This is a genomic window from Streptomyces sp. NPDC053367, from assembly GCF_044545925.1.
Classification (GTDB): Bacteria; Actinomycetota; Actinomycetes; order Streptomycetales; family Streptomycetaceae; genus Streptomyces.
This window is the reverse complement of the sequence record NZ_JBITYN010000006.1, coordinates 1-55889: the sequence shown is the minus strand read 5'-3', so window position 1 is coordinate 55889 and position 55889 is coordinate 1. Positions and strand designations below refer to the sequence as shown.

Genomic DNA, 55889 nt, shown 5'->3' with positions numbered 1-55889 from the left:
GCGCCCCTGCATGTCTCCCAGCTCGTCCGCTCCTTGCACGTGTCCCAGCCCGTCCGGCGTTCCGTACGGCGCGGCGCCCGGCGAGCCGTACGGGACGCCGGCCCTTGAGGGAGGACCCCCATGGCCCCACCGCAGAGATCAGGCCGGCCGGCCCCGTCCGGCCGCCCCCGGCACCTCGCACGCACCGCCGCCGGCCTGGCTGCCGCGCTCACCCTGCTGTCACCGCTCGGCGCCGCCGAGGTCGCCGCCGCGGGGCAGGAGACGCCCGCCGCCGACGTCGAGGTCCGGGTCAACACGCAGGCTTCGCTGGGCCGGTTGTCCGACACCGCACGCGGCGTCAACGCGGCCGTGTGGGACTCGCACATGAACGACCCGGAGGTCGCCACCCTGATGAAGGCGGCCGATGTGGGAGCGATGCGCTACCCCGGCGGGTCCTATGCCGACATCTACCACTGGGAGACGCACACCGCGCCCGGCGGCTACGTCGCCCCCGGCACCGGCTTCGACGCGTTCATGGGCACCGTCCGCGCCACCGGGGCGCAGCCGATCCTGATCGCCAACTACGGCTCGGGCACCCCCCAGGAGGCGGCCGGCTGGGTCCGGTACGCGAACGTCACCAAGGACTACGACGCGAAGTACTGGGAGATCGGCAACGAGATCTACGGCAACGGCCACTACGGCAGTGGCTGGGAGCACGACGACCACGCGGACAAGAGCCCCCGGGAGTACGCCCGTCAGGTCCGCGCCTACGCGGCCGCGATGAAGGCGGTGGACCCGACCGTCAAGATCGGTGCGGTGCTCACAGCGCCGGGCAACTGGCCCGACGGCGTCGTCGGCCAGGGCGACCCCGGCGACTGGAACCACACCGTGCTCGCCGAAGTCACCGACGTCATCGACTTCGTGAGCGTCCACTGGTACGCGGGAGGCTCCGACACCACCGCCGACGCCGCCCTGTCCCGGCTGGCCCGGCTACCCGGCGAACTGCGGGAGGTCCGCAACCAGATCGACCGTTACGCGGGCGCCGACTCCGCGCGCATCGGCATCGCCCTCACGGAGGTCAACACCAACACGGGCGGCGCCATGCTCACCGCGCGTCCCAACGGCCTGTTCGCCGCCGACGCGTTCATGACGGCGCTGGAGAACGGCGTGTTCAACGTCGACTGGTGGAACACGCACAACGGCGCCGACCGGATCACCACCGTCGACGGTGAGACCGACTACGGCGACATGGGGATGCTCTCCAGCGGCGGCTGCACCGGTGACGTCTGCGAACCGGCGCCCAACACGCCGTTCCACCCGTACTACGGCATGAAGATGACCAGCGAACTCGGCACGACGGGCGACACGTTGGTGGCCGCCGCGTCCTCCGCGCAGGAGGTCTCCGCACACGCCGTCCACCGTCGCGACGGGCGCCTGAGCGTGCTGCTCATCAACAAGAACCCCGACGCGGCACGGACCGTCGACCTCGCCTACGCGGGCTTCACGCCGTCCGCCGCCGCCCCCGAGGTCAGCCGTTACGCGCGCGGCGACAGCGACATCACCGACGTCACCGGCAGCGGCGGCTCCACCTCACGGGTCACCGTGCCGCCGTACGGGATGCTCGCCGTCACCCTCGCCCCGCAGCCCGGCACCGGTCCAGGCGCCTCGGCCGCAGGCACCCCGGGCACGCCGCGGCTGGAGGCCGTCACCGACACCACCGCGCGCCTGTCCTGGACGGGCGCGTCCGCCGCCACCCGCTACCTCGTCCAGGAACGCGACGGCGCGCACACCCGGCTGGTCGGCGAGGCCACCGGCACGTCCGTGACCCTGCGGAACCTGCCTCCGGGCAGCACCCACACGGTCAACGTGCTGGCCGCCGACGCCTCGGGGCGGCTCTCCGCACCGTCCGACCCGCTGACCTTCACCACCGGCACGCCGTCCGACGCCCCCTGCGCGGTGACCTACCACCGCGACACGGGCTGGGGCAACGGCTTCGTGGCCACGGTCACCGTACGGAACCTGTCGGACACCCCGCTCACCGGCTGGACCGTCGACTGGGACTGGCCGACCGACGGCCAGTCGGTGTCCTCCGGCTGGAACGCCACGTTCCACCAGACCGGCCGGCACGTACGGGTGACCGCCCAGGAAGGCGCCGGCCCCCTGGCCCCGGACGGAGCGTCGACAGCCTCGTTCGGCTTCGTCGGCGCCAACGACGGGCCCAACCCGGATCCGACGGTCTTCCGGCTCAACGGGGCTGTCTGCTCGGGGGGTTGAGAGCCAGTCGGTGAATGGTGTCGACGTCGTCGGCACCGATGGGGACGCAGAACGGGACGACCGCTGGTCCGGCCCCTCGGGGCCGGACCAGCGGTCGTCGGTGAGGGCGCTGTTGCCGTTCCCGGTGTGCACCAGGCGGGGCAGCAGGCGCTGGAGCAGATCTCCCGGCGGCTGCGAGCAGACCCCGGCCGGCCGCCCCGGGCGCCCAGGGCGGGCCCACGGAAGGAGACAGGGCCGAACGGCCCTGTTCGAGGTGCGGTGACGGGCCCCAGAGACCCTGGTGTCCCCTCACGGCCCAGGCTTGGCTGGACCCATGACGCTCACACGCGAAGGCGCAACGCCGAGCCTCATCGACCGCATCGCCGGGGACACGACCGTCGTGGAGCTGCACGGCGAGATCGACGTGCGGGCCGTACTGTCGGTCAGGGCGCGGCTCGACGGGCTGACGAGCGGACCCGGTCCCGACGTGACGGTCGACCTGGGCGCGGTGACCTTCATCGACTGCAGCGGCCTCGGCCTGCTCTGCCGGGCGCGCAACCGGACACTGCTCCGCGGCGGGCGTTTCCGCCTGGTCACCGATGACGACCGCATACTGCGGCTGCTGCGGCTGGCCGGGCTGGGGGGCGTCTTCGAGGTGCTCCCCGGCCGGGCATCGGCGTCGGCGCGTCCCGAGCCGGAGACCACGCCGTGATCGTCGCAGTCGTCGCGGGCTGCCTGTTTCCCGCACGGCATTGCGCACCTGCTGTCGAGAATCTTCTGTTCCACCCGTGGCTGTAGCCCGGCATGGTGCTCGACACGGGAGTCGTCGTCGCTGTCGTGACGAGTCGGCCCGGGACGCCGTGAACCGCTCCCAGCGGGTTTCGTGTGAGGCCCGCTCTACGAAACCGCTGGGAGCGGTTCACAGCCTGCCGGGCGTAGACCCGTCCGGTACTTCGACGCCGTACTGGCTGCGCCCGCCGACGAGTATCCGGCCGGTGACCAGTTCGGGTTCGATGCGCACGAACGCCTCCTGGGGCCAGGGCACCCAGGAACGCGGGCCCGTTCGGCTGAGACGTTCGCGTTCCCCGGGGTCGGTGATCAGCGTGGCGGCCCCGGTGACGACCACGCTCCAGCCCGCGCCGGCGACAGCGTCGACCTGGTCGGCCTCGAACGCCACCACTGTGCCGTTGACGGCGCGGACCAGCTCCGAGGCGGCGGACGTGCGCAACAGGACAGCGCTGTCCGTGTCGAGCCGGAAGTTCAGCGGCAGGACGGCGGGCAGCGCCTGCCGGGTGTAGACGATCCGCCCGACGGTCGCCTGCGCCAGCAGACGCAGGCTCTCCTGCCGGTCCAGTTCACGGAACCCGTCGTTTCGATGCATCAGCGGACCGTCTCTCACCTCGTGCCTCCGGTATCACGGCCATCCTCCGGCGCCGCAGCCCACCAGGACGAGGGCCATCGGTCCCGAAACCCGCGTTCCGTTCTCACGCGACCTGCTCGACTCCGTGTCAGCGCCGAGCCGTCGCGCCCGCTTGCCGTCCGGGGCGGTCACGCCGAGGGTCATGTGCCCGGGCGAGTCCGCCTCTGTGGAGCAATGCTGTTCAGTGCCCTTCGGCCCGCAGGCGGTCCTGGGCCTGGGTGGCGATGACGGCGGCCTGGACGCGTCGCTCCACGCCGAGCTTGGCCAGCAGGCGGGATATGTGGTTCTTCACCGTCTTCTCGGCGAGATAGAGCCGCAGGCCGATCTGCCGGTTGGTCAGCCCTTCCCCGATCAGGGCCAGGATCTCCCGCTCCCGGTCCGTCAGACCCGGCAGGGCGTCGGGTTGCCGCTCCTCCTGGGCCCCGCCCCGCAGCCGCGCCATGAGCCTGGTGGTGGCACTGGGGTCCAGCAGCGACTGGCCGCGGGCCACCGTCCGTACCGCCGAGACCAGGTCGGAGCCCTGGATCTGCTTCAGGACGTAGCCGGACGCTCCCGCCATGATCGAGTCGAGCAGCGCCTCCTCGTCGTCGAAGGAGGTCAGCATCAGACACGGCAGCTCCGGCATCCGCGAACGCAGCTCACGGCAGACGGTGACCCCGTCGCCGTCCGGCAGGCGGACGTCGAGCACGGCCACGTCCGGGCGCAGCGCGGGCACCCGGGCCAGGGCCTGTTCGGCCGTGCCGGCCTCCCCCACGACCGCGATGTCGTCCTCGTCGTCCAGCAGGTCGCGCACACCGCGCCGCACGACCTCGTGATCGTCGAGCAGGAACACCCTGATCGGCCTGCCGGGTCCTGCCTGCGGGCTGTAGGCCATCGAACCGCTCCTCGTCACGTCCCGGGCTCCGGATCTCATCCTGGCCTTCCCCAGGATCGCCCACCAGGGCCGTTCGGCCCTGGTCCGGCCGCCGACAGGGTTGCGCGGAGTCACCGGGGACCGGCGCCCGCGGTATCTCCGCGGCGACCCGTGCCGCCCACTGCTCGATGCGGGAGAAGTCGCGGAAGTCCCCGTCCTTTTCCGTTGCGCACGATCGTCCGGGCGACGAGCCCCTTGGCTCCTTCCCGCAGACAGCCGCCGAAGGTGACGTCGTCCCGGGCGTCGAGCAGGGTCACGCGCTGAACGCCGGGCGTGGGCGGGATGTCCCGCTCGGACGCGGAGGGGTCGAGGGGCCGCTGCTGAACAGCCAGACGGGGCGCTGGGCCAGCGCCCGCGCGTCGTGGTGCACGAACCGGGGGCGTCGTTGTGCCAGCGCCCGGCGTACAGCCCGCCGCCGGCCACGACGGCGTCGTACGGCGTCACGTCCCTGACGGTCCCGGCCGGCGCGGTGCCGACCGTCAGGCCCTCCTTGCGCAGCACCTCCGCGACGGCCTCGGCGATGTCCGCGGTGGAGCCGTTCGTCGTCCCGTAGGCGACGAGTACGTTCGTGGTCGTGATCGTCCGCCCGCCCACGCTCCGCAGGCGCCTGGTGGACACCGGGGCGGGCCGGCCCTGGAAGGGGGGCCATGTGGCCCATGGCCTGTCGCCGTGCGGGCCGTGACGCTGGAAGCAGCCAGTCAGCACCGGCATCTGGAGGCGTGCCATGAACGCTCCCGTCACGACGATCCCGCCGCGGGCCCTGCCCGCCGAGCACCGGCAGCGGCTGATGGACGTCGCCCGCGAGGTGGCCTTCCCGATCGGCGCGCGGCTCTTCGAGGAGGGCGGTCGTGCCGACCACTTCTGGATCATCCGTACCGGCACCGTCGACCTCGACATGCGGGTACCCGGCCGCCGGGCGGCGGTGATCGAGTCCCTCGGTCACAACGAACTCGTCGGCTGGTCCTGGCTGTACGCCCCGTACATCTGGCATCTGGGCGCGGAAGCGGCGACCCCGGTGCGCGCCTACGAGTTCGACGCCACCGTCGTCCGCACGATGTGCGAAGCCGACGCCGACTTCGGCCGGAGCGTCGCGCAGTGGGTGGGCGGTGTCGTCGCCCGACGGCTGCACGCCGCCCGTACCCGGCTCCTCGACCTGTACGGCCCGTACGGCAGCGGGGGCTTGCGATGACCGCGTCCGGGCCGGTCAACGGCTCGGACGGCCGGCCGTGCACGGCTTCGTCCACGCCGTGAGCGACCTCATGACCCGCTCGGTGGTGACCGTCGGGCCGGAGGCCGCGTTCAAGGACCTCGATGCGCACCTTGCAGGACCGCCGGGTGAGCGCCTTGCCCGTGGTCGACGGTTGCCGACGCGCGGTCGGCATCGTGTCCGAGGCCGACCTGCCGCTCAAGGAGGAGTTCCGCGACGCCCGACTCCAGTCGCCCGCCCCGGTGTTCGGCCCTCTCCGCCATGTTCCGCAGGCCGCTGCGGCGGGCGCCGGCCGGGACACCGACGCCGTTGTCCCTGACGCTCAGGCGCACCTCGCGTCCGTCGGTCTCCAGCACCACGTCGGTGCGGTCGGCGCGGGCGTGCCGGGCGACGTTGGTGAGGGCCTCGGCGAGCACCGCCGGCACGTCGTCCGCGATCTCGCGCGGTACGTCGGTGTCGACCAGGCCCTCCATGCGCAGGTTCGGGGCGAAGCCGAGTAGCTGGGCGGCCTCGCCGACCACCCGCACCAGCCGTGCCCGCAGCCCGGAGGCGGCGGCGACGTCGTGGGAGCGCAGGCCGAAGACGGTCGAGCGGATGATCTCGATGGTCTCGTCCAGATCGTCCACGGCCCGCATGACCCGCTCGGCGGCCTGATCGTGCTCAAGGAGGAACTGGTGGCCGAAGAGGACGTTTGTACGGGCCGGAACGGTGCACACGAGGAGCTAACAAAGTCTTTATACGACGAGACGGAGGACCCACCATGGGCATCATCGCGTGGATCATCATCGGCCTGCTCGCCGGCGCCATCGCCAAGGCCATCATGCCGGGCAAGGACCCGGGTGGCGTCATCATCACCATGCTCATCGGTGTCGCGGGCGGTCTGCTCGGCGGCTGGCTCGGCAAGGTGATCTTCGGCGTCGACTCGGTCGACGGGTTCTTCGAGCTCTCCACCTGGATCGCCGCGATCGTCGGCTCTCTCATCCTGCTCGCCCTCTACCGCCTCGTCACCGGCAACCGGCACAGCCACCGTCACGCCTGACCCGCTGACCGGCTGACGCCGGCCTCGGACGGGCACCTGCGACGGGCACGTGCGAACGGCTCCCACCCTGCTGTGCGGGGAGGGAGCCGTCGGCGTGTTCGGGGCCCTCACCGCACCGCCCACCCGGGGGTGTTGAGGCCGCGATGCCGTACAGCACGAGATCGGTCCATGGCGGCAGACCGTCCGTGGCCCCCGGCGCCGTCACCGAGGGCAGGTGACTGTGGCGCCGGGGCTCGGGGTCAGGCGTTCAGCGCCGCGAGGACCACGGACCTGGCCTCCTCCTGCACCTGGTGCAGATGGTCCTCGCCCTGGAAGGACTCCGCGTAGATCTTGTAGACGTCCTCGGTGCCGGACGGACGGGCCGCGAACCAGGCGTTGGCGGTGGCCACCTTGATGCCGCCGAGGGCCGCGCCGTTGCCGGGCGCTTCGGTGAGCACCGCGGTGACGGGTTCCCCGGCGAGCGTGTCGGCGGTGACCTGGCTCGGGGACAGCTTGGCGAGCAGCGCCTTCTCCTCGCGGGAGGCGGGCGCGTCGACACGTGCGTAGGCGGGAGCACCGAAGCGGCCGGTGAGCTGCCCGTAGTGCTGGGACGGTGTCTTGCCCGTGACAGCCGTGATCTCGGAGGCGAGCAGGGCCAGGAGGATGCCGTCCTTGTCGGTGGTCCACACCGAGCCGTCGCGGCGCAGGAAGGAGGCGCCTGCCGACTCCTCGCCGCCGAAACCGAGCGTCCCGTCGGACAGGCCGTCCACGAACCACTTGAACCCGACGGGGACTTCGACCAGCGGCCGGCCGACGTCCGCCGCCACCCGGTCGATCATGCCGGACGACACCAGGGTCTTGCCGACCCCCGCGCCCGCGGGCCACTGCTCCCGGTGCGAGAACAGATACGAAATGGCCACGGCCAGATAGTGGTTGGGGTTCATCAGACCCCCGTCCGGGGTGACGATGCCGTGCCGGTCGGCGTCGGCGTCGTTGCCGGTGGCGATGTCGAACCGGTCGCGCTGCTCGATGAGCGAGGCCATCGCGTACGGCGAGGAGCAGTCCATACGGATCTTGCCGTCCCAGTCCAGCGTCATGAACCGCCAGGTGGGGTCGGTGAGCGGGTTGACCACCGTCAGGTCGAGCCCGTGCTGTTCGGCGATACGGCTCCAGTAGGCGACGGAGGCGCCGCCGAGCGGATCGGCGCCGATCCGTACGCCGGCGGACCGGATCGCGTCCAGGTCCAGCACCGCGGGCAGGTCGGTGACGTAGGCGCCGAGGTAGTCGTGGCGGCCGGTGCCGGGGGCGGCCAGGGCGCGGCTGTAGGGGATGCGCCGTACGTCCTTCAGGCCGCCCGTGATGATCTCGTTGGCGCGGTCCTGGATCCATGAGGTCGCCCCGGAGCCGGCCGGGCCGCCGTTGGGCGGGTTGTACTTGAAGCCGCCGTCCGCGGGCGGGTTGTGCGAGGGGGTGACCACGACGCCGTCGGCGAGGCCGGACGTGCGGCCGCGGTTGTACGTGAGGATCGCGTGCGACACGGCAGGGGTGGGCGTGTAGCCGTCGGCCTGGTCGATGAGCACGGTCACGTCGTTGGCGGCGAAGACCTCGAGGGCCGTGATCCGCGCGGGCTCGGACAGGGCGTGGGTGTCGGCGCCGAGGAAGAGCGGGCCGTCGGTGCCCTGGGCGGCGCGGTACTCGCAGATGGCCTGGCTGGTCGCGGCGATGTGGTCCTCGTTGAAGGCCGCGGCGAGGGACGAGCCGCGATGCCCGGAGGTACCGAACGCCACCCGCTGCCCGGGCTCGGCCGGGTCCGGGTGCAGCGCGTAGTACGCCGTGACCAGGCGGGCCACATCGACGAGATCCCCAGGCCCGGCAACCTGCCCAGCTCGTGCGTCCTGCATGTCCTCGCTCCTCCGCAAAGGTCGTCGACCGTCGGTCACGGCCCTCATTCTTCCCTGCCGGGCCCGTCCGCGCGTCGCCGACTTCTAGCAATCGAGAGACGGATTGCCTACGCCGACGAGCGGGGGCGTTCCTTGCCCCGCCGGGCCCTGCCGCGCCGTGTCCGTGAAACAGATGCAACGGGAGGCACCGTTTTATGCACGGCGTATGAAATCTGGAGCGCTTGCGGAGCGGGCGAGCGGTGCCCTTACGGGCGGGGTCAGTTGGCTTCAGGGCCGCAATCACGGGCGCGGGGGAAGGCCCGGCCACCGCGCGGGGCGTCGGGTGCGCCGTCACGGTGTGCTGGTGCGCCGCGCCGGGGGTGTGCTTATCTGGCTCCATGACCGTGCTCGTGACCCGCCGCCACGTGGACTTCGTGCGTGTCACCACCACGAGTTGTTCCGCTGTGAGCTGACGTCGCGCTCCAGCGTTCGGTCAATCTCCTTTCCACTGCCTCTTTGGCACGCCTCTTTGGCACGCCTCTTGGCACGCCTCTTTCCCACGCCTCTTTGCCCACCGCTCCGGACGCACCGTGCCCTCGTCGGGGTGCTGAGTCCTGAGTCCTGGGCGGGGCCCCGCCTTCTCGCACCCGTGCATCGCCGCACCAGCGCAAGGGAGAACCATGAGCCAGCCGATCGACTCCGTCACCGCCGGCCACACCCCGGACGACGAACCCGCCGGACCCGACACATCGGGGTGGTCCTTCGAGACCAAGCAGATCCACGCCGGCGCCGCGCCGGACCCGACGACCGGCGCGCGGGCCACGCCGATCTACCAGACGACGTCGTTCGTGTTCCGGGACACCCAGCACGCCGCCGACCTGTTCTCGCTGGCCGAGCCCGGCAACATCTACACCCGCATCCACAACCCCACCCAGGACGTCTTCGAGCAGCGCATCGCCGCCCTGGAGGGCGGGGTCGCGGCCGTGGCTCTGTCCTCCGGCCAGGCGGCCGAGACCCTGGCGATCCTCACCCTGGCGAGCTCCGGCGACCACATCGTGTCGAGCGCGTCCCTGTACGGAGGCACGTACAACCTCTTCCGGCACACGCTGCCGAAGCTGGGCGTCGAGGTGTCCTTCGTCGACGACCCGGACGACCTGGACGCCTGGCGGGCGGCGATCCGGCCCCGCACCAAGGCGCTGTTCGCGGAGACGCTCGGCAATCCGCGCGGCAACGTGCTCGACGTGCGGGCGGTCGCGGACGTCGCCCACGAGGCGGGTGTGCCGCTGATCGTGGACAACACCGTCCCGACTCCCTATCTGCTGCGGCCCATCGAGCACGGCGCCGACATCGTCGTGCACTCGGCGACCAAGTTCCTCGGCGGGCACGGCACGGCCATCGCGGGTGTCGTCGTGGACGGCGGCACCTTCGACTTCGGCGCCCACTCCGACCGGTTCCCCGACTTCACCGAGCCCGACCCGAGCTACCACGGCCTGCGCTACTGGCCCGCCCTGGGCCCGGGCGCCTTCGCCGTCAAGCTCCGCGTCCAGCTGCTCCGCGACATCGGGCCCGCGCTCTCGCCGCACTCGGCCTTCCTGCTGCTGCAGGGGGTGGAGACGCTCAGCCTGCGCATCGAACGGCACTCCGCGAACGCCCAGGCGCTGGCCGAATGGCTGGAGCAGCGCGACGAGATCGCGGCCGTCCACTACCCCGGGCTGCCGTCCAACCGCTGGTACGAGGCGGCGCAGCGCTATCTGCCGCGCGGCGCGGGCGCGGTGCTGTCCTTCGAACTGCGGGACGGCGTCGAGGCGGGCAAGCGGTTCGTGGACGCGGTCGAGCTGTTCAGTCACCTCGCCAACATCGGCGACGTGCGCAGCCTGATCATCCACCCGGCGTCGACCACGCACAGCCAGCTCGACGAGGAGCAGCTGACGGCCACCGGCACCTCGCCGGGCCTGGTCCGGCTCTCCGTCGGCATCGAGAACCTCGCCGACCTCAAGGCGGACCTGGAGGCCGGGTTCCGTGCGGCGAAGGGCGCCTCCTGAGCACCGTGCCGGCGCCTTCCCGGGTCCCCGTCCCTCCGGCCTCCGGGGCCTGGCGGGACGGGGACCCGCCGGGGCGCCGCCAGTGGTACGCGCGCGAGGAGCCACTCCCTCTGGAGGCCGGCGACGCGCTGCCGGGCGTACGGCTGGCGTTCGAGACGTGGGGACGGCTGGCGCCCGATCGTTCCAACGCCGTTCTCGTCCTGCACGCCCTCACCGGTGACAGCCATGTCGCCGGTCCTGCCGAGCCCGGTCATCCCACTCCCGGCTGGTGGGACGGTCTCGTCGGGAGCGGACGCGCGCTCGACACGGACCGCTGGTTCGTCGTCGCCCCGAACGTGCTCGGCGGCTGCCAGGGCAGCACCGGGCCGTCGTCCCCGCGCCCGGACGGGCGTCCGTGGGGTGGCGACTTCCCGTTCCTCACGCAGCGCGATCAGGTCGCGGCCGAAGCGGGCCTGGCCGACGCGCTGGGCGTCGACCGCTGGGCCCTGGTGGTCGGCGGCTCGATGGGCGGGATGCGGGCACTGGAGTGGGCGGTGTCGTATCCGGGGCGGACGGGCGCGCTGCTGTTGCTGGCCACCACGGCCGCGGCGAGCGCCGAGCAGATCGCCTGGACCCACATCCAGCTCCACGCCATCCGCTCCGACCCGCACTGGCGCGGCGGCCACTACCACGACTCCGGCCAGGGGCCGCACGCCGGCCTGGGGCTGGCCCGCCGGCTCGCCCACGTCACCTACCGCAGCGAGCCGGAACTCCGGACCCGCTTCGGCCGCTCCCCCCAGGGCACCGAGGACCCGTGGAGCGGCGGCCGGTACCAGGTCGAGTCGTATCTCGGCCATCATGCGGCCAAGCTGGTGCGCCGCTTCGACGCCGGCAGTTACGTCGTCCTGTCCGAGGCGATGAACAGCCACGACATCGGCCGGGGCCGCGGCGGCGTGCGCACCGCGCTCAGCCGGGTCACGGCCCCGACGCTGGTCGCCGCGGTCGACTCCGACCGCCTCTACCCGCCCTCGCAGCAGGCGGAGCTGGCGGCGGGCATCGCCGGCGCGGACCACCTGAGGGTCGTCGAATCCCCTTACGGACACGACGGTTTCCTCATCGAGGTGGAACAAGTCGCCGCACTGGTGAGCGAACTCCTCCCCGCGCCGGTGCCAGGCGTCAGCGTTACCGGCACCGGCACCGGCACCGGCACCGGCAGCACGGCTTCATGACCCCTCTTTCCCTCAGCACATGTCCCGCAGGAGTACGTATGACCGTCCAGAACCCAGCCACCGAGTCCGTCGAATCCGCCGGACTCGCCGCCTTCACCGCGGAGTGGGAGGCATGGCACCTCGAAAAGGACGCCGCGCTCGCCCACGAACACGGATTCCTCGCCATCACCGGCCTGCACTGGCTGACCGACCGTCCCCAGCGGTTCCCCGACGCACCCGGCAGCTGGTCGACGGACGACGACGGCGTCAGCGTCGTCCTCGCCGAGGACGAGGAACTCGTCGTCGACGGCACCGTGATCCGCGGACGGCACACCTTCGGCGTCCTCCCCGAACGCACCGACGTGCACGCCGTCTGGGGGGATGCGGTGATCGAGATCGCCAGGCGCGGCGGCCACGACGTGCTCCGGCCACGGCATCCCGGGCATCCGCTGCGGACCGCGTTCACCGGGACACCCGCGTACGCGCCGGACCCGCGCTGGGTGGTCACCGGCCGGTACGTCCCCTTCGCGGAGCCACGGCCGACCACCGTGGGCGCCTCGGTCGAGGGGCTGCAACACGTCTACGACGCCCCCGGCCGGATCGACTTCCGCATCGGTGGGCGCGAGTTGAGCCTGACGGCCTTCAACGGACGTACGCCGGGCAGCCTCACGGTCCTCTTCACGGACGCGACCTCCGGCGTGACCACCTACGCGGCCAACCGCTCGCTCCAGCTCGACTCCCCCGGCTCCGACGGCACCTTGCTGCTGGACTTCAACCGCGCCAGCAACCTGCCCTGCGCCTACACCGACTTCGCGACCTGCCCCCTGCCGCCCGCCGAGAACCGGCTTCCGGTCGCGATCGAGGCCGGTGAGAAGATCCCCCACGAACGGCAGCCGGCCGCAGGCTGAGCGACTCGCCCGCCGACGTCGGCCGGCCCGGTCGACGACCCGTAATCGCAGCTGCGTTCGTGGGCGGCCGGGACCGGTACCGCGGTGACTCGGGGATCACTGCGGCACCGGTCCCTGCGCCGGCCCGCCGCACGCACGCGCGCCGGGGGGCCTTGGCCTGCGTATGCCCCTGCCCGAGGGGAGCAGGCCCCGCCAACCGGGTGAAAACACAGGCACCCGCATGAGAGTGACCTGGTCCCGTCGGACCCGGCACGGCGCACACCCCAGGTCGTCAGGGGCGGCGGCCCGTGTCCTCGCCCGGGGTCTCCCAGGAGTCCTCACGGCTCGCGGCGGCCGGGGGCTGGGCGGTCGGCCCCGCGGGGCCGGGAGACTTGCGGCGGGCGGCTCGGCGGGATCCCCAGAGGAACGCGCCGAGGATCATCAGGACGAGCACGATGCCGATGACGATCAGGAAGATTGACGGAGACCCGGACGCGGCCAGGGGCATGAGTTCGTTCATGCGATGCGCCTTCCCCACCTGGGCGCACTCACTCCCGATCCACCCGACCGAGGGCGCCAGGACCGTCCCCGCGGCTGCGCTCAGACGCCCGTCCGGGCACAAGGGCGTACGGGCTTACGGGCATACGGGCATACGCCGGCACCCGGCCGGCTCGGGCGGGTCACTCGGCCGCAGGGCCCTTTCGTGTGCGCTTCCCGGGCACGTCCTCGTCGGCGCCGTCCTTGCCCTTGGGTTCCTTGGTCTGCCCGGGCGGTACGTCCGGCGAGGTCGGGCCGCCCTGCTCGGGAGCCGCGATCGGAGTCGAGGCCGCCGGACCACCGGACGGAGCGGTGCGTGGGCTCCGCACGGCGTCGCGCGAACGGGCCCGGGTCGGCTCGGTGGTCGCGGCACTGCGTCCCGTCGGGGAGTCGCTGAGGGTGGGGGCGGAAGCGGAGTGACCGTCTCGGGGTGCGTTCGTCGATGCGGCGGGGCTGCCGTCGTCCCGCGCCGACGCCGAGCCGGCGGAGTCTGCGGCATCCGAGGGGGCGGCCGGATCGCCTGCCGACGCGGCCTGATCCCCGGTGCCGTGCTCCGATGAGGCCCCGCTGACGGTCAGGGTGGCGGCGAGGGCCGTGACCAGCACGGCCGCCGCCCCGGCCATCCGACGGCGGCTGCGCGCCGGCGCGGCGTGCTCGGCCGTCCGCAGGGCGGCGGGCCGCGGGTGGTGGTGCGTGGTGCCGGGTTCACCGGCCGTCGCCCGCTGTGCCGCGATGCCTACGATGTTCGTGGTCGGGGCCGCCGGCGGGACGGGGTTCGCCTCGGCTGTGCCGGCCGACAGCTCGGCCAGCGCCCGGGCGCATTCGGATGCGGTGGGCCGGTCCTGTTCCTCCAGGGCGGTCATCCGCCGCAGCACGGCGGCGAACGCTTCGGGCAGGGACTCGGGGAGGACGGGCCTGCGGTGCAGCCGGGCTATCGCGGCCTCCAGCGGGCCACCGTCGTACTCGAGCCGGCCGGTCAGGCATTCCAGGAGCACCAGGCCGAGGGCGTAGACGTCGGCGGCCGTGCCGACGGGCTTGCCGAGGACCTGCTCGGGAGACAGATAGGCCGCCGTGCCGACCAGCGTGCCCGTGGCGGTGCGGGTGGTGGCGTCCAGCAGCCGCGAGATGCCGAAGTCGGTCAGGTGCGGGCGGCCGGAGGTGTCCAGGATGATGTTGGACGGCTTCACGTCCCGGTGGATCACCCCCGCCGCGTGCGCGTGGGTCAGGGCGTCGGCCAGACCGGCACCGAGCACGGCCGTGCTCTGCCAGGTCAACGGGCCCTCGGCGATACGGGCCTTCAGAGTGGGGCCTTCGACGAGCTGCATGACGAGGTAGCCGTGACCGTCGTGCCGTCCGGCGTCATAGGCGCTCACCAGGCCCGGATGCTCCAGCCGGGCGAGGATCACCGCCTCGCTGCGGAAGGCCTCCTCGGTGTCGAAACCGGTGCCGGCCCGGAAGACCTTCACCGCCACCGGCCGTCGCAGCCGCAGGTCGAACCCGCGGTGGACATCGGCGGCGCCACCCGAACCGATCAGCCCGTCCAGACGGTAGCGACCCGCCACCACCCGGGCACTGCACCGGGAGGCCAGCGCGATCCCGGACTCGACGAACCCCAACTCGACCCCCACCTTCCCAGACCGGAACAGGCGGCACGCGCCGCAGCATCCACCGCCCTCGCGTACCCACCCGCCACTCACCTATCCCGTCCGGAAGGCGCTTCGCAGGGCAGCGCTCGGCACCCCGGCTCTCAGGGGGCCGCCGAACCGCTGGTCACCGTGGTCCACTGACCGGAGGTCACCGAGAACACCGTCAGGAGCCGGTTGCGGGTGTCGCCGTACTCGTCGAAGGCGACATGACCCGTCACCCCGTCGAAGGCGAGGCGGGCCACGGCCTGGGGCATCTTCGCGCGGGCGTCCTCGGGCAGGGTGCCGCCGTTGGCGCTCACCAGGGACTTGACGGCCTCGATGAGGCTCCAGGTCGCGTCGTAGGCGTACGGTCCGTACCAGCCGGCCTCCTGCGCGTACCCCGCCTCGCGGTACCGGGTGAGGAAGTCCGCGCCGCCCGCCAGGTGTTCGGCGGGGGCGCCGATGTTCAGGGCGAGGTCGCCGTCGGCCTTGGGGCCGGAGTCGAGGAACTCCTGGTCGAAGACGCCGTCGCCGCCCATCAGGGGAATGCCGACCCCGGCCCGCTTGAGTTGCCCGGAGAGCGCCGCCGCGGTGTCGTAGTAGCCGCCGAAGTAGACGGCCTCGGCGCCCGAGGCCCGGACCTTGGCGGCGAGGCCGGGGAAGTCGCGCCGCGCGGGGTCGACATGGTCCGCGCCGACCACGGTGCCGCCGAGCTCCTCGAACGTGGCCGTGAAGCCGGCGGTGAGGCCGGCGCCGTAGGCGCTCTTGTCGTCGATGACGTACAGCTTGCTCTTGCCCGCCTCGGTGCGGAGGTACCGGGCGGCGAAGGGGCCCTGGTCCACGTCCGTGGTCACGGTGCGGAAGTACGTGGTGTAGGGCCGGGACCTGGTGCCCGCGGCCCAGTCGGGGCCCAGCGTCAGCGCGGGATCGGTGTTGCCCGGTGAGACGTTGACGAGGTCCGCCCGGGCCAGGGGTTCCACCAGGGTCCGGGCCACGCTGGAGTTCAGCGGTCCGACGACGCCGAGGACCTTCGCGTCGGACACGAACCGGACGGCGTTCGGCTCGCCCTTGGCGGGATCTGCCGCGTCGTCCAGGGCCATGATCTCGAAATTCACTCCGGGGACGAGCCGCTTCTCGTTCGCGGTGCTTGCCGCCAGTTCGGCGGAGTTGCGGATGCCGAGACCCATCGCGGACATACTGCCGGTGAGCGGTGCGTCGACCCCGATCACCACCGTGACGGAGGAATCCGCCGCGCCCTGGCCGGCCGCCCCGCCGCCGGGTGCCTCGTCCCCCCGGGAGAGGGTCCAGGTCAGTGCGGATCCGGCCGCGAGCGTGGCCAGCGCCGCGCCCAGGACGGCGGAACGCCGGGTGAGGCCGCGCACCGGCCTCTTCTCCCGCGTCCCCGCCTTGGTCGTCGTGGCCGGCGGCACGTCGTCCTCGGCCGGGGGAACGTGCGCATCGGTCGTCGTCGCCGGCGACACCTCGTCCTCCGCCGGGGGCACCGGTACGGGCGCGGGGACCGGCGGCGCCTCGGCCGGCAGGTCGGGAACGGGGCGCGGCGCCTCGGCCGGCCGCTCGGGAACGGGGCGCGGCGAGTCGGCCGGGGACGCCCCCGGGTCCGGGACGGTGGGCGTGTGCGGTGTCACGGGGCCGGGGATCGCCGGGTCCGCAGGCGGTGGTGCCTGCTCCGTCGCGGCGTCCGCGGCGGAATCGCGCCTGGTCCGGGGCCTCTGCCCGGACGCACCCGGGAGCTCGTCCCCGGCGGGGAAGGAGCGCAGCACCGACGCCAGCATCGCGGCGGCCTCGGCGGCGCCCACCCGCTGCTCGGAGTCCTTGGTGAGCAGCGCCTCCAGTACGGGAGCGAGCGGTCCGGCGTGCACCGGGGTGCGGTGCGGGCGGGTGAAGACGGCCACCGCCAGGGCGTGGAGTCCGTCGGCCTCGAACGGCGGCTGCCCCTCGACGGCGTGGTACAGGGTGGCGCCGAGCGCCCACAGGTCGTTGGCGGGCGTCGGGCGCTTGCCCTCCAACTGCTCCGGGGGCATGTACTGCGGTGTGCCGATGACGATCCCGCTGTGGCTCAGCTTGGTCGTGGCGTCCGCGAGGTGCGCGATCCCGAAGTCGGTGAGGACGACCCGGTCCTTGGTCAGCAGGACGTTGTCCGGCTTGATGTCGCGGTGGACGATGCGCGCCTGGTGGGCCTCGGCGAGCGCGTCGAGCACGGCCGCGCCGATCTCGGCCACCCGCCGCACAGGCAGCCGGCCCTGCTCGCGGATGGCCGCGGCCAGGGACCGCCCGCGGACGAACTCCATGACGATCACGGGGGCGCCGTGGTGCTCCGCGACGTCATGGATCGTGATGATCCCGGGGTGGCTGAGAGTGACCGCAGCGCGGGCCTCGCTCATGAAGCGCCTGAGCAGCGTGGCCCGGTCGCCCTCGTCCATCCCCGGCGGGAAGAGGACCTCCTTGACGGCGACCTCGCGCCCGAAGAGCTGCTGGTCCAGGCCTCGCCAGACTCGGCCCATACCACCCTGGCCGATGCGCTCGACCAATTGGTACCGGCCGGCGATGAGTTCGGGGTTCCGCTCGGTCACGCGCACACTCTAGGTCCTGTGGAGCCGTTCAGGTGACGGAAAGATGGCTCGATCACACCCTGGGAAGAGGAGGCCCCGGCCGGGGAAGGTGAGACTGGCGGGCCCGGCCGGGGACTCACGGCCCCTCAGTCCTCATGTCAGTCCTCATCCGGCATGGAACTGCTCCTTCGTCGGAACCCATGGCTCGGGGTCGTCTTCGCGGCGGCGGCCCCGAAAACCGGTACTCCCGCCCGCAGCCGTGGAGACGGCCCCGGACGGCTCGGCGGCCTCCTCCGGCCGGTCGCCCCCGGCCGTGGAGACGGCCCCGGACGGCTCGGCGGCCTCCTCCGGCCGGTCGACCCAGCCCTGGCCGGAGGACCAGCGCAGGGACGCGGACGCCGGCGGCTCCTGTGGTCGCCGAGGCGGACGGGCCCGCCGTCGCGGGAGCAGACGGGCCCACCACCGCGGCGTCCACGGGCCGTCGAACGGCCACCACCCGCCCAGCCCGAGCCGCCACGCGCCGGCCATGGCGGCCAGGGTCGCCGCCGAGATCCACCACTGCGACAGCTGCCACAGCAGCAGGCTCACCGCGGCACCGCCCGCCGCGGCTCCGACGGGCGTCACGCCGGAGCGGCGCAGCCACTGCGCGGCGCAGACGACCAGCACCACGGCCACGGCTCCGAGGGCCAGCCTCAGTGCCGCGACGGCCCGGGAGGTGTGGGTGGCCACCGTACCCGGAGCCGTGCCCAGCACGGTCGCCGTCTCCGCCTGGGTCAGCCCCAGCCCCTTGGTCAGCAGCACCGCCCTGCGCTGCTGGAGGGGCAGGGCGGTCAGTGCCGCGTCGAGGTCCAGCCGCAGGTCGGCCGTGGCGCACGGGTCGGCGGTGCCGGCCGCCGTCTCCAGCCGTACGTCCGCGTCCAGGGAGGCGTATCCCTGGCCCGTGCGGCAGCGCCGGGCCGCGTGCCGGGCCTCGTTCCGGATGGCCGCGAAGACGTACGGGCGCAGCCGCCCGACCGGTTCCGGGCACGCCAGCACGCCCGCCAGGGCGTTCTGCACGACGTCCCGGGCATCGGCCGACCACGGCGGAACCCCGAAGCCCCGCAGCTGCTTGCGGGCGTAACCGACCATCTGCTCGTACCGCTCGGCGACCAGGGTTCCCAACTCCTCCTGGCGCAGTGCCCGGTGCCGCTCATCCATGCCGCCCCCGCTTCCGCGCCGGGCGGCCGCCGTCCGCCTCCTGTGCGGCGCGCAGGAGTTCGGCCCTGCCCGCGGCGCGGATACGGAAGGCGATGCTCTCCAGCACCCTGCTGAGTCCCGGCGCGCACAGCAGCACCAAGGACACGACGACGCCGATGCCCGTCATCTCCAACGGAAAACCCCTCCAGTCCGCGGCCTGTCAGCGCCTCACCGTGAAGCAGCGGCCGTACACCTCCCCCAGAGCCACGGGCCCGCCGGATTCTTGACACGCGTCCGGAATCGATGGCGAGCGGTCCCCCGCACCGCATGTGTCCGGCCCTCACCCACGCCGGGCAGCGCGGGTTCGCGACGACAGGGTGTCACAGGGCAGCTACGCACTGCCGCCGCAGTGGGCACGCCGACCGGTTCCCCCACGGACCGCTGGGCTCGGTCGGCAACGGGCGAATTCCGCCCGGTCGAAGATTTGTCCCGATTGCGCGGGTACGTACCGCCGCGGGGGTACTCGGCGTCCGACATACGGGGGCCGCACAACCGCGAGGTGACAGGTATGACTACCTCTCCCCGGTCATCGATGGAAACCCATCCTGACCTCATCGACATGCGCATGCGTCACGAGATGGCGGAGCGCGCGACCACCACCTCCCGGGCACAGACCGTGGAGACGATGGCCCTTCTGGCCGGTCTGTATCTGGCGGCGTCCCCCTGGATCGCGGGGTTCAACGGCCTGACCAGGCTGGCCGTCACCAACCTGATCGTGGGCATCGCCTACGCGCTGCTCATGAGCGGCGGGTTCGGCCGCGCCTACGAACGCACGCACAGCATGGCCTGGGCGGCCTGCGGGCTGGGTGCCTGGACGATCATCGCCCCCTGGGTCGTGGCCGGTGATGTGAGCACGACCCGGAGCGTCGTCAACAACATCATCGTCGGTGCGATCTGTCTGCTGCTGGGTCTGGCGGCGAGTGCCGTCTCCAACGACCGGCGGAGCTCGCGCGGCGATCAGGGCATGCCCGGCAGGTAAGTCCCCCTCTGGTGGGTACGGTCCCGCAGCCGGCGCCCCGGGTTCGCCCGGGGCGCCGGCTGCGGGGCCGCGTCGGCGTGATTCCCGGTCACGGCGGGCGCCGCGGCGGCCGTGCGTCCGCCGACCAGGGGGAACTGTTTGTGTCCTGAGCAAAGGGGGACCCTGCGACCCATGGGAAGAAGCACGCGAGCTCGCCGGACGGGGCAGAACAGGATGCTGCGGCTGCTGGACGGCCTGGAGCGACAGCCTCGCGCCGACACACTGATCGACCGGGTGGCCCGGGGCGTGCGCGCCCTGCCGCTGGGCGACGGCCGGGACCTGCTGCACGGCAGATGGCTGGGCCATCCCGTGCATCCGCTGATCGTGCAGATCCCGGTCGGGAGCTGGCTGTCCGCGGCGGTGCTGGACCTGCGCCCCGGCCGTTCCCGGGACGCGGGGGTGCTCATCGGCGTCGGGCTGGCCGCCGCCGCCCCGGCTGCGCTTGCCGGGGCGGTCGACTGGGCCGAGCTGCAACGCCCGCAGCAGCGCGTCGGCCTGGTGCACGCGCTGGCGAACACGACCGCCGTCGGACTGTACGCCGCCTCGCTCGCCTGCCGCGCCAAGGGCCGCGACGGGGCCGGCCGCGGCCTCGCCTTCCTCGGGCTGACGGCCGCGGCGGCCGGCGGCATGCTGGGCGGTCATCTCGCCTACCGGCAGGCGGCGGGCGCCAACCACGCCGAGGCGGTCCCGCACGTCGTCTCGGCGGGCTGGCACCGCGTCGGCGCCGTGGCCGACTTCCCGGCCGGCCGGCCGACCCGGCGCACCGTCGACGACGTGCCGGTCCTGGTGATCCGCGAGCTCGGAGGCACCTTCCACGCGCTGGCCGACCGGTGCAGCCACCTGGCGGGCCCGCTGTCCGAGGGCACCGTCGCCGACGGATGCGTACGGTGCCCGTGGCACGGCAGTGTCTTCCGGCTCTCGGACGGCTGGAACGTCAAGGGCCCGGCCACCGCTCCCCAGCCCGCCTTCGACACGCGCATCGTCGACGGGCACGTCGAGGTACGCCTGCGCGACGGAGACGACACACAGGACAACCCGACGGACGAGGCGGTGACGGATGGCCCCGACGCAGACAACCCCTGACCAGTCCGGTGGAGGGCGTCTGCGCGACCTCGCCCGGCGCACACAGCAGCGGTACTCGGCGGGGCACGACCGGCCCCTGGGCGGATATACGGCGGCCCTGGCGGGATTCGCGGCCTATACGACGGCCTGGGCGACCGCCGTCCGGATGCGCGGGCGCCCGCTGCCCGACCGGCCGGAGCCCTGGGACGTGCTCCTGACCTCGGTCGCCACCTTCCGGCTCAGCCGGCTCCTGAGCAAGGCGTCGGTCACCAGTCCGCTGCGCGCGCCGTTCACCCGGTACGTCGGTCCGCAGGGCCCCGCCGAACTGCACGAGGAGGCCCGGCGCGACGACGGCAAGGACACCGTCGGCGAGCTCGTGACCTGCCCGTTCTGCACGAGCGTATGGGTCGTGACCAGCCTGACCGCCGGCCGGCTGCTGTGGCCGCGGGCGACCAGGACCGCCATGGGCGCGCTCACCGCACTGGCCGGCGCCGACGCGCTCCAACTGGCCTACTCCGTCCTCAAGGACAAGGCCGCCGGGGAGGGCTGAGGCGGCTCGGCCTCAGCGCCCGGGAGGGGCCGCTTGCGGGCGCCGCGCCCGGCGGGCCGGGCGGCTCTCCCGCCGCACTCGGATGGCGTACCAGCCGGCCCCCAGCACCAGCGCCAGGGCCGCTTCGGCCGCGTCGCCGCCGTAGTACATCAGCCGGGCAGCCGTGTGCAGATCGTCGACGGTGAAGGCGGTGCCGGGCGGCGGCGACGTATGGAGGACCTTGGCCAGCACGGCGTGTGCGGCGCCCGCCGCCAGCAAGGAGCCGCCGCGGACGGCGAGGCTCCACCGGCGGCGCAGGGGATCGAGCTGGCACACGGCGAAGCAGAACAGCAGCCCGGCGGCCACCATGTGCGCGTGCACCACGGCGTGGACGAGGGCGTTGTCCTCCATGGCGGCGAACAGACGGGTGCGGTACAGCAGCCACAGGCCGCCCGCGTCCAGCAGCGCCGCCACCGGCGGGCAGACGAGCCGGCCCAGGGGCCCCGAGTGCGCGAGCACCACCACGCCCCGGCGTACCGGGCCCGCCGGGAGCGCCCGCAGCAGCAGGGTGAGCGGGCGGGCGAGGACCAGCAGCACGGGTGCGGCCATCGCGGTGAGCAGATGGCGGGCCATGTGTTCGGTGAACGGCCCGCCCGGCACCGCCCCCGCCGCGGCCCAGGCGACGGCCGAGGCACCCGTGACGAAGGACGCGTCCCGCAGTCGGGGCCAGGCATCCCCCCGGCGCCGCAGCCGTGCGGTACCCAGCAGATAGACGGTGGCCGCGAGCAGCGCCGCCACGGCCACCACCTGCTCGGCGCCGGTCACGCCGCCCGGGTGGACGTGCGCGAGCCTCACGACTCCGTACCGGCGGGCTCGTCCCGGCGCGCCGCCCGCATCCCCAGGACCATGCCGACGAGCAGCAGGAGCACAGCGGACAGGTTCCACGCCCAGTCGTACGGCGTCACGTCCACGCCGTAGCGGATCTGGTGCAGGCGCAGCAGCTTGTGGTCCACCACCCCGTCGAACAGCTGGAAGACGCCCAGCCCGAGGAAGAAGCCCGCCCGGGCGTGGGCCGCTGCGAGCGCCCGGCGACGGTGCAGGTCCGCGTAGAGGAAGAACCCGGCGACGAGCGCGAGCAGCTCGGCCGTGTGCAGCAGGCCGTCGGACAGCAGGCCGACGCCGCTCGTCGAACGGTCGTAGAAGTGGTGCCAGCCGAGGAGCTGGTGGAAGACGATCTCGTCGAGCGCCGCCATCACCGCCGCCCCGATCAGTGCGCACACCAGCGTGGACCGGGTGCGCTCGGCGGGCACCCGGGGCGCGGGACCGGGGCGGACCGTCTCGCTCATGGCCAGGTCTTCCTTCCTGCCCGGGGGCCGTCGTCCCCGCGTCCGCTACGCCTACCCGATCGATGCCGCGCGGGCTGTCCGAGGCGGCGTCCGGGTGAACCGCGGCGCGCGGCAGGCCCTTCGCCGGGGCCCCGGTCTCAGCGCCGGCCCGCCCGGGAGCCCCGGTAGGCGGCGCGGCGGGCCGCGGCCAGGGCGGGTCCGGGCGTGAAGCCGCGGACGTCGTGCGCGTAGATGTCGAAGTCCCTGCTCTCCTTCGGCCGTACCGGAAGAGGAGTGCGGACGGTGAGCACGGCGAACCTGCGCCAGGAACGGCCGCTCTCCCCGGCACACAGGTCCAGTACGAGCGGCCCGGCGCTCAGGGCGCGGGCGAGGCTCGCCGGGTCCCCGTGCACGCGGGCGTGCCCGGAGCGCCGGGGGAAGGCGGCCAGTACGCAGGGGCGATCGCCCGTCCGGTAGGACAGGAGGGTGGAGTACGGCCCGCCCAGTGCGTCGGACCGGGGCCGCGGCAGATGCCGGGTGAGCCGTCCGTGGCCGCTGCTCGTGAGCAGCAGGTCGAGACCCCGGCCGGGGCCGTCGACGTCGTCCACGCGGACGGCCAGCCCCAGCCCGTCGGGCAGCCGTCGCGGCAGGCCGGCCGCCCGTGACAGCCGTACGGTGGCGGTGTACCGTCCTGGCCGGTCCAGCCATGGCACGCCCCAGGGTTCCCCGCCGCCGTCGACCTCGAGGTCCGCGGTGCACATCAGGCCGTCCGGGTGGAGGGCGGGAGCCCGGCGCAGACGGGCCAGCAGCCGGAAGGCCCTCTCGATTCCTCTCATCCGCCGCGTCACCAGGGCGTGTTCACGGGCCGGACCAGCCGGCTTCCCACTCGGCATCGCCGTCACCGTTCTCGTTGTTCTCGTTGTTCTCGTTGTCGTCGTCGCCCTCCGCCTGCGACGGCGTGGTGCGGGGCGCCTCAGGACGGCCGCTGCGCTCCGGCTCGTCGTCCGCCCCGGCCGGGGGTGCCGCCTCGCCCTCCGCCTGCGACGGTGTGTTCTCGCTCATGACCTGCCTGCCTCCCTGTCGGGTCTCGGGGTGTCGGTGTCCGCGTGCCGTCGTGCGGGGTGCCTCGGCGGTGTCCGGGCCGTGGCGGGCGCGTGCGGGCGGTGACCGCGGGCCGGTCGTGCGTCGTCACTCGCCCGTGCCTGCCGCGGCACCTCGCAGAGCCGACCGACGCCGTGTCCCACGGGTCTCCCTTCGTACCGACAGCCCGCCGGGTACCCCCGGGCCGGCATCCCTCACCCGGGCCGGGGGGTGACCCGCCGGCACGCCGCCGGCTTGCCCGCGTGGCTCCGAAAGGGGGACGTGTGCGGCCGTCCGGCTGTGTGCGGTGGCGGGGGCCGCCGAATGGCTGAATCGTGGGCGCGGTGCGTCGGCACCGACATGCGGTGCGGCGTCGGGGGTACTGCACCCGCCCGTCCTGTCATCGAGGAGCGTCTTCCATGACCTTCAATCCACTGGAGCAGCGGGGGATCCCGCTGGACCGCCAGTTGCGCAACTGGCGTGAGCTGAACGTGCACCCGATCGACCCCGACCGCTGCGACCCGTACACCCGGTGCCGGATCATCACGATGAACGGCATCGAGGTGGAGGCGGTCCTCTTCAGTCACCAGCTGGCCCGCAACACGGTCGACCCGGAGGTGAAGCGGCAGCTCGCCCGGACCCGCTACATCGAGGCGCAGCAGCAGAAGGTCGTCAACTGGCTGCTGCCGGGCGTGTCGTCGGTGCTGGAGACGACGATCGCCTACGAGCAGGTCGCGGTGGACCTGACGGCCTGGGTCGCGCGCATGGAGCCGGACCCGTACCTGAAGCAGGCGTACCAGTTCGGTGTGCTGGAGGACTTCGATCACCTCTACCGTTACGCGAACCTGTACGAGATGATCGAGCACCGCAAGGCGGAGTCGGTCGTCGACGGCCTCACGGAGGTCATGCCCGGCCGGCCCACGAAGTTCCACCACCGCGATGCGTACGACAACGTCCGCGACCCGTACGCCAAGGACGAGACGAACCCGCTGTCGAAGCTGCACGCGCTGACGATCATGTCGGCCGAGCAGCAGACCATGAACTTCTACATGAACACCGGCCCCACCTACATGGAGCCGATCGCCCGCCAGCTCTACCAGGAGATCGGGCTCATCGAGGAAGAGCACGTCACGCACTACGAGTCCCTGGTGGACCCGGGCGAGACGTGGTGGGAGCAGCTGGTCAACCACGAGTACAACGAGTGCTACCTCTACTACTCCTTCATGGAGCAGGAGAGCGACCCCAGGGTCAAGGCCATCTGGGAGCTGCACCTCAACATGGAGCTGGAGCACCTGCACACCGCCTGCGACCTCATGCGCCGGCACGACGGCCGCGACCCGCAGGAGATCCTCGCGCCGGAGCTGCCGAACGTGCTCACGTTCGAGCCGAACAAGCAGTACCTGCGGGAGCTGCTGGACACCCAGATGGACCTGACCACCCTCGGAGCCGGCTACGTCCGCGAGGCGCACGAGCGGTTCGAGAAGATGCAGGAGCAGATCAACGGGGGCGAAGAACCGCCGAGCGAGCGGGTCATCGCCGAGCACGACGAGATGTTCGGCCGCGAGTACCGCGTCGAGTCCGAGGGCGAGCACCCCGACCCCGCCATGCGGGAGAAGTGAGGAGCCGAGATGTCCGAGCCGCAGACTCCGCAGGCCGGGGACGACCGGGCCACGGACACGGACGTGGTGGCGCTGCTGATGCGCCAGCACGGTGACATCCGCAACCTCTTCGACGAGGTCGAGGCCGCCACCGGCGACGAGCGGCGTGAGGCGTTCCGCCGCCTGGTGCGCCTGCTGGCCGTGCACGAGACCGCCGAGGAGGAGGTCGTCCACCCCTTCGCGCGGCGCGCGCTGCCCGGCGGCGAGCAGGTCGTCGAGGACCGGCTCGCCGAGGAGCGGGCCGCCAAGGAGACGCTGGCCGCCCTGGACGAACTCGACACCGACGACCCCGAGTTCATGCCGCAGCTGATGAAGCTGCGCCAGGACGTCCAGGAGCATGCGCGGGCCGAGGAGCGCTACGAGTTCACGTACATCCGGCGCAGCACCGACGTCACCGAACTCGCCGCCATGGCCAAGGCCGTCAAGGCGGCCGAGGCCATGGCCCCCACCCGGCCGCACCCCGGCGTCGAGTCGGGAGCGGCGAACGCCGCGCTCGGGCCGGTGGCCGCGCTGATGGACCGCACCAAGGACCGGGTGCGCAAGGCCATGGGCAAGGACGGCTGACAGCCGGCAGTCCCCGACGGGTTCGCCGAGGAGGACCGGGTTCGAGCAGCGCTGATGCTCGTCCCCGGTCCGCGCCCGTGTCACTCGCCGACGGTGAAGCCCTGGTCCTTGCCGTACTTGACGCTGATGTCCTGCCAGTCCTTCAGACCGTCCGCGAGTTGTTTGGAGGACACGTACGCCTTGCCGACGGTGTCGTTGAAGACGGAGTTGGCGTACACCTGGTAGGGCAGGTACGACCAGTTCGGGCCGACGTTGCGGGCGGACTCGGCGAAGATCTCGTTGGCGCGCTGTCCGCCGAAGTACGGGAACTCGGCCTGCTGGAACTTCTTCGACTCCAGGTCCGCGCGGGTGGCCGGGAAGGCGCCCTCGGCGACACGGGCGCTCGCGCCGGCGCCGGTGGTGGCGTACTCCATGAAGGCGTAGGCCAGTTCCTTGTTGCCGCCCGCCTTCGGCATCGCGAGGGAGCTGCCGCCGTTCTCCGCGCTCGCGGTGTCGCCCTTCGACCACTGCGGAAGCGGGGCGACCCGCCAGTCGCCGGAGGCCGAGGGCACACCGGAGGTGAAGTTGGCGGGCATCCACGCGCCGATGGCGAGGGTGGCGATCGACCCGTCGGACAGGCCCTTGTACCAGGCGTCGCTCCATGAGCTGATCGGCGCCAGCAGCTTCTCGTCGAGCAGCTTCTGCCAGGTGGCGGTGTACTTGCGGGTTCCGGCGTCCCCGAAGTCGATCGTGACCTTCGTGCCCTCGCTCTTGTAGGGCCGCCCACCGGCCTGCCAGATCAGGCTGGTGGTGGCGCCCGCGTCGCCCGTGTCGTTGGTGATGAAGAGCTTGGGGTCGGCCCTGTGCAGCTTGCGGGCGGCCTCGACGTACTCGTCCCAGGTCGTCGGGACCTCGACGCCGTGCTCGTCGAAGACCTTCTTGTTGTAGAACAGCGCCATCGGGCCGGAGTCCATGGGCAGCGCGTAGACGGACTTGTCCGTGGTCACGGCGTTCCAGGGGCCCGGGCTGAACGTCTTGGAGAACTTCTGCGCCCCGTAGCCGGACAGGTCCTGCACCGAGTCGGCGATCGAGAACTGGCCGAGCGCGTAGTACTCGATCTGCGCCACGTCAGGGACCCCGGAGCCGGCCGCGATCGCGTTCTGCAGAGCGGTGTACTGCTTGTCGCCGGTGCCCGCGTTGACCAGCTCCACGTCGACCTTCGGGTACTTCTTCTCGAAGTCCTCGGCCGCCTTCTTCAAGGTGGGCTCCCAGGCCCAGACGGTTATCTTCCCGCCCTCGGCCAGTGCGGACTTCACATCGCCGGGGCCGGCGGCGGAGTCGCCGTCGGACGAGGACCCGCAGGCCGTGGCGCCGAGGGAGAGGGCGGAGACGACGGCGAGGGCGCCGAGCAGTCTGCGGGTGATGTGCGTTGTCATGGGAGGTGCTCCTGGTCGATGTGCGGGTGGGACGGGCGCAAAGGGACTGGACGGAAGGGTCGGTGCGGGGAGGAAAGGGGGGCGGGCTGTCACTCCTTGACGCTGCCCGCGGCCAGGCCGGACTGCCAGTACCGCTGGAGCAGCAGGAACGCCACGACGATCGGGACGATGGTGAGCAGCGAACCGGTGATGATCAGGTCGAAGACGGCCTCGCCGCCCGCGGTCTGCGCCTGGGCGTTCCAGGCGTTCAGGCCGAGCGTGAGCGGGTACCAGTCCGGGTCCTTCAGCATGATCAGCGGCAGGAAGTAGTTGTTCCAGGTCGCCACCATGGAGAACAGCAGCACGGTGACCGTGCCGGGCATCAGCAGCGGCATGACGATCCGGAAGAACGTCCGCACCTCGCCGGAGCCGTCGATGCGGGCGGCCTCCAGCAGCTCCGCGGGCACCGCCTCAGCTGCGAACACCCACATCAGATAGAGGCCGAACGGCGATATCAGGGACGGCACGATCACCGCCCAGGGGGTGTTCGTCAGGCCCATCTCGCTGAACATCAGGAAGGTGGGGACGGCCAGCGCGGTGCCCGGCACGGCGACGGCACCGATGACCACCGCGAACACGGCCCGGCGTCCGGGGAAGTCGAACTTGGCGAGGGCGTAGCCGCCGAGCACGGCCAGGACGGTCGAGCCGCCCGCGCCCAGCACGACGTAGAGCAGGGTGTTCAGCAGCCAGCGCAGGAACACGCCGTCGTCGTACGAGAGGGTGCGGCGGATGTTGTCCCACAGGTTGAAGTCGTCGGCGAACCACAGCCCGAAGGAGTCCTGCAGACCGGTCTGCGTCTTGGTCGCGTTGAAGACCAGCCAGGCCAGCGGGAGGAGCGTGTAGAGCAGGACCAGCCCGGTCAGCAGGGTCAGCGGCACACTGCGGCGCGGGGCGAGCGGGACATGGGCCCGGTGTCCGCGGGGTACGGCCGGTCCTGTCCGGCCGGCCCGGCCGGCCCGTGCGGTGGGCCGGTGGGCGGCGGGCGCGGTGGCGGCGCTGGAGGCGTCGGTGGAGGCCGCGGGCGAGGACAGGGGGCTCGCGCCGTCCGTCAGGCCGGGGGTGGAGGAGGTCATCGCTCAGCCTTCCGCATGCCGCGCAGCTGGACCGCGTAGGCGATGATCGCCGTGATGACACCCATCACGATCGCCACGGTCGCCGCGTAGTTGTGCTGCTGACCCGAGAAGGACAGCGAGTAGGTGTAGAAGTTGGGGGTGAAGTCGGTGGTGATCGCGTTCGGTGCGAGCTTCTGCAGGATGTTCGGTTCGTTGAAGAGCTGGAAGCTGCCGATGATCGAGAAGATCGTGGCGATCACCAGGGCACCGCGGATGGCGGGCAGCTTCACCGAGGCCACGATCCGCCACTCGCCGGCCCCGTCGATGGCGGCCGCCTCGTACAGCGACCGGGGAACGACCTTCAGGGCCGAGTAGAAGATCAGCATGTTGTAGCCGACGAACTCCCAGGTCACGATGTTGCCGATGGAGGCGAGCACCAGGGACGGGGAGAGCGGGTCGGGCAGCGTGACCCCGAAGGCGTCGTTGATGTTGCCGACCAGCCCGAAGCGGGTGCCGTACATGAAGCCCCAGATCAGGCTGGCCACGACCGCCGGGACGGCGTACGGCAGGAAGATCGCCACCCGGAAGAAGCCCTTGCCGTAGAGCCGGCCGCTGTCGAGGGCGAGGGCCACCAGAAGGGCGATGCCCAGCATGACGGGCACCTGGATCAGCAGGAACAGCCCCACCCGCAGCAGGCCGTCCCAGAACCGGGAGTCGCCGAGCGCCTCGGCGTAGTTGTCCAGGCCCACGAAGGACGTGCCGCCGATCAGCCGGTCCTGGAAGAGGCTCAGGTAGACGGCGTAGCCGATCGGGGCGAGGAAGACCAGGGCGAAGACGGCGACGAACGGGCCGGCGAAGCCCCAGCCCACCAGGGCCTCCTTGCGGAGACGGAATCGGGGGCGACTGCGGGACGGTGGCGTCGCCGTCGCCGTCACGGGCGTCGACTGGAGCGTCATGCGGGTTCCTTGCGTCGTGTGACCGTCCGGTTCGGTCCAGGAGGGACCGGCGTCCGGAGGCTGGGGAACGGCCCTGCGGCGGGGCTGACCGAAGATCGATGTTTACGTAATCATCGGTAGCGTGATGGTGGCACTCCCGGTGGGGAGCGTCAAGCATGAAGCCCGGTCGAAAGCAGGGGAACCCGGGGACGAAGAGGCCCTCCACGGCGGTGACTTGCCGGTAACTCGGCCCCCGAACCGGGCACGACCGGACACAAGCGACATCCGGAGGTAGCGGCTCCGGTGTGAGCGTAAACGGGAGGCGGGCCGAGGAACGGGTGGGAGGAGGGAGGGCCTGCGGCTTGGAGGCGGGACGGCGACAGCAGGGCGTCAGGATGCGCGTTCGGACGCTCCGGCAGTCACCCCGAGCCGGCCGTCAGCCGATGCCACGCCCTCCCCCGGGCAGGAACCCTCGCTGAGGCGCAGAACCGCAGGTCAGGCCGTTCCCGGCGGCGGCGGAGCGGTGCTCTCGCGGACGATCAGGACCGGTTCGACGGCCAGGCTGCGGGGGCCGGCCGTGCGCCCGTCGATCTGGTCGAGGAGCAGGGTCACGCAGTGCCGGCCGACAACCTCGAAGTCCTGCTGGATCGTGGTGAGCGGGGGGACGAAGTAAGCCGCCTCGGCGACGTCGTCGAAGCCGACGACGCTGACGTCGGCGGGAACGCGGCGGCCCGCCTGGTGCAGGGCCAGCATCACGCCGAGCGCCATCTGGTCGTTCGCGGCGAAGACCGCGGTCACCTCGGGGCGCCCCGCGAGCTGTTGTCCGATGCGGTACCCGGAGGCCGCCGTCCAGTCGCCGTACGACACCGGCGGGACGGGGGCGCGGGCCGCGGTGAGCGTGCGGTGCCAGGACTCGGCGCGGCGGCGCGCGGCGAAGGAGTCGTGCGGGCCTGCCACGTGCCAGACCGTGCGATGGCCCAGTTCGAGGAGGTGCGTCACCGCGCTGCGGGCGCCGTGGGCCTGGTCGAAGTCGACGTTGGGGTAACGATGGCCGGTCTCGCCGTCGGCGACGACGATCGGCATGGTCGGGGGCAGGTGCAGCGAGGGTGTGTCCAGGATCTGCGACTCCACCAGGACGATGCCGTCCACGGACTGGAGCATCAGGTGCCGGAACGCCTTGCGGACGGCGGCCTCGGTCTGTGCGCGCACACCCATGAAATTGATGGAGAAGTCGGCTTCACGGGCCGCGTCGGCGATGGCGGCGAGGGTGCGCGCGTTGCCGTGCGCCCCCACGTCGAAGCTCACCACACCCAGTGCGCCGAACCGGCCGGTGACCAGGGCGCGGGCGGCGGTGTTCGGCCGGTAGCCCAGCACCTGCATCGCGGCCAGGACCTTCTCACGGGTGGCCTCGTCGACGTTGTCACGATTGTTGGCGACCCTCGAGACGGTTTGCGAGGACACGCCGGCCATCGCCGCGACGTCGGCCATCGAGGGCCACTGTCTCGCGGGACGCGACCGCGGCGAACGCGCCTTCTTCTCAGTCGCCATGCCTCGACCTTCTGCCCGGACCTTCTCGTGCTGACATGGAGGAGCCAGCCTGTGCCAGTGAATGTTGGCGCAAACATATTGCCTGGGTCAAACGACATCCAGCGGTGCGCGACTGCTTGACAGCCCGGTCCGGGCCTCCCAGACTCTCCCCCCGAACCGCTCGTGTTTACGCGAACACGCCTCACCGTTTCCGAGCCGCACACGACAGCTCCCGAGCCGTGGACGGCGGTCCGGCTTTCTCCCTGGCGTGCCGAGAGCCGCGGCACGCCTTCCGACGCCTTCCTCTCCGCACGCACCGGCTCGGCACGCACCGGCTCCGCCGACCGCGTGCGCCTCCGGCACGTCCTCGTCCCGCGCGGACGTGCCTGCCCTGTCCCTCATCCCCACGAGGTCCGCGACCATGCGACGCACACCCCCCGGGGCGACCACGGTGCTCACCGCGCTGTGCACGCTCCTGTTCTCCCTCCTCGGCGCCATGGGAACCGCCCATGCCGCACCCGTGACCATCACCAACGCGACCCAGTTCACCGATCCGGCCGGTGATCCCGTGCACGCGCACGGCGGAGGAGTCCTCAAGGTCGGCGCCTACTACTACTGGTTCGGCGAGAACCGCAACGCCGACAACTCCTTCCGCTACGTCTCGGCCTACCGGTCGACGGACCTGAAGAACTGGGAGTTCCGCAACCACGTCCTGACCCAGGCCACCCACCCCGAGCTGCAGGGCGCGAACATCGAGCGGCCCAAGGTCGTCCACAACGCCGCCACCGGCAAGTTCGTCATGTGGATGCACAAGGAGGGCAGCGCCACCGACTACAGCGAGGCCCGCGCGGCCGTGGCCGTCTCCGACACCGTGGACGGCGACTACACCTGGAAGGGCAGTTTCCGGCCGCTGGGCGAGATGTCGCGGGACATCACCACCTTCGTCGACACCGACGGCACCGGCTACATGATCTCCGCCGCCAACGAGAACGCCGACCTGCACATCTACCGCCTCACCGCCGACTACACCGGCATCGAGGCCCGGGTGCAGAAGCTGTGGGCCGGCCAGTGGCGTGAGGCGCCCGCGATGTTCAAGCGCGACGGCGTCTACTTCCTGCTCACCTCCCACGCCACCGGCTGGGCGCCCAACCAGCAGAAGTACGGCACCGCCACCAGCGTCACCGGCACCTGGAGCGAGCTGAAGGACGTCGGCGACCACCGCACCTACGACTCGCAGACCGCCTTCGTGCTGCCGGTCCAGGGCACCTCTGGCACCTCCTACCTCTACATGGGCGACCGCTGGGGCAACTCGACGGGTGGCATGGTCAACGACTCCCAGTACGTCTGGGCGCCGCTGCGTTTCCCCACCCGCACGACCATGGCCATGGACTACTTTCCGCAGCTCACCGTCGACACGGCCGCCGGCACCGTCCAGGGCGTCGGCAGCTGGGAGACGCTGACGGCCGCCCACAGCGGCAAGTGCGCCGACGTCGCCGACCGCAGCACCGCCGACGGGGCCGGCCTCATCCAGTGGTCCTGCGCGAACAGCGTCAACCAGCAGTTCTGGCTGCGGAGTCTGGGCAGCGGCCGGGTGCAGATCATGGGCCGCTTCAGTGGCAAGTGCCTCGACGTCGAGGGCGGTTCCACCGCCGACGGCGCGCGTGTCGTGCAGAAGACCTGCGGCAGCGCCACCAGCCAGCAGTGGACGCTGCAGAGCAGCGGCAGCCTGATCCAGCTCGCCGCCCGCCACAGCGGCAAGTGCCTCGATGTGAGCGGCTGGTCCCGGGCCGACGGCGCCCTGCTCCAGCAGTGGACCTGCAACGGCGGCGACAACCAGAAGTGGCGCCGCACGGCCGCGTGACCGGCCCGCCGTCCCACGCCCGGACTCCGCCGGAGCGCGCCCGACGCCCTGACCCGGGGGGCGCGCTCCGGCGGACCCCTGCCCGGCCCCGCCCCCGGCGGCAGGCCCGCGCCGCACACCGGGCCCCTGACCGACGTGCTCCCTCCTGGCCACGGCCCGCGATCCGCCGTACGGCCGCCGGCAGCAGCACGTAGCCCCACTCGCCCCTCGACGACCCAGGACTGGAGGCCCCTGTGCCGAAGACGTCCCCCACACCCCCGCCTCTCCCCCGCCCACTGCACGCGGCCGCGCTCGCCGTCGCCGCCGCGCTCACCCTGCCGGCCCTGGCCGCTCCCCCGGCCGCCGCCGCGGAAGCCGGGCCGGCGCTCACCGTCCGCCTCGACCCCAGCTACCAGCAGCCCGCCTTCGAGGGCTGGGGCACGGCGCTGGCCTGGTTCGCCAACGTCACCGGAGGCTGGCCCGACGCGCAGCGCAACGCCCTCGCCGACGCGCTGTACGGCACCGACGGCCTCGGCTTCACCATCGCCCGCTACAACATCGGCGGCGGCGACAGTCCCGAGACCGCGCCCTACATGCGCCCCGGAGCAGCCGTCCCCGGCTACTGGAACCGGCCCGGCGCGGAGAGCCCCGACTGGTGGGACCCGGACGACCCGGCCCACTGGAAGGCGGACGCCGACGCCAACCAGCGCTGGTGGCTGACCGCCGCCAAGGCCCGCGGCGCCAGGACCTTCGAGGCGTTCTCCAACTCGGCCCCGTACTTCATGACCCGCAGCGGGCTGGTCTCCGGCGCCACCGACCCGAGCCAGGACAACCTCCGCGCCGACCAGTACGAGCGCTTCGCCGCCTACCTCAGCGGATCGCTGCGCCGCGCCCAGCAGTCCACCGGCGTCACCTTCGACTCGATCTCACCGGTCAACGAGCCGGGCACCGCGTACTGGCGCGCCGGCGGCCGCCAGGAGGGCTCCCACTGGGACCCCGCCTCCCAGGCCCGCATGATCACCACCCTGCGTTCGGCCCTCGACGCGCAGGGCGTCGCCACGCCGATCGCCGCGATGGACGAGACCGACCCCGCCCTGTTCCGCCGCAATTGGGAGAGCTACGGCCCCGAGGTCCGCGCCGCCGTCGGACGGCTCAACACCCACACCTACGGCACGTCGGGCCGTACCGGAGTACGGGACATCGCCAAGGGCGAGCGCCATCCGCTGTGGATGAGCGAGGTGGACCTGGGCGGCAGTGTCCCCCAGAGCTTCACCGACATGAGCCCGGCCCTGGACCTGGCGCACCGCGTCAACGCGGACATCCGCGAACTGGAGCCCCGCGCCTGGGTGCTGTGGCAGGCGGTCGAGGACTACGAGAACATGACGCCGGCCCACGAGAACTCCAACTGGGGCCTGATCCAGACCGACTTCACTCCCGAGGACGCGGCGACCGAGCCGCTGCGCAGGAACAAGAAGTACTGGGCGATGGCACAGTACAGCCGGTTCGTCCGGCCCGGTGCCCGGGTCATCGCCACCGACGACCCGGACACCCTCGCCGCGCTGCGGCCCGACGGCGGCGTGGTGGTCGTGCACACCAACCCCACCGGCACGGCACGGGACGTCACCCTCGACCTCGACGGTTTCGCGACCACCACCGGTGCCGTCCAGCGCTACACGACCGACGCCACCCGCAACGTCGAGCGCGGCGGCGACCTCCAGGCCGGCCCCACCTTGCGAGCCTCGGTCGGCGCGGGTTCGGTCACCACGTTCGTGATGCCGGGTGTCACCGGCGTGGACACCACCGCCACCACGGCTCCCGTGGGCGGCGCCCGGCAGTTGGTGAACGACCGCAGCGGCCTCGCCCTCACCGCGGAGACGGCCGGCGGCAGGACGACGGCGGTGCAGCGCGCCGTCCGCCCGGCCGACTCGTCCCAGCAGTGGACGTTCACCAAACTGTCGGCCTCCGACTGGGGCAGCACCGCCGCCTACCGCATCACCAACGTCCGTAGCGGCAAGGCGCTTTCGGTGTCCCAGGGCGCCCTCGGTCTCGCCTCGCCCGGCACCGCCGCGTCCCAGCAGTGGATCCGTTCGACGACCGGTGACGGACACGCCACGCTCGTCAACGCGGCGAGCGGCCTGCTCCTGGAGGTCGTCGCGGAGTCGACCGCGGACGGCGCGCCCGCCGGCGTCCACCGGCCGACGACCGGCGCCCACCAGTCGTGGAGCTTCCCCTCCGCGGCCCCCGACAGCTGGCGCCCGGCCGCCTTCCGGCACAGCGGCAAGTGCCTCGACGTCAGCGGCGCCTCCACCGCGGACGGCGCCCGGGTGACGCAGTACGCCTGCAACGGCGGCACCAACCAGCAGTGGTCGCTGCGTGCGTCGGCGCCCGGCTACGTCAGTGTGGTCGCCCGGCACAGCGGCAAGTGCCTGGATGTCAGCGGCCTCTCCACCGCGGACGGCGCCGAGGTGTTCCAGTACGGCTGCAACGGCGGCCGTAATCAGCAGTGGGCGGTCCGTGACGCCGGCGGCGGGCGGGTCACGCTGGAGGCGCGCCACAGCGGCAAGTGCCTCGGCGTCGAGAGCGCCTCGCTGTCCGACGGGGCGTCCGCGGTCCAGCAGTTCTGCTCGCAGGCGGCGTCCCAGCAGCTGACGCTGGGCTGACGGCGGGCGGCGAAGGGCCGGGCACCGACATCCAGTCGGTGCCCGGCCCTTCGTACACGGACGGTCCGTGTCACTCCTCGGTCGGGCCGAGGTCCGCGGTGCCGCGGAAGGAGACGGTGCGCGGGCGGTGGGCGGCGTGCAGTTCCAGCAGCACGATCTCGTTGGTGCCGGTGCGCAGGACGGGCGCCGGTACGTACAGGGAGCGCTGCGGGCCGCGCGACCAGTACCGGCCGAGGGCGAATCCGTTGACCCAGGCGCATCCCTTGGTCCAGCCGTCGAGGTGGAGGAAGGTGTCGGCGGTCTCGGTCAGTTCGAACGTCCCGCGGTGCAGGGCCGGCCCGGTGGGTGTGGCGGTGGCCGGCGCGAACGGCACCCGGTCCAGGGACGTCAGCGGCAGGGGCCGGCAGGTCCAGCCGGTGAGGTCGGCGCCGTCCAGGAGCACCCGGCCGGGGAGGCCCTTGCGGTCGTGGATGCCTTGGCCGTAGTTCACCCGGCCCTGGTTCTCCACGAGCAGGGACAGCCGGGCGCCGGCCCGGGGCACGGTGAAGGCGAGGGCGTGCTCGTGGTTCTCGCGCTCCAGCACGCCCACCGGCCGGCCGTCCAGGAAGACCTGGGCGCGGTCGCGTACCTGCTCGATCTCCAGCAGCGCCGGTCCGGCGTGCGGCAGGACCGTCTCGTAGAGGACGAAGCCGAAGTCCTGGCCGAGCTGTTCCATCGTCAGCGGCCGTTCCGAGCGGGTCGCCTCGCCGAGTTCCCCGGCGCACGCCAGCAGGGAGGCGCTGTCGGTCAAGGGGACGCGTTCGAGGGAGAGTTTGGGGCCGCGCGGCGGGATCGGTTCGTCGGGCACGGGCGCGTACTTGGCGATGATCTCGCGGAATGCGGTGAACTTCTCGGTGGGGTCGCCGGCTTCGTCGAGGGGTGCGTCGTAGTCGTAGGAGGTGACGGTGGGCCGGTAGGTGTGCTTGTCGTTGGCGCCGTTGGTGAAGCCGAAGTTGGTGCCGCCGTGGAACATGTAGAAGTTCACGGAGGCGCCGGTGGCGAGGAGTTCGTCCAGTTCCCGGGCCGCCTGGTCGGCGTCGCGGACGACATGGTGCCCGCCCCAGCGGTCGAACCAGCCGATCCAGAACTCCGTGGCCATCAGAGGTGATTCGGGGCGCCGGGCGCGCAGTTCGGCGAGGTGGTGGCCGGAGCGGCTGCCGAAGTTGGCGGTGGCGAGGACACCGGGCAGGGCACCGCGTTCGAGGTCGGCGGGCTGGTCGCAGGTGAACAGAGGCACGTCGACTCCGCAGCGGCGGAGCATGGCGGCGAGGTGTTCCAGGTAGGCGGTGTCGTCGCCGTACGCCCCGTACTCGTTCTCCACCTGCACCGCGAGGACGGGTCCGCCCTGGGAGGCGAGGTGGGGCCGCAGGGCGGGGATGAGGAGGGCGAAGTAGTCGTCGACCGCGGCGAGGAAGCGCGGGTCGCGTGAGCGCAGCCGGATGCCGGGCTCGGCGAGCAGCCAGGAGGGCAGACCGCCGCCCTCCCACTCGGCGCAGATGTACGGGCCCGGGCGCAGCAGCACGTACAGACCCTCGGCCGCGGCCAGTTCCAGGAAGCGCGGCAGGTCGAGCGGGCCGTCCGTGCTGAAGCGGTCCGGCCGCGGCTGGTGGAGGTTCCAGGGGACGTACGTCTCGACGGTGTTGAGGCCCAACAGGCGCGCCTTGCGCAGCCGGTCCGCCCACTGGTCGGGGTGGACGCGGAAGTAGTGCAGCCCGCCGGACAGGAGACGGAACGGCTTTCCGTCGAGCAGGAACCCTGTGTGGTCTATCTCAAGTACGGACATGGACTGCGTGCTCCTGTGCGTCAAGGGAGTGCTGCGGCATCGCCGCACACCTCCTCATGTTTACGTAAACATACACAGGTGACAAGCCTTGCCCTGAGACGAGTTGGGCCAGGGGTGAGGAAATCGGTCCGGCCGGGGATCGTCATGCGCGGGGCGGCCGCGTCACCGGCCCTCCCCGGCCATGGCCGAAGGCCCGGCCCTGCTCGGCCGGGCAGCCGCGATCGGCGTGGTCACGCTCGTCGGCGTCCTCGACGTTTGGTCGCCGCCCGTGGCCGTCGTCCTCGACGCTTGGTCGCCGCCCGCGGCCGTCGTCCTCGACGCTTGGTCGCCGCCCGCGGACGGGTAGGCCCGGCCACCGCGCCACGCTCGCCGGACCCGCCGCCGGCAAGGGCCTCGCCCGTTCCCTCCAGCCCTTCCGCCCCCTCCAGCCCTTGCGCCCCCTCCAGCCCGTCCGAGCGCGGACGCACAGGAGCGCCGCGCCCGCACGGGGCGGGCGCGGCGCTCCTGGTCAGTACCGCTCAGGCCGCCTCAGGACCCACCGGCCCGCGCGGCCTCCTGCTCCGTGTGCGCCTGGCCGGTGGAGAGGGTGCCGCCCGAGCTCTCCAGGTGGGCGCGGACGAACCACTGGAACTGCTCCAGATCGCGCAGCTGCTCGATGAGCAGATCCTCGGTGGCGGGGTCGATCTCACCGGCCTGCTTGATCGCGGCTCGCACCGACTCGATGACGCCCGTGTACACCAGGTCGAGCGCCCCGAGGTGCGCGATGGCGTCCGCGCGGCCGATGGAGTAGTCGTCCCAGGCGCGCTCGCTCACCAGCGCGCCCGGTGTCCCCTGGGCCACGCCGCCGAGCGCCGCGATCCGCTCGGCCACGTCGTCGGCCATCTCCCGGACCCGGTCCACCTGCGGGTCGATCATCTCGTGCACGGCGATGAAGTGCGGCCCGACCACGTTCCAGTGCACGTGCTTGAGCGTCAGATGGAGATCGTTCAGCGCGTGCAGCCGCTGCTGCAGCAGTCCGATCAGCCGTCCGGCCGCCTCACGCTCGATACCCGGGACGGTGTACTTGGGGGTCAGGTCCTGTGTCATGGTCCACCTCGGTTCTTCACGGGTCATCGGCATATAACCTCCGGTGCCCCGTTCCGGCCGAGCCAGACATCCTCGTTTTCCGAATGTCTCACCGCCTCGGACGAACAAGGGGCGACGCGGCCTGCCGACTGCGTCCTTCCCGGTACAGGCTCCTGAGCAGCGGCAAGGCTCAGCGACTGCCCCGCCCCCCTGATCTCCGACGGGCCTGTCACCGTACGGGCGCGATCACGGTGACGGCGGCTTCACGCGCCGGGGCGGGCTTGGATCTGCATGCCCGGGCGGCGGCGGTGGACGGTCAGATAGGACATGCCGGACTCGCCGGCGGTGAGGCCCCGGGTGCTGCCGTGCGGGAGCCAGACGAGGCTGCCGGGGGTCAGCGGCTGGGGGGCGGAGCCGGCGGAGTCGCTGTCGAGCGTGCCGTCGCCGGCGACGACGAGCACGAGGACGTCCAGGTGGGGCTCGACATGGGCGGGGATGTGTCCGCCCGGCGGGATGCGGACGAGGTTGGCGTCGAGCTGACGGGCCGGCTCGGCCAGCCGCCACGCCGCTCCGCCCGGCACCGATCCGTCGGCCACGAGCGCGTCCACGTCGCACAGGACCCGTGCGCTCCCCTGGTCAGTCATGCTCGCCGTCCTCCAGTGTGCGTCTTGCGGTCACGCGCTTCCGGTGCGGGTCTGCCGTCGGTGGTCGCTCCACGGGCGGACCCGAGGGGTGTGACCCGTCCGACATCGCTCGTCCGCCACCCCGAATACGAATGCTACATGCGTGTTTGCTAGCGTCCTGCTGTGCGGTTGACGAAGTTCACCGACCTGGCGCTGCGTGCCGTGATGCGCCTGGCGGTTGGCGAGCAGGACGGTCCTTCGACCACCCAGGAGGTGGCGGAGGCCATGGGCGTACCGGCCACCCATATGGCGAAGGCGGTCACCCGCCTGCAACATCTGGGGGTGGTCGAGGCCCGGCGCGGCCGTGGCGGCGGGCTGGCGCTCACCGACCTCGGCCGCCGGGCCTCCGTCGGCTGGCTGGTCAGGGAGCTGGAGGGTGAGGGCGAGGTCGTCGCCTGCGAGGGCGAGCAGCCGTGTCCACTGCGGGGGGCGTGCCGGCTCCGCCGTGCCCTCCGCGATGCGCATGAGGCCTTTTACGCCACCCTGGAGCCGATCACCGTCACCGATCTGGTCGGCTCGCCGACCGGGCCGGTCCTCCTCGGACTCGCCGCCACACGCCGCTCCGACCGAGATCCGCAGGCCAGTGGCCATGGAGGCCCGTAGGCCCGTGGGCCCAGCCGCTCCGACTGTGCCCGTAAGCCCGTAGACCCGTAAGCCGTAGACCCCGCAGCCCGCGAGGCTGCCGACGCACAGCCTAAAACACGAAGATCATCTACCAATTAGGAGTCGTTGTGCTCTCCGAGCAGTCCACCCCGGTCATCCGTGCCACGCTGCCCGTCGTCGGCGCCGCCATCGGCGAGATCACGCGGCTGTTCTACGACAAGCTCTTCCAGGACCGTCCCGAGCTGCTGCGCGACCTGTTCAACCGGGGGAACCAGGCCAACGGGGAGCAGCAGCAGGCGCTGGCCGGGTCGATCGCCGCCTTCGCGGGCATGCTCGTGGCGCGGCCCGGCGCCCGGCCGGACGCGATGCTCGCCCGTATCGCGAACAAGCACGCTTCGCTCGGCATCTCGTCCGACCAGTACAAGCTCGTCCACCAGCACCTCTTCGCCGCCATCGGCGAGGTTCTCGGGGACGCCGTCACCCCGGACGTGGCCGCCGCGTGGGACGAGGTCTACTGGCTGATGGCCAATGCCCTGATCGCCGCCGAGAGCCGCCTCTACCAGGAGGCGGGCACCCCCGAGGGCGAGATCTGGCGGTCGATGCGGATCACCGCACGGCGCGAGGAGACCCCGGACACGGTGTCCTTCCTCCTGAGCCCGGCCGACGGCCGGCCCGTCGGGGCGTTCCGCCCGGGTCAATACGTCAGCGTCCAGGCAGAACTGCCCGACGGTGCCCGCCAGATACGCCAGTACAGCCTCTCCGACGCACCCGGTGAACAGCAGTGGCGCATCACCGTCAAGCGGGTCAAGGGCGGTGAGGGGCCGGAGGGCGAGGTCTCCACCTGGCTGCATGAGCACGCCCGCACCGGCGATCTGCTCACCGTGTCCGCCCCGTTCGGCGACCTGGTGCTGCCCGACGGCGACGGGCCGCTGCTGCTGGCGTCGGCCGGCGTCGGCACCACGCCGATGCTGTCCATGCTGCACCACCTGGCCGCCCAGGAGTCAGGCCGGCAGGTGACCGTGCTGCACGCCGACCGCTCTCCCGAGGACCACGCCCACCGCGACGAGCTGCGCCGGCTGGTGGACGCGCTGCCGAACGCCACGCTGCACCTCTGGTACGAAGAGCCCGGCGAGAGCGCGCCCGAGGCGGCACGCGGCCAGGCCGACGTCAGCGCGCTGGAACTTCCGGAGGGACTCACCGCCTACCTGTGCGGGCCGCTGCCGTTCATGCGGGCCGTACGCGGTGACCTGCTGCGCGGGGGCCTGCCGGCGCAGGACATCCACTACGAGGTCTTCGGGCCCGACCTCTGGCTCGGCCAGGACTGAGCCGGAGCATCAGGGAGCGCACACCATGAGAGAGAGCCCGCCCCGCTCCCGCGCCCACCTGCTCCACGTGGCCGCCGAGGCCGTCAAGGCGACGGCCCTCCTCGGCCCGGGCATCCGCGTCCACGCGGTGTGATGCCCAGGCCGAGGAGGGCCGGCCCCGCTGCCCGGTCCGGTCAGGCGGCCAGACCCTGTTCCGCCCGGGCCGGGGCCCCCTGACGCTCCATCCGCAGTCTCTCCAGCAGCACGTCGGCGGCCGCGAGCGCTTCGTCCACGGACCGCGTCCCCGTCATGACGCAGAGGGTGTAGGAGGTGTCCTCCAGCTCTCGGCTCGAGCGGCCGGTGGGCTGCAGGTCATGGCGGAAGCGGGCCTCGGCGAAACGGGCCAGCACGGCGCGCAGTTCCTTCTCCGCGGGCAGCAACACGGCGACATCCCTTCTGTCGAAAGCGAGCCGCGCCAGCGGGCCCGCCGCACCTGTGCGCCGGGGTCCGACGGGTGGCACCCCAGCAGGAGTCATGACGTCTACGGCGACCGTGTGCCCGGAACCGATCACCGTATGCATCTCTCGTGCGGAGCCGGGGAGACGGCGCTGCGCGGGCAGGGAGGGCGGGGCGGCCGGGCAGGCCGGCGCCTCGGTCGAGCGGTGGGCGAACTGCCGTGAGAACGGCGGGTGATAGCGTCCTACCGCGACAGGACGACTCCTCGGACACCGCGTTCCCGTACGCGGTCCGGGGGTGGGGGAACGGCGTGGGATCGACCGAGCTGCTCATCGCTCTGGACCGGGTGAGCGGTACGACGCTTCAGCAGCAGGTGTGCGACCAGGTCACGGCTCTCGTGCGCGCGGGGCGGCTGCGTCCCGGGGACGCCCTGCCGGCCTCCCGCGAGCTCGCCCAGCAGCTGGGCGTCTCACGGACGGTGATCATCCGGGCCTACGAACTGCTGCGGGCCCAAGGGGTGGTGACCGCGCGGCGCGGCTCGGGCACCCGCGTCGCGGACTTTCCGGCCGGCGGGACGACGGAGCCGGCCACCGGCAGGGCAGTGTCCCCGGCCAGGTCCGTGCCGCCGGTTCCCGCTCCGCCCCGGCCCACCGACGAGGGCGACCCGCTGTGGCAGCCGTGGGAGCCGCCGCCCGTCCTGCGCCGTACCGGCACCGCCCTCGACTTCCGGCACGGCACGCCCGCGCTCGCCGCGTTCCCCCTCGCCCGCTGGCGGCAGTCGATGCACGAGGCGTACGGGCGGGCCGACGCCGCCGCGCTCGGCTACGGCCCGGCCGAGGGCTCGGCGGCCCTGCGCGCCGAGATCGCCGCGCTGGTGCGGCGGAGCCGGGCGGTCGACGCCGCCCCGGAGCACATCATGGTGACCGGTGGCGCCACCCAGGCGCTGGACATCCTGGTGCGGATGCTGGTCGGGCCGGGCGACGTCGTCGTCATCGAGGACCCCAGCCATACCGTGCTGAGGCAGGTGTTCGGGTGTTCCGACGCGGCCGTGGTGCCCGTTCCCGTCGACGAGGAGGGCCTGCGGGTCGCGGACATCGACGACCGGGTGCGCGCGCAGGGGCACGACCCGGAGCAGGTGAAGGTGGTGTACGTGACGCCGTCGCACCAGTTCCCGACCGGCTTCATCATGTCGCGGGCCCGCCGCCGTGCCCTGATCGCCTGGTCGCACGAGCGCGGCGCGACGGTGCTGGAGGACGACTACCACAACGAGTTCACCTTCACCGAGGAGCGGCTGCCCGCCCTCGCCGCCGAGCGGCACCACGGCACCGTCGTCCACGTCGGCAGCTTCAGCAAGACCCTCTTCCCGGCGCTGCGCATCGGCTACGCCGTACTGCCGCCGCACCTCGTCCAGCCGTTCCTCGGGATCAAGTGGATCACCGACCGGCTCACCCCGACCGTGACCCAGGAGGCGCTCGCCCACTTCATCGCGACGGGTGCCTACGCCCGCCACCTCAGCCGGATGACGCGGCTGTACCGACAGCGCCGAAGGCGGCTGCTGGAGGCACTGTCCGAGAACTTCGGCACCGGGGTGCGGGTCTCCGGGGAGGCGGCGGGGCTGCACGTCCTGACCGGCCTCACCGGGGCGCGCGGGGTGCCGGAGGGGGCGATCGTGGAGCGGGCGGCCGGACGCGGGGTGCGGGTGTATCCGGCGTCCGGCTACTTCGTGCTCGACCCGCCGGGCGAACCGACGTTCCTGATGGGCTACGCCGCGCTGCCCACGGCCCGCATCACCGAGGGCGTCGCCCTGCTGGCCGCCGCGGTGCGCGAGGCGAGGGGGCGTGGCTGATCCGCCGGCCAGGCGGTGGGCCGGCGGGTCACGTCTCCGTGTTGGCGTCGGTAGCAGGTGCGGCGGCCCGGCGTTCGGCGAGCCGGCGCAACTGGAGGTCGGTCAGCTCATGGATGAGGGTGCGGTACACGGCCTCCGCGATGGCGGGCGGCATGCCCTGCGCGTCGGCGAGCGAGCGCACCTTGTCGATCACCTGCTCCACCCGGCGGGGGGAGCGGACGGTCTGTTCGTCCTGCTTGAACTCGGTCAACTCGCGCACCACAGCCGTGCGTCGGGCGAGCAGGGCGATGATCTGCCGGTCGAGTGCGTCGATCGAGACGCGCAGTTCCTCGATCCTGTCCATGTCGCTCATGGTGCGGTCACCTCGTCGAGGCCGTGGAGGGCGGTGTACGCGTTGTCCGCGCTCTGGGAACGGTGGCGTTCGTCGCCCGGCCTGCGCAACTTCGCCCACGCGGTGTCGAATTCGATGCCGGCGGGGGCGCGGGTGGCGGTGGGCATGGTGTGGGTTCTCCTGATCGTGCGGGCGTGCGTACGGGCGGGTGATCTAGGTACCGGCCGCGGCGGCGGGCCGCGCCGGGCGGGCGGTGGTCCTGGGCGCGGTGCGCAGTACGGCGTAGGCGGCCATGCCGGCGATCGGTGCGGCGAGCAGCGTGAGGAAGACGGGCCGGTGGCCCTGGGCGGTCCACAGGACGCCGAGGCCCGCGGGCACCGTGAGGCGGGCGAGGCCGAGGACGAAGCCGTTCAGCGCCATGAAGGTACCGACCCTGCGCTCGTCGACGTGGTCGGCGATGTACGTGGGCACGACCACCGAGGCGATGATCTCGCCGAGCGTCCAGATCGCGGTGGACAGCAGGATCGCCGGAAGGGAGAACCCCACGACGATGACGGCCAGTCCCGCGGCCCACAGGGCTCCGGCGGCCAGCAGCAGCGGCTTGGTGCCGTGGCCCCGTATGCGCTTCTCCATGGTCAGTCCGAGGCCGACCACGACGACGCTGTTGACGGTGTAGACGACGCCGACCAGCCCCGCCGACTCGTGCAGGACCGTGGTGACGGCGAGCGGCAGCGCGTACTCAAGGCCGATCAGCGGCACGACGTAGAAGAAGGACACGAGCACCAGGAGCAGCACGTGGTGGTGGCCCAGCGGTCCCGGACGCGCCTTTTCCTTGCGGTGCTTGGTCCTGTCGCGCCGGTCGGACGGAATCCAGCGGGCGATGAGCGCGGCGCACAGCAGACCGGCGACGATGTTGCCCGCGAACATGACGTGGTAGGAGTACGCCGCCGCGAGGCCACCGAGCAGGGGGCCGATGCCCATGCCGAGGTTGTTGCCGATGTAGCTCACCGTGTAGGCGAAGGGCCGTTGGTCGGGCCCGGTCAGGTCGGCGACCAGGGTGTTGGACGCCGGGCCGAACATGCCCATGCCGACCATGGCGACGAAGAGCAGTCCGGCGTACGTCCACGGCGGCCCGTCCAGCACGGCGAGGCCGAGATAGCCCGCGGCGTTCAGCAGGAGCGCGGTGAGCAGGGCCGTGCGCCGGTCGCGCCGGTCGCACAGGGGCCCGCTCAGCAGGCTGCCCACGAGCAGGCCGGTGCTGCCGGCCGAGATCAGCAGTCCCGCCTCGCCGGGGCTGACGTCCTTGCCGCGCACCAGGTAGACGGCGAGCAGCGGGAAGACGAACATGCCCGCGCGGTTGATGAAGGAGGCGAGGAACAGCACCCGCAGCGGGAGCGGGAGTTGTCCCAGCCGGGTCAGCCATGTCATCGCCGCGCCCGCCCGCCCGCGGTGGCGGCGAATGCGGCCGTCCCGCCGGGTGCGGCCGCAGTCGTCTCCACGCGGAAGGCGTCCCGTACGGCCTTGAAGCGGGCCCGGATGTCCTCGAAGTCGGTGCCCTGGCACACGTACCAGCCGAGCACGTCGTTGGAGGCGGCCGGCGGGGCGAGGACGTCACCGGCCTGCTTCCACACGTCGGCGTCCACGACCCCGTCGATCTCCTTCAGTTCGGCCGGGGTGGTGATGGCGGTGATGTGCCCGTACCGGTCCGAGGTGAGGTACTCGGTGCCGGTCTCGGGGCCGAGCCGGGCCTCGGTGCGGTGTGCCGGGTCGAGTTCGAGACGGCACCACTCCCCCGCGAGGTTGATGCCGCGTCCGGCCTCGATCGCCGGGACGATGGATCCTCCGCCGGCCCGTGCGCCGGCCTCACCGAACACCACGTCGCCGTCGTCCGGCAGGAAGAACTCGGCGTGGGCCACCCCGGTGGTGAGTCCGAGGCCGCGCAGCACCACGGTGTTGAGGTCCAGGACGCGCTGCTCACCCGCCGACAGGCCGTACTTGCGGGAGACGGTGCCACCCGGCTCGTCGCGGTACTCCAGGACGGAGTAGGTGTAGCGGGAGAGCTGGGCGAAGACGGCTTCGCCGTCCTTGAAGAGCGAGTCGACGTGGTACTCGGTGCCGCGGATGAACTCCTCGACGCGGTAGTCGTGCCGGTCGTCGCCCATCTCCTCCCACACGAGGGCCAGTTCGCCCGGACCGTCCACCCGGTGGGTGCGTCCGCAGGCCCATCCCGCGTACGGCTTGACGACGACGGGGTAGCCCACGTCCTCGGCGAACTCGGTGACGGCGCCGATGGTGTCCGGGCGGCAGGACCGGGCGACCCGCACGCCCAGCTCCTCGGCCCGGCGGTGCATCACGTTCTTGTCGCGGAAGTTGAGCGCCTGGTCGGGGGTGAGGCCGGGGATGCCGTGGTCGCGGCGGGCGAGGGCGGCGGGCAGCACGTCCCCCTCGAACAGCGGGAAGACGCGCTCGACGGGGTGCTCGGCGACGATCTCGCCGACGGCGGCGCGCACGGCCGCCGTGTCGTCCAGGTCGGCGTGGTACCGGGCCAGGCCCTCGGCCTCCGGTGCCTGCCGGCCTGCGGGCAGCAGCACCACGGTCGCCACGCCGAGGCCGGCCGCGGTGGCCACGATGCTGCGGAACTGGGCGGCGTAACGTCCGGCCTCGGGCCGGTAGATCACCAGGATCGAACGGTTCATGTGCTGCTCCTCGTCCATGAGTGGGCCCGGCTTCGGCGGACCGGCGCGGCCGTCAGGGCGTCCCCGTGCGGAACGTCCCTTTCGTTGGGGGCCGTTGACGACGGGTCGACTGTAGGAAGAGGGCGGGTTCCTGGCGGTGACCAATTACGGGGTATTGCGTGAGGCCACTTCGGCAGCGGGGGGGACCGCTGTGGGCCGGGGCTCGTCGGGCGTATCCCGGACCCGGAGGGCGGCATGGCCCGCAAGCTCCGGATCACCGACAGGGCGAGCCGCGTCCGGACGAGGTACGCACGGGCCTCGTCGCCGGCCTGGACTCGTCATGGCCGGCTGGGCGGAGGAGGACATCGCGGCCTTCGCCGGTTGCCTCCGGCGCTTCGACTCGGACGTCGAGCGCCTGCACGGCATCCCCCGCCCTGCCCCGCCCCGTCCCGTCCCGGGCAGTGAGCAGCCCCGGCGGGGCGGGAGGCCCGGCCGGGGCTGGTTCGTGGTGGTGCGGGTGGCGTGCCGTCGGCGGGTCAGTCCACGTAGTGGATGTCCGACGAGGTGTAGAAGCAGTTGGTGCTGTCCGGACCTGTGCCGATCTTCGTGGGCTCGCCGCTGGTCGTGCCCTTGTACTTGGTGCAGATGTCGATGTCGCGGCCGGAGTCCTTCGAGATGGTGATGTCGGAGAACCGTGCCGTGTCACCGTAGTTGGTGTTGATGCCGACCACCGAGGTGCCGGGGGCGGTCACCTTGGTGCCGGAGACCTGGATGTGCCGGGCGTACTGCGTGGAGCAGTTGCCGCAGGAGCGGACCAGCTTGCCGAAGTCCTCGACCTGGAAGCCCCTGACGATCAGGGTGCCGGCGCCGTTGAACTGGAAGACCTTGTCGGATGCCTTCTTCGCGCCGCCGCCCTCGATCGTGCGGACCAGCGAGCTGGAGCTGCCGCGGAAGGTGGCCGCGTCCTCGCCGACGTCCTCCCACCAGACGTTCTTCAGTGTGCAGGCGCCGTCGCAGTGGACGCCGTCGGCGGCCGGGGCGCCCAGGATGACGTTCTGCAGCACGGCCCCGTCGGCGAGGCGGAACATCGGCGGCTGGCTCTCGCTCTGGTCGCCGCTGCCGAGGTCACCGCTGCCGTAGAAGCGCTTCATGCCACCGTCGTAGGTGCCCGACACCAGGATGGTGGCGGAGACGGCCTGGCTGCCGTTGGCCGTCGGCCATGACGGCCACGAGCCCGGCGGGGTGGTGGTCGGCGTGCTGGTCGGCGTGGGCGTCGGGTCCGTGGGGACCGTGCCGGACGCGGTGAAGGTCCAGCGCTTGCTGGTCACCGAGTCGCAGGAGTTCTGCTGGACCGGGGCGCCGGCTGCCGTCGAACTGTCCTTGACGTTGAGGCACTTGCCGCCGTTGCTGTTGACGACCTGGTACGTGGCGCCGCTGATCTGGGCCAGGGTCCACACCTGCGTCGGCGTGCCGGCGCAGGTCTGCTGGTCGACCGGCTTGCCCGCGCTCGTGGAGGCGTCCCGGACGCCGGCGCACTTGGCGCTGTGCGCGGCGACCAGGGTGTAACCGCTGCCGGAGGCCGCCAGCTTCCACGTCTGCTCGGGGGTGCCCTTGCAAGTGTCCTGCACCAGCTGCACGCCGGTGGAGGTGCCCGCACCGGGCACCGTCAGACACAGACCGCTGCCCGCGTTCTTCAGCGTGTACGTACCGGCCGCCGGCGCCGCCGAGGCCGAACCGCTCATCATCACGGCGGTGAGACCACCGCCGATGAGTGCCGTGGCCGCCGCGAGAGACGCGGCGAGACGGCCGCGCCTCCTGCGATGGACGTGTCGTGTGCTCACTGTGGGATTCCTTTCGCCTGCTGCGGCGTTCGCTGCGAGCGCCCGTGGGGGCACAGGGTGGGGGTGGAGCTTCGACCGCCAAGCGGGAGATACACCGGTTCAGTTGCATGCGGGCATGGCTCGACCACCGTTCGCATGGCCGCAGTTGACCGGTCACCCCTTCGGGCCGTGTGCCACAGACTGGTGTCGGCCCGGCACCGGTGTCAACGGTCGTGCAAGCGCTTTCTATTGGAACGGTTCAGTGGGTCGGAATGACTCTGAGACAGCCCTGTGCGCAGGAGCCGGCCGCCGGAGCTACACCAGCGGGTGCCCGTACCGCGTGGCCAGGGCCGTGAGGTCCGGGTCGCCGAACTCGGCGCGCAGGGCGTCGAAGGCCTCGGTCTTCTCACTGCCGAAGCGGGCGACATGCTGGGCGTAGGTGGCCGCGTACAGGAACTTGGGAGGGGTGCTCTTGGTGTGGAACTTGTCCGCATACATGACCAGTCGCTCCTCCCGGGTCTCCGCGAGGTAGTCGCACGCGGGCAGGGGCAGGCCCTGGGTGACCACGTCGTACTTGGTCAGGCCTGTGCCCGTGTGGCAGGAGGCGAAGCGGCGGATCCCCTCCGGGAAGCCCTCCTGCCGCAAGATCTCGTGCCCGAGCACTCCGTGGCGTACGTAGTTCGCGTGGTCGAGGTGTCCGTGGGCGTCGACGAGGCGGTAGACGCCGATGTCGTGCAGCAGGCAGCCCGTGCGCACCAGGTCGGCGTCCACCTGCGGGGCGGCGTGGCCGATCAGATTCTCGGCGATGCTCCACACGATCTCGCAGTGCGTGTGCGCGAGGTCGAACACCTGCCGGGTGGGCGCGTACTTCTCGTGCAGGGCGCGGATGTCGTCGACGCTGGGAAGAGCCACCGGCGGAGGTTAGCAGGCGCCGGGGCCCGCCCGTGGGCGACGGTGCGACGAGCTCACCACGGCCGCGGCATGTCCGGGCCGACGGCCACGAGGACCGCCGCCGCGTGCACCGCGACGGCGTCGCGGTCAATCGCTGGTGCCCCGCCCCGCGGCCTTGTTCTCGACGCGGCGGTCTGGGAAGCCGTGATCCCCGCCATGGCACCCATGGCGCTGCTGCGGAACCTGCGGAACTTCGACGAGGCCGGGGTCTGCGACGACGCGTCGGCCTGGCCGTGGGACTCCTGACTCCGCGCGACCGTACGGCAGTTGAAGGGCCGGACCCGGCCGCCCCGCTCGTCGGCGGGGGGCCGGGCCGTGCGGCACCGGTACGTCGCTCGATGCGGCAGGCAGTCGGTGATCAGGGCAGGCGGTAGTCGCTGTTCAGGGCCGCCCCCGCCTCGGGGTGGGTCTGGTCGTAGCCGCGGGCGTCGCACTGCAGGCCGCCCACGATGCAGTGGTCGACCAGCGCCTTGAGGGTGCGCTCCTCCCAGGCGTTGAAGAAGTCGTAGTGGAAGGAGTAGCCGCGGCCGCCGGCCAGGCGGACCTGGGACATGTCTCCGTTGACCGGGAAGGCCATCTTGAACTCGATCATCGGCAGGGCGACGGGATGGCCGGCGGGGCACATGTTGTCGTTGGTGCCCGGTTTGACGACCGGGTAGGCCATGTGGCTCTTGTGGTCCGGTGTGTCCAGGTACTTGCCGTCCCAGCAACTGGGCGCCTGGAAGCGGATGTTGAGCTGGACGTCCGGCCGGCTGGGGCAGCTCGCGGGGAAGTCGGTGTTGAAGTAGCTGTCACCGCACTCCCAGCCCTCGACGAAGCCGCGGTGACGGCGGAACTCCTCGGCGCTCTGCGTAGGACTGCCCACCACGAAGCGCAGCCCCTTGGGGAAGGGGCGCACGCTGGTGTAGTCGGTGACGCCCGCCTTGTAGTAGATGGTCTGGGGGCCGATCGGCAGGATCTTCCGCTCGCCGTTGTACAGCGAGGGCATCCAGTAGCCCGACGCGTCGCCAGGCGCCCTGCAGGTGGTGGTGGCGCCGTAGAGGGAGGCCGTGGTGCTGTGGGCGTTGGTCGAGGTGTTGCCCATGAAGGTGTGGTCGTGGGACTTCCCGGGCTGGCCGGGGTAGAGGATCGGGTCGTCGGGGGCGGTGTGGGTGACCGAGCAGTTGGCCTGGAACTCGTGGAAGTAGCGGGCCGGCGGGGTGGCCGTGGAGGGTTGCACGCCGGTGATCTGAGGGACGGCCGGAATGTATCCGTCGCCGTCCGGGTCGTCGCCGGAGGCCTGGGTGGACACCGCCGTGTCGTGCCCGCTGTGGGCGGCGGCCGCCGGGGCGTCCTGCCCGGTGCCGGAGTCGGTGGTGGCCGAGGCGATGGTGCCGATGCCGAGGGTGACGGCGATCAGTGCCGTGCCGAGGAGCAGTGCGGGGAGGCGTTTCGGACTGGCTCTCATGGGATCTCCTGCCCGTGAGGTGGGGTGAGGGGGCCGGCGTCGCGTCGCTGGGCGCCACGCCGGAGTGGGACGGCCGGCCCGGCGGGCGGGGGCCCGCCGTCACCGGCCGGACGACTGTCAGCCGTAGATGCCGATCTCGCGCAGGGAGTAGCCCCAGCTCGTGCCGCGGGCCGTCAGGTACAGGCGGACGTGGCGTGCCGTGGCCGACAGACCGATGGTGTCGACATCGCCGTCGCCGGTGCTCGTGGAGTACACCGGACGCCAGTCGGCGGCGTCGTCCGAGACCTGCACCGTGTACGACCTCGCGTACGCCGGGTCCCAGACGAGCTGGAGGGTGCGCAGGGGCCTGGCGGTGCCGAGGTCGACCTGGATCCACTGGGGGTCGCTCCAGTCGCTCGCCCAGCGGGCGTCCGCGCGGCCGTCGACGGCCGACTCCGGAGTGCAGGGGCAGTCGCCGTAGGAGGACTGGAAGGAGGAGGCGGTGACGGGCCGGTTCAGCGCGAGGTCGGTGCCGCCGACCGGTGGCGCGACGACCTTGACGGACCTCGTCTCGATGCCGGCGTTGCCGTGTCCGTCCTCGGCCTGGACGTACACCTTCCACACACCGAGCTGCTGGGGCGCGGTCACGGCGAAGGTGCCGTTCCCGGTGGCGCGCCACTGCGCCGGGACGAGCCGCTTGTCACCGGATGCGTAGACGCCGCTGAGGAAGACCTTGTAGGTGACGGGGTCGCCGTCGGGGTCGCGGACGTCGGCGCGCACGGTGAACTCGCCGCCCGCCGGGGCGGAGGACGCCTCGTCGACGGTCATGCCGCTGATCACGGGCGGGGTGTCGGCGCCGGCGGTGGAGCCGGTGTAGGCCTGCTTGACGGCGTGGTACGACAGCCGCTTGAGCCCGCCGGGCAGGAGGTTGAACCAGACGCCGCCGAAGTCGTGTTCGGTGCCGTAGTGGAAGAGGGTGGCGCCGAGGGCCACGCCCCGGTGGCCGGTGACGCAGTTCCAGGCGCTGGTGTATCCGTTCGCCTTCTGCACGTCGGTCGGTTCGTCGGGGACGCCGTTGGCGTCGTCCGGGACCTCCCACTCCCCCGCCGGGCCGGTCTCGGTGATGAGGTAGGGCTTGGTGTAGCCGCCGTCGGTCCAGTCCTGACGGACCTTGCAGACGTTGCGGTACGCGTTCACCGCGTACAGGTCGAGGTCGGGCGCGTTGCGCCTGTAGTAGGGCCAGGCCCCGGTCCAGGCGTCGGTGGAGGTGACCGGGTGGGCGGGGTCGAGGCCGTGGATCTCGCGGGCGACGTCGTTGACGAAACCGGTGTAGGCGTTGCGCTGCGTCTCCAACTGGCTGCCGCCGTAGCAGTTCTGAAGGCCGAGGACGGACTCGTTGCCGACGTTCCACATCAGTGTCGCCGGGTGGCCCTTGTACGCGTCGACCCACCTGGCGACCTCGGTGAGCACGGCGTTCTTGTAGGCCGTGTCGGTCAGGTAGTCGACGCAGCCGCCGGATCCCGGGCCGCCGCCGGGCTGCAGCCAGAACCCGTTGATCACCCGGATGCCGTTGGCCGCGGCGGCGTCCAGCAGCGGCTCGGTGGAGCCGTCGGTGCCCCAGGTGCGGATCGTGTTCGCGCCCATGGCCCGTACGCCGGGCAGATGGGCGGGGGCGTCCGCGGTCGACGGGCCCCAGGTGACACCCTTGACGGTGTACGGCTGCCCGCCCACCGTCAGGCGCCAGTCGCCCTGGCTCCCCTCGACCTTCACCGCGCCCGTGGCCGGTGGTGGTGTGCTGCCGGCGGGTGAGCCGTAGACCTGGAACTCCCACAGCGAGTAGCCGTATCCGCCGGACCGGGCCAGGCCCTGCATACGGACGTGGCGGCCGGTCCCGGAGACGGCGAGGTCGTCGGTGCCGCCGTCACCGCCGGTCACCTTCGTCAGGGTGCGCCAGTCGGTGCCGTTGTCGGAGGCCTGGATCTCGTAGTCCTTGCCGTAGGCGGCCTCCCAGGTCAGGACGACGCGGGTGAGGTCGGCCTGTTGGCCGAGGTCGACCTGGAGCCACTGGGAATCGCTCCACCGGCTCGCCCAGCGGGTACTGGTGAGGTTTCCGTCCACCGCGGCGGAGGCGGCGTAGCCGTCGCCCTCCTGCGAGGAGGCGGTCGCGGGCCGGCCCTGCGACAGCAGGGTGCCGGCCGCGCCGGCGGCGGGGGCGGACGCCACCGCGGTGAGCGAGGAGGCGAGAAGGGCGCCGAGTGCCGGCAGGGCTCTGCCGGTACGGCGGCCCCGTGGGCGGACGGTGACGGTCGGTCTGGGCACGGGTGCTCCTGACGGGTCGGTTCACCGAAGGGCGAGCCGCGCCGACCGTGGGCACGCCGCGGCCGGCCCTGGCGGGACCCCTTCGGTGGCCGCGCCGGCCTGACGGCCGGAGACGGCTGGGGCGAGGCCGCCGGGACACGGCCGTGGGAGAGCGTTCTCCGACCATGCCGTGTGGTCATGCATCGGTCAAGGAGGGGGAGGGCGGTTTTTTACTTGGCTTGATTTAAGTCGTGAACTACCGTGGGCGGCACAGCCGAGGGCCGTCCGTGCCCGGCCGTCCCGGCCCTTCCCGGACGACCTCCCCGCATCCTCGCCGGCACCGCCACTCGTCCGCGGCGCCGGCCGGACGCCCCTTCCTCTACTTCAGGTGCCGGTCCAGGAACCGGCATCCGTCCTCCAGCTCGAACCACGGGGTGCCGGTGTGCCCGCCCGGATTGGCGTGCAGCGTCTTCTCCTTGCTGCCGAACGCGTCGAACAGCTCCAGGGCCCGCTCCCGGGGGTTCCCCTCGTCGTCCCACTGCAGCAGGAACAGCAGCGGAACGGTGATCTGCCGGGCCTCCTCGCGCTGGGCGCGGGGCACATAGCCCCCGGCGAAGAAGCCCGCGGCCGCGATGCGCGGCTCGGCCACCGCCAGGCGGATGCCGAGGGCGGCCCAGCCCCCGGAGTATCCGACCGGGCCCTCGATCCCGGGGAGTTCGAGGAGGGCGTCCAGGGTGGTCCGCCAGTCCGGGACCGCGTTGTGGACGAGCGGGCCGATGTAGGACTCGAAGACCTCGTCGGCCGGCTCGCCCGCCTGCATGGCCCGCCGGAATTCGGCGCGTGCCCGCTCCTCGTCGGCGGACCGGGGGCGGTCACCGCATCCGGCCGCGTCGATGGCGGCCACCGCGTAGCCGCGCGCCGCGGTGTAGCGGGCCCGGGCTACGAGCCGGGGTTCCGCCTTGGGCAGGCCGTTGTTGTGGGCCATCAGGATCAGCGGGGCCGGTGCGGATCCGGGCGTCCAGAGGGTGCCGGGGATCTCGCCGAGGGTGAACTCGCGCTCGACGACGCCGTCGTCGAGGCGCTGCTCGGAGGTGAAGCGCAGCGGGAATCGCATGGTCGTGCCTTTCGGGAGTGCGCTGGAACGGCGCTCCCGGACGACCTATCGCCCGGCCGTGACCCCGGAGGGGAGCACCCATGTGGATACAGCGTTCACGGGTACCACCTCCTCGTTCTCTCGCACGGCCTCCGGAAACGTAGCAGCGGTTCGCCGTGGTCCGCCAGCGAGTTCTTCCGGCCGAGGCCCTGCCGTGCCGGTGGGGTGTCCGGCACCCGGCCGCGCAGCCCGGCGTCGCGGACCACGGCCACCACGCCGATCGGCCAAATAGCGGCGTATGCAGGCCGAATCACGCTGTTTCGGGGGTGGCCGCTGTCGCGACAAAGACACTATGGCCGGAGTTTCCCGCCCGAGAGGTGAGCAGCGCATGAGCATCGTCGACCTCGCGTCGCTCGGTGAGTCCTTCACCCGCGACCCGTATCCCGTCTACGCCCGGCTGCGGGAGCAGGGCCCGGTGCACAGGATCCGTATGCCCGAGGGAGGCGCGCAGGCGTGGCTCGTGGTGGGATACGAGGCCGGCCGCGCGGCACTCACCGACGACCGCCTCTCGAAGGACTGGAGCAAGGCGTCACCGGACCTCGGCCTGGGCGCCGTGTCGGCGGGACCGCACATGCTGCGGGCCGACCCGCCGGACCACACGCGGCTGCGCAAGCTCGTGGCACGGGAGTTCACCGCGCGCCGCGTGGAGGGACTCGCCCCGCGGATCCAGAAGACGACCGACCTGCTGCTCGACCGGATGCTCGCCGCCGGCGAGGGCCGCGCCGACCTCGTCGAGGCGCTGTCCTTCCCGCTGCCCATCGCCGTGATCTGCGAGCTGCTCGGGGTTCCCGACCTGGACCGCGAGTCCTTCCGCGCCTGGTCGAACGAAGCGATCACCGCCACCGACCCGGACAACCGCAAGGCCGCCGCCGAGGCGATGGCCCGGTACATGCGGGAGCTGGTGGAGGACAAGGGACGGCATCCGGGCGAGGACCTGCTGAGCGCGCTGATCGAGGGCTCCCGGCAGGGCCCGGACGGCCTGTCCTTCGAGGAACTGGTCGGCATGGCCTGGCTGTTGCTCGTCGCCGGGCACGAGACGACGGTGAACCTCATCTCCAACGGGGTCCTGGCCCTGCTCACCCATCCCGCCCAGCTCGCCGCGCTGCGGGCGGACCTCGACCGCGTCGACGAGGCGGTCGAGGAGATGCTGCGCTACGACGGCCCGGTGGAGACCCCCACCTACCGTTTCACCACCGAGCCGGTCACCATCGGGGACACGGAGATCCCCGGCGGCGGTGAACTGGTCCTCGTGGCACTGGCCGACGCCAACCGCGACGCGGCACGCTTCGACTCGCCCGACCGCTTCGACATCTTCCGCGACGCCCGCGGCCATGTGTCGTTCGGCCATGGCATCCACTACTGCCTGGGTGCCCCGCTGGCCCGCCTGGAGGCACGCATCGCCATCAGGACCCTCCTCGAACGCTGCCCGGACCTGGCCCTCGACATCCACCCGGCCGCGATCAGCTGGCGCCCGGGCCTGATGATCCGGGGCCCGCGGTCGCTGCCGGTGCGGTTCGCGCGCTAGGTGTATTGACCCGCAGCGTTGTTGACGCGGCTGATGGGTGGCTGGCCTCCGAGTGCGGTGTGGCAGCGGTGGTGGTTGTAGGTGTGGAGGAAGTCTGCCAGGGCCGCTGTCCGCTCGGTGTTCGAGGTGTAGGGCCGCAGGTAGGCCCATTCGTCGAGCAGGGTCCGGTTGAAGCGTTCGACCTTGCCGTTGGTCTGTGGCCGGTAGGCACGCGTGAGCTTGCCGGTCGCGCCGAGGTTTGCGAGGGCGGCCTTCCAGGCCAGGCCCTTGCGGTAGGCCCAGGCGTTGTCGGTCAGGACCCGCTCGATGCGGGTGATGCCGTGCTCCTGGAAGAACGCGGCCGCGCGGGCCAGGAAGGCCGCGCAGGTCGTGACCTTCTCGTCGGGGTGGATCTCGCTGTAGGCGAGGCGGGAGTGGTCGTCGACGGCGGAGTGGACGTAGTCGAAGCCCATGCTGCTGCGGGTGGCCCGGCC

General features: G+C 72.2%; 49 protein-coding genes and 3 pseudogenes. 20 read left to right on the top strand and 32 right to left on the bottom strand.

Going from position 1 to position 55889, the window contains the following annotated elements; translation table 11 throughout:
* Positions 1-120: 120 nt before the first annotated feature.
* Positions 121-2253: a cellulose binding domain-containing protein gene (locus ACIGXJ_RS18190; protein WP_399646138.1), complete on the top strand. Its 2133-nt coding sequence runs from the start codon at positions 121-123 to the stop codon at positions 2251-2253.
* Positions 2254-2566: 313 nt separating this feature from the next.
* A complete protein-coding gene (locus ACIGXJ_RS18185; protein WP_399646135.1) occupies positions 2567-2944 on the top strand; it encodes an STAS domain-containing protein in 378 nt (125 codons plus the stop codon).
* 207 nt (positions 2945-3151) lie between these two features.
* Here ACIGXJ_RS18185 and ACIGXJ_RS18180 read toward each other — a convergent pair whose 3' ends face one another.
* The 3 genes and pseudogenes from ACIGXJ_RS18180 to ACIGXJ_RS18170 form a co-directional block, all read right to left on the bottom strand.
* Entirely contained in the window at positions 3152-3613 is a 462-nt protein-coding gene (locus ACIGXJ_RS18180) for a pyridoxamine 5'-phosphate oxidase family protein (protein ID WP_399646133.1), read from the bottom strand.
* 220 nt (positions 3614-3833) lie between these two features.
* On the bottom strand, positions 3834-4526 hold the full coding sequence (locus tag ACIGXJ_RS18175; protein ID WP_399646130.1) for a response regulator: 693 nt from the start codon (positions 4524-4526) through the stop codon (positions 3834-3836).
* A gap of 133 nt (positions 4527-4659) precedes the next feature.
* Positions 4660-5144, bottom strand: a pseudogene (locus tag ACIGXJ_RS18170) (flavodoxin domain-containing protein); the annotation flags it as partial.
* A gap of 145 nt (positions 5145-5289) precedes the next feature.
* Here ACIGXJ_RS18170 and ACIGXJ_RS18165 point away from each other — a divergent pair.
* Positions 5290-5754, top strand: a complete 465-nt coding sequence (locus ACIGXJ_RS18165) for a cyclic nucleotide-binding domain-containing protein (RefSeq protein ID WP_399646127.1) — start codon at positions 5290-5292, stop codon at positions 5752-5754.
* Between the two features lie 236 nt (positions 5755-5990).
* Here the strand turns inward: ACIGXJ_RS18165 and ACIGXJ_RS18160 are convergent.
* Positions 5991-6437 (bottom strand): annotated as a pseudogene (locus tag ACIGXJ_RS18160) (sensor histidine kinase); the annotation flags it as partial.
* Positions 6438-6532: 95 nt separating this feature from the next.
* Here ACIGXJ_RS18160 and ACIGXJ_RS18155 point away from each other — a divergent pair.
* On the top strand, positions 6533-6811 hold the full coding sequence (locus ACIGXJ_RS18155; protein ID WP_399646124.1) for a GlsB/YeaQ/YmgE family stress response membrane protein: 279 nt from the start codon (positions 6533-6535) through the stop codon (positions 6809-6811).
* A gap of 239 nt (positions 6812-7050) precedes the next feature.
* On the opposite strand, the gene pgm is transcribed toward ACIGXJ_RS18155, so the two are convergent.
* Positions 7051-8691, bottom strand: a complete 1641-nt coding sequence (gene pgm / locus ACIGXJ_RS18150; RefSeq protein WP_399646121.1) for a phosphoglucomutase (alpha-D-glucose-1,6-bisphosphate-dependent) — start codon at positions 8689-8691, stop codon at positions 7051-7053.
* Between the two features lie 659 nt (positions 8692-9350).
* Between pgm and ACIGXJ_RS18145 the strand changes: the two genes are divergently transcribed.
* From ACIGXJ_RS18145 to ACIGXJ_RS18135, 3 genes are read left to right on the top strand one after another with little or no spacing between them, the layout of a single operon-like run.
* Positions 9351-10712, top strand: a complete 1362-nt coding sequence (locus ACIGXJ_RS18145; protein ID WP_399646119.1) for a bifunctional o-acetylhomoserine/o-acetylserine sulfhydrylase — start codon at positions 9351-9353, stop codon at positions 10710-10712.
* A gap of 5 nt (positions 10713-10717) precedes the next feature.
* A complete protein-coding gene (locus ACIGXJ_RS18140) occupies positions 10718-11920 on the top strand; it encodes a homoserine O-acetyltransferase (protein ID WP_399646116.1) in 1203 nt (400 codons plus the stop codon).
* Between the two features lie 38 nt (positions 11921-11958).
* Positions 11959-12807 (top strand): DUF1684 domain-containing protein, encoded by an 849-nt coding sequence (locus tag ACIGXJ_RS18135; RefSeq protein ID WP_399646113.1) that lies wholly within the window; start codon positions 11959-11961, stop codon positions 12805-12807.
* 271 nt (positions 12808-13078) lie between these two features.
* Here ACIGXJ_RS18135 and ACIGXJ_RS18130 read toward each other — a convergent pair whose 3' ends face one another.
* From ACIGXJ_RS18130 to ACIGXJ_RS18110, 5 genes are all read right to left on the bottom strand, one after another.
* Entirely contained in the window at positions 13079-13306 is a 228-nt protein-coding gene (locus tag ACIGXJ_RS18130) for a DUF6479 family protein (RefSeq protein WP_399646111.1), read from the bottom strand.
* 160 nt (positions 13307-13466) lie between these two features.
* On the bottom strand, positions 13467-14951 hold the full coding sequence (locus ACIGXJ_RS18125) for a protein kinase (RefSeq protein WP_399646108.1): 1485 nt from the start codon (positions 14949-14951) through the stop codon (positions 13467-13469).
* A gap of 119 nt (positions 14952-15070) precedes the next feature.
* On the bottom strand, positions 15071-17539 hold the full coding sequence (locus ACIGXJ_RS18120) for a bifunctional serine/threonine-protein kinase/ABC transporter substrate-binding protein (RefSeq protein WP_399646105.1): 2469 nt from the start codon (positions 17537-17539) through the stop codon (positions 15071-15073).
* A 144-nt stretch (positions 17540-17683) separates the two neighbouring features.
* Positions 17684-18715: an RNA polymerase sigma factor gene (locus ACIGXJ_RS18115; protein WP_399646102.1), complete on the bottom strand. Its 1032-nt coding sequence runs from the start codon at positions 18713-18715 to the stop codon at positions 17684-17686.
* Complete coding sequence (locus tag ACIGXJ_RS18110) at positions 18708-18881, bottom strand: hypothetical protein (protein WP_399646100.1); 174 nt, start codon at positions 18879-18881, stop codon at positions 18708-18710. The genes ACIGXJ_RS18115 and ACIGXJ_RS18110 overlap by 8 nt, the downstream gene beginning before the upstream one ends.
* A 381-nt stretch (positions 18882-19262) precedes the next feature.
* Here ACIGXJ_RS18110 and ACIGXJ_RS18105 point away from each other — a divergent pair, with 381 nt between their 5' ends.
* The 3 genes from ACIGXJ_RS18105 to ACIGXJ_RS18095 all read left to right on the top strand — a co-directional run bounded on the left by ACIGXJ_RS18105 (position 19263) and on the right by ACIGXJ_RS18095 (position 21384).
* Positions 19263-19733: an SPW repeat protein gene (locus ACIGXJ_RS18105; protein ID WP_399646097.1), complete on the top strand. Its 471-nt coding sequence runs from the start codon at positions 19263-19265 to the stop codon at positions 19731-19733.
* Positions 19734-19904: 171 nt separating this feature from the next.
* A complete protein-coding gene (locus ACIGXJ_RS18100) occupies positions 19905-20855 on the top strand; it encodes a Rieske 2Fe-2S domain-containing protein (protein ID WP_399646094.1) in 951 nt (316 codons plus the stop codon).
* Positions 20830-21384 (top strand): DUF1360 domain-containing protein, encoded by a 555-nt coding sequence (locus ACIGXJ_RS18095; protein WP_399646091.1) that lies wholly within the window; start codon positions 20830-20832, stop codon positions 21382-21384. Before ACIGXJ_RS18100 ends, ACIGXJ_RS18095 begins: the two co-directional genes overlap by 26 nt.
* A gap of 12 nt (positions 21385-21396) precedes the next feature.
* On the opposite strand, the gene ACIGXJ_RS18090 is transcribed toward ACIGXJ_RS18095, so the two are convergent.
* The 4 genes from ACIGXJ_RS18090 to ACIGXJ_RS18075 form a co-directional block, all read right to left on the bottom strand.
* Positions 21397-22218: a cytochrome c oxidase assembly protein gene (locus tag ACIGXJ_RS18090; protein ID WP_399646089.1), complete on the bottom strand. Its 822-nt coding sequence runs from the start codon at positions 22216-22218 to the stop codon at positions 21397-21399.
* Positions 22215-22709, bottom strand: coding sequence for a DUF2243 domain-containing protein (locus ACIGXJ_RS18085; RefSeq protein WP_399646086.1), 495 nt, complete (start codon positions 22707-22709; stop codon positions 22215-22217). Before ACIGXJ_RS18085 ends, ACIGXJ_RS18090 begins: the two co-directional genes overlap by 4 nt.
* Before the next feature lie 137 nt (positions 22710-22846).
* Positions 22847-23524, bottom strand: a complete 678-nt coding sequence (locus ACIGXJ_RS18080; protein ID WP_399646083.1) for a phosphodiesterase — start codon at positions 23522-23524, stop codon at positions 22847-22849.
* A 22-nt stretch (positions 23525-23546) separates the two neighbouring features.
* The gene (locus tag ACIGXJ_RS18075) at positions 23547-23750 is read right to left on the bottom strand and encodes a hypothetical protein (RefSeq protein WP_399646080.1); all 204 of its coding nucleotides are present in this window, start codon (positions 23748-23750) and stop codon (positions 23547-23549) included.
* A 437-nt stretch (positions 23751-24187) separates the two neighbouring features.
* Between ACIGXJ_RS18075 and ACIGXJ_RS18070 the strand changes: the two genes are divergently transcribed.
* Both ACIGXJ_RS18070 and ACIGXJ_RS18065 read left to right on the top strand, forming a co-directional pair.
* The gene (locus ACIGXJ_RS18070; RefSeq protein ID WP_399646077.1) at positions 24188-25387 is read left to right on the top strand and encodes a hypothetical protein; all 1200 of its coding nucleotides are present in this window, start codon (positions 24188-24190) and stop codon (positions 25385-25387) included.
* 9 nt (positions 25388-25396) lie between these two features.
* Entirely contained in the window at positions 25397-25990 is a 594-nt protein-coding gene (locus ACIGXJ_RS18065) for a hemerythrin domain-containing protein (RefSeq protein ID WP_399646075.1), read from the top strand.
* Between the two features lie 80 nt (positions 25991-26070).
* Here ACIGXJ_RS18065 and ACIGXJ_RS18060 read toward each other — a convergent pair whose 3' ends face one another.
* From ACIGXJ_RS18060 to ACIGXJ_RS18045, 4 genes are all read right to left on the bottom strand, one after another.
* The gene (locus tag ACIGXJ_RS18060) at positions 26071-27405 is read right to left on the bottom strand and encodes an ABC transporter substrate-binding protein (RefSeq protein ID WP_399646073.1); all 1335 of its coding nucleotides are present in this window, start codon (positions 27403-27405) and stop codon (positions 26071-26073) included.
* Between the two features lie 89 nt (positions 27406-27494).
* A complete protein-coding gene (locus tag ACIGXJ_RS18055; RefSeq protein ID WP_399646071.1) occupies positions 27495-28517 on the bottom strand; it encodes a carbohydrate ABC transporter permease in 1023 nt (340 codons plus the stop codon).
* Positions 28514-29452, bottom strand: coding sequence for a carbohydrate ABC transporter permease (locus tag ACIGXJ_RS18050; protein ID WP_399646068.1), 939 nt, complete (start codon positions 29450-29452; stop codon positions 28514-28516). The genes ACIGXJ_RS18055 and ACIGXJ_RS18050 overlap by 4 nt, the downstream gene beginning before the upstream one ends.
* A 474-nt stretch (positions 29453-29926) precedes the next feature.
* Complete coding sequence (locus ACIGXJ_RS18045) at positions 29927-30919, bottom strand: LacI family DNA-binding transcriptional regulator (protein ID WP_399646065.1); 993 nt, start codon at positions 30917-30919, stop codon at positions 29927-29929.
* A 460-nt stretch (positions 30920-31379) separates the two neighbouring features.
* Between ACIGXJ_RS18045 and ACIGXJ_RS18040 the strand changes: the two genes are divergently transcribed.
* Positions 31380-32819: an RICIN domain-containing protein gene (locus ACIGXJ_RS18040; protein WP_399646063.1), complete on the top strand. Its 1440-nt coding sequence runs from the start codon at positions 31380-31382 to the stop codon at positions 32817-32819.
* A gap of 233 nt (positions 32820-33052) precedes the next feature.
* Positions 33053-35458: an RICIN domain-containing protein gene (locus ACIGXJ_RS18035; protein ID WP_399646060.1), complete on the top strand. Its 2406-nt coding sequence runs from the start codon at positions 33053-33055 to the stop codon at positions 35456-35458.
* Positions 35459-35528: 70 nt separating this feature from the next.
* Here the strand turns inward: ACIGXJ_RS18035 and ACIGXJ_RS18030 are convergent, their stop codons facing one another.
* On the bottom strand, positions 35529-37280 hold the full coding sequence (locus ACIGXJ_RS18030; protein ID WP_399646057.1) for a beta-galactosidase family protein: 1752 nt from the start codon (positions 37278-37280) through the stop codon (positions 35529-35531).
* A 181-nt stretch (positions 37281-37461) separates the two neighbouring features.
* On the opposite strand from ACIGXJ_RS18030, the gene ACIGXJ_RS18025 reads away from it, so the two are divergent.
* Positions 37462-37626 carry a hypothetical protein gene (locus ACIGXJ_RS18025; protein ID WP_399646055.1) on the top strand — a complete coding sequence of 55 codons (165 nt, stop codon included), beginning with the start codon at positions 37462-37464 and terminating at the stop codon, positions 37624-37626.
* 182 nt (positions 37627-37808) lie between these two features.
* Here ACIGXJ_RS18025 and dps read toward each other — a convergent pair whose 3' ends face one another.
* Both dps and ACIGXJ_RS18015 read right to left on the bottom strand, forming a co-directional pair.
* Positions 37809-38366, bottom strand: coding sequence for a DNA starvation/stationary phase protection protein Dps (gene dps, locus ACIGXJ_RS18020; RefSeq protein ID WP_399646053.1), 558 nt, complete (start codon positions 38364-38366; stop codon positions 37809-37811).
* A gap of 242 nt (positions 38367-38608) precedes the next feature.
* Complete coding sequence (locus ACIGXJ_RS18015; RefSeq protein ID WP_399646051.1) at positions 38609-38989, bottom strand: cupin domain-containing protein; 381 nt, start codon at positions 38987-38989, stop codon at positions 38609-38611.
* A gap of 162 nt (positions 38990-39151) precedes the next feature.
* On the opposite strand from ACIGXJ_RS18015, the gene nsrR reads away from it, so the two are divergent.
* Both nsrR and ACIGXJ_RS18005 read left to right on the top strand, forming a co-directional pair.
* Positions 39152-39631 carry a nitric oxide-sensing transcriptional repressor NsrR gene (gene nsrR, locus ACIGXJ_RS18010; protein WP_399646048.1) on the top strand — a complete coding sequence of 160 codons (480 nt, stop codon included), beginning with the start codon at positions 39152-39154 and terminating at the stop codon, positions 39629-39631.
* A 128-nt stretch (positions 39632-39759) separates the two neighbouring features.
* Positions 39760-40956 (top strand): globin domain-containing protein, encoded by a 1197-nt coding sequence (locus ACIGXJ_RS18005; protein WP_399646046.1) that lies wholly within the window; start codon positions 39760-39762, stop codon positions 40954-40956.
* A 173-nt stretch (positions 40957-41129) separates the two neighbouring features.
* Here the strand turns inward: ACIGXJ_RS18005 and ACIGXJ_RS18000 are convergent, their stop codons facing one another.
* Complete coding sequence (locus ACIGXJ_RS18000) at positions 41130-41378, bottom strand: DUF5133 domain-containing protein (protein ID WP_399646044.1); 249 nt, start codon at positions 41376-41378, stop codon at positions 41130-41132.
* A gap of 323 nt (positions 41379-41701) precedes the next feature.
* Between ACIGXJ_RS18000 and ACIGXJ_RS17995 the strand changes: the two genes are divergently transcribed.
* Complete coding sequence (locus ACIGXJ_RS17995) at positions 41702-43237, top strand: PLP-dependent aminotransferase family protein (protein WP_399646041.1); 1536 nt, start codon at positions 41702-41704, stop codon at positions 43235-43237.
* Between the two features lie 28 nt (positions 43238-43265).
* Here ACIGXJ_RS17995 and ACIGXJ_RS17990 read toward each other — a convergent pair whose 3' ends face one another.
* From ACIGXJ_RS17990 to ACIGXJ_RS17965, 6 genes are all read right to left on the bottom strand, one after another.
* Positions 43266-43589 (bottom strand): chorismate mutase, encoded by a 324-nt coding sequence (locus tag ACIGXJ_RS17990; protein WP_399646038.1) that lies wholly within the window; start codon positions 43587-43589, stop codon positions 43266-43268.
* A complete protein-coding gene (locus ACIGXJ_RS17985) occupies positions 43586-43735 on the bottom strand; it encodes a hypothetical protein (protein ID WP_399646036.1) in 150 nt (49 codons plus the stop codon). The genes ACIGXJ_RS17990 and ACIGXJ_RS17985 overlap by 4 nt, the downstream gene beginning before the upstream one ends.
* A gap of 46 nt (positions 43736-43781) precedes the next feature.
* Positions 43782-44996 carry an MFS transporter gene (locus ACIGXJ_RS17980; RefSeq protein WP_399646033.1) on the bottom strand — a complete coding sequence of 405 codons (1215 nt, stop codon included), beginning with the start codon at positions 44994-44996 and terminating at the stop codon, positions 43782-43784.
* Positions 44993-46264, bottom strand: a complete 1272-nt coding sequence (locus tag ACIGXJ_RS17975) for an ATP-grasp domain-containing protein (RefSeq protein ID WP_399646030.1) — start codon at positions 46262-46264, stop codon at positions 44993-44995. Before ACIGXJ_RS17975 ends, ACIGXJ_RS17980 begins: the two co-directional genes overlap by 4 nt.
* A 515-nt stretch (positions 46265-46779) precedes the next feature.
* Positions 46780-47985, bottom strand: coding sequence for a pectate lyase (locus tag ACIGXJ_RS17970; protein ID WP_399646949.1), 1206 nt, complete (start codon positions 47983-47985; stop codon positions 46780-46782).
* 393 nt (positions 47986-48378) lie between these two features.
* Positions 48379-48975: an HD domain-containing protein gene (locus tag ACIGXJ_RS17965; protein ID WP_399646027.1), complete on the bottom strand. Its 597-nt coding sequence runs from the start codon at positions 48973-48975 to the stop codon at positions 48379-48381.
* Between the two features lie 159 nt (positions 48976-49134).
* Between ACIGXJ_RS17965 and ACIGXJ_RS17960 the strand changes: the two are divergent.
* A pseudogene (locus ACIGXJ_RS17960) lies at positions 49135-49242 on the top strand (TROVE domain-containing protein); the annotation flags it as partial.
* Between the two features lie 130 nt (positions 49243-49372).
* Here the strand turns inward: ACIGXJ_RS17960 and ACIGXJ_RS17955 are convergent.
* From ACIGXJ_RS17955 to ACIGXJ_RS17945, 3 genes are all read right to left on the bottom strand, one after another.
* Complete coding sequence (locus ACIGXJ_RS17955) at positions 49373-50461, bottom strand: DUF1996 domain-containing protein (protein WP_399646025.1); 1089 nt, start codon at positions 50459-50461, stop codon at positions 49373-49375.
* 117 nt (positions 50462-50578) lie between these two features.
* Entirely contained in the window at positions 50579-52759 is a 2181-nt protein-coding gene (locus ACIGXJ_RS17950) for a discoidin domain-containing protein (protein ID WP_399646022.1), read from the bottom strand.
* A 358-nt stretch (positions 52760-53117) separates the two neighbouring features.
* Entirely contained in the window at positions 53118-53840 is a 723-nt protein-coding gene (locus tag ACIGXJ_RS17945; protein ID WP_399646947.1) for a dienelactone hydrolase family protein, read from the bottom strand.
* 379 nt (positions 53841-54219) lie between these two features.
* Here ACIGXJ_RS17945 and ACIGXJ_RS17940 point away from each other — a divergent pair, with 379 nt between their 5' ends.
* The gene (locus ACIGXJ_RS17940; protein ID WP_399646020.1) at positions 54220-55416 is read left to right on the top strand and encodes a cytochrome P450; all 1197 of its coding nucleotides are present in this window, start codon (positions 54220-54222) and stop codon (positions 55414-55416) included.
* Here ACIGXJ_RS17940 and ACIGXJ_RS17935 read toward each other — a convergent pair.
* Positions 55413-55889: integrase core domain-containing protein (locus tag ACIGXJ_RS17935; protein ID WP_399646018.1), on the bottom strand; the 477-nt coding region annotated here is incomplete at its 5' end. The genes ACIGXJ_RS17940 and ACIGXJ_RS17935 overlap by 4 nt on opposite strands.

Bases quoted from the DNA above. Each gene is read 5' to 3' on its own strand.
- ACIGXJ_RS18015 (WP_399646051.1), bottom strand. From the start codon at position 38,989: ATGACTGACCAGGGGAGCGCACGGGTCCTGTGCGACGTGGACGCGCTC.
- ACIGXJ_RS18110 (WP_399646100.1), bottom strand. From the start codon at position 18,881: ATGACGGGCATCGGCGTCGTCGTGTCCTTGGTGCTGCTGTGCGCGCCG.
- ACIGXJ_RS18145 (WP_399646119.1), top strand. From the start codon at position 9,351: ATGAGCCAGCCGATCGACTCCGTCACCGCCGGCCACACCCCGGACGAC.
- ACIGXJ_RS17980 (WP_399646033.1), bottom strand. From the start codon at position 44,996: ATGACATGGCTGACCCGGCTGGGACAACTCCCGCTCCCGCTGCGGGTG.
- ACIGXJ_RS18155 (WP_399646124.1), top strand. From the start codon at position 6,533: ATGGGCATCATCGCGTGGATCATCATCGGCCTGCTCGCCGGCGCCATC.
- ACIGXJ_RS18075 (WP_399646080.1), bottom strand. From the start codon at position 23,750: ATGAGCGAGAACACACCGTCGCAGGCGGAGGGCGAGGCGGCACCCCCG.
- ACIGXJ_RS18065 (WP_399646075.1), top strand. From the start codon at position 25,397: ATGTCCGAGCCGCAGACTCCGCAGGCCGGGGACGACCGGGCCACGGAC.
- ACIGXJ_RS18165 (WP_399646127.1), top strand. From the start codon at position 5,290: ATGAACGCTCCCGTCACGACGATCCCGCCGCGGGCCCTGCCCGCCGAG.
- ACIGXJ_RS18085 (WP_399646086.1), bottom strand. From the start codon at position 22,709: ATGAGCGAGACGGTCCGCCCCGGTCCCGCGCCCCGGGTGCCCGCCGAG.
- ACIGXJ_RS18060 (WP_399646073.1), bottom strand. From the start codon at position 27,405: ATGACAACGCACATCACCCGCAGACTGCTCGGCGCCCTCGCCGTCGTC.
- ACIGXJ_RS18025 (WP_399646055.1), top strand. From the start codon at position 37,462: ATGGCCGAAGGCCCGGCCCTGCTCGGCCGGGCAGCCGCGATCGGCGTG.
- ACIGXJ_RS17940 (WP_399646020.1), top strand. From the start codon at position 54,220: ATGAGCATCGTCGACCTCGCGTCGCTCGGTGAGTCCTTCACCCGCGAC.
- ACIGXJ_RS18135 (WP_399646113.1), top strand. From the start codon at position 11,959: ATGACCGTCCAGAACCCAGCCACCGAGTCCGTCGAATCCGCCGGACTC.
- ACIGXJ_RS18055 (WP_399646071.1), bottom strand. From the start codon at position 28,517: ATGACCTCCTCCACCCCCGGCCTGACGGACGGCGCGAGCCCCCTGTCC.
- ACIGXJ_RS18080 (WP_399646083.1), bottom strand. From the start codon at position 23,524: ATGAGAGGAATCGAGAGGGCCTTCCGGCTGCTGGCCCGTCTGCGCCGG.
- ACIGXJ_RS18045 (WP_399646065.1), bottom strand. From the start codon at position 30,919: ATGGCCGACGTCGCGGCGATGGCCGGCGTGTCCTCGCAAACCGTCTCG.
- dps (WP_399646053.1), bottom strand. From the start codon at position 38,366: ATGACACAGGACCTGACCCCCAAGTACACCGTCCCGGGTATCGAGCGT.
- ACIGXJ_RS17955 (WP_399646025.1), bottom strand. From the start codon at position 50,461: ATGAGAGCCAGTCCGAAACGCCTCCCCGCACTGCTCCTCGGCACGGCA.
- ACIGXJ_RS17970 (WP_399646949.1), bottom strand. From the start codon at position 47,985: ATGAGCGGTTCGGCCTCGGCGGCGCCGGCGGCCGGTACGTACACGCTG.
- ACIGXJ_RS18095 (WP_399646091.1), top strand. From the start codon at position 20,830: ATGGCCCCGACGCAGACAACCCCTGACCAGTCCGGTGGAGGGCGTCTG.
- ACIGXJ_RS18040 (WP_399646063.1), top strand. From the start codon at position 31,380: ATGCGACGCACACCCCCCGGGGCGACCACGGTGCTCACCGCGCTGTGC.
- ACIGXJ_RS18130 (WP_399646111.1), bottom strand. From the start codon at position 13,306: ATGAACGAACTCATGCCCCTGGCCGCGTCCGGGTCTCCGTCAATCTTC.
- ACIGXJ_RS17990 (WP_399646038.1), bottom strand. From the start codon at position 43,589: ATGAGCGACATGGACAGGATCGAGGAACTGCGCGTCTCGATCGACGCA.
- ACIGXJ_RS17975 (WP_399646030.1), bottom strand. From the start codon at position 46,264: ATGAACCGTTCGATCCTGGTGATCTACCGGCCCGAGGCCGGACGTTAC.
- ACIGXJ_RS18115 (WP_399646102.1), bottom strand. From the start codon at position 18,715: ATGGATGAGCGGCACCGGGCACTGCGCCAGGAGGAGTTGGGAACCCTG.
- ACIGXJ_RS18030 (WP_399646057.1), bottom strand. From the start codon at position 37,280: ATGTCCGTACTTGAGATAGACCACACAGGGTTCCTGCTCGACGGAAAG.
- ACIGXJ_RS18070 (WP_399646077.1), top strand. From the start codon at position 24,188: ATGACCTTCAATCCACTGGAGCAGCGGGGGATCCCGCTGGACCGCCAG.
- ACIGXJ_RS18050 (WP_399646068.1), bottom strand. From the start codon at position 29,452: ATGACGCTCCAGTCGACGCCCGTGACGGCGACGGCGACGCCACCGTCC.
- ACIGXJ_RS18175 (WP_399646130.1), bottom strand. From the start codon at position 4,526: ATGGCCTACAGCCCGCAGGCAGGACCCGGCAGGCCGATCAGGGTGTTC.
- ACIGXJ_RS18185 (WP_399646135.1), top strand. From the start codon at position 2,567: ATGACGCTCACACGCGAAGGCGCAACGCCGAGCCTCATCGACCGCATC.
- ACIGXJ_RS18100 (WP_399646094.1), top strand. From the start codon at position 19,905: ATGGGAAGAAGCACGCGAGCTCGCCGGACGGGGCAGAACAGGATGCTG.
- pgm (WP_399646121.1), bottom strand. From the start codon at position 8,691: ATGCAGGACGCACGAGCTGGGCAGGTTGCCGGGCCTGGGGATCTCGTC.
- ACIGXJ_RS18180 (WP_399646133.1), bottom strand. From the start codon at position 3,613: ATGCATCGAAACGACGGGTTCCGTGAACTGGACCGGCAGGAGAGCCTG.
- ACIGXJ_RS18190 (WP_399646138.1), top strand. From the start codon at position 121: ATGGCCCCACCGCAGAGATCAGGCCGGCCGGCCCCGTCCGGCCGCCCC.
- ACIGXJ_RS17985 (WP_399646036.1), bottom strand. From the start codon at position 43,735: ATGCCCACCGCCACCCGCGCCCCCGCCGGCATCGAATTCGACACCGCG.
- ACIGXJ_RS18105 (WP_399646097.1), top strand. From the start codon at position 19,263: ATGACTACCTCTCCCCGGTCATCGATGGAAACCCATCCTGACCTCATC.